Raw genomic sequence first — 57,671 nt, 5'->3', positions numbered from 1 at the left:
GACCATCATTATAAAAATACTTTGAAAATTGATTTGTGGACGAAGGAAATGCCGGTAGATGAAATGAAACGTTTTTTCTATGAAACGCTGCAAACCATGGGCGACAGCTTTTTAAGGGCAACCGGCGAGAAAAATATTGTAGAAGATTTGCGCGATTACTGCGCACATTTTGCAGATAAAATGGAAATTAAACAAGGATAAAAACAGTATGAAACCACGCGCTTTTGTAACATTTGCTGGCTTTATTTTACTCATTGCCGGAATTTTTAGTCCGCTGATTAGTCCGTTAGGCTTGATAAAATGGAGCTTGTTTGATCTTAACCGGGTTTTTGCAATTGTAGTTTTGGTAATTGCAATAATTGGCCTGGCAGGAACTCTGATAAAAAACAATCAGCTGGCCAAAATTACCGCCTGGATTTCTCTTGCCCTGGTAGTATTAGTATATATTGCGGCAGTAATGAAAGTAAAAACCACTTTTAGTTTTATTCCGTTTCCTAAGCTTTCACAAACTTTGTCTGGTTTCATCCATTATCGCTGGGGTTGGTATTTATTATTTTTTGGCCCGATCCTGGCTTTGCTTGGCTCGGTAAACAGAAAAAGCATTCATCCTTCCAACAAGTAATTGCTGCAAGTACGAATGCTTCTTTTATCACCTAAAATTCTGCAACTTTAAAAGGTTTGATCTCGATCTGGTCCCAAACTTCACCTTTAATGTAGGGATCGTTATTTAACCATTCCTGCAAAGTTTCTGGTGTTTCAAACTGAACGATCATTGCCGAACCGATCATTTTTCCATGATCATTTAACAATGCGCCACCAATTAAATAATGGCCTTTATTTTTGGCTTCTTTTACATTTTCCAAATGTGCCTGACGGACAGCCATTCGTCTTTCTAATGCTTTTTCATCTGTAAAATCCAGTGCATTAATTATGTATTGTTTCATATATTAGGCTTAAAATAATTCTGTTTGCGCTTTGCCTGCAACAATTGCTTCATGTTGCAAAAGCCACTTTTTTCGCCATAAACCACCTGCATAACCTGTTAATTCTCCATTTTTTCCGATGATGCGATGGCAGGGAACAACAATCCACAATTTGTTTTTGCCGTTGGCAGATGCAATAGCGCGGATAGCAAGCGGATTGCCAAACTGTTCAGCTAACTGCAGATAGCTTTTTGTTTTGCCAAACTCAACCTTGCACAGTTCCTGCCAAACCTGTTGTTGAAAAGGCGTTCCGGGTTGCTGATAAGGAAAATCGAACATGCTTCTTTTACCGGCAAAATATTCGTGCAGTTGTTGCCCAGCCAGTTTGGTTACTTCGGTTTGTGGCCCTACAAGTTCTGTTTCTTCGTCTAAAACAGAAATTGCGCTGATGATTCCTTCGGTTTCTTCAATCCTGACAACTCCAATCGGCGAACGGTAATGGGCAATAGGCATCATCAAAGATAAAATAAATTTAAACTGGTTTTCCCTTGTTATATTTGCGGTTGATGAATTTATTTAACCAGGTAAAATTTTTATTAAAAAAGGAAATATTACTGGAGTGGCGCTCTAAATATGCTTTTAACGGCGTACTGCTTTACGTGGTTTCTACCGTTTTTGTGTGTTATATTTCTTTTAATCTAACACCTGGGTTTAGCAATAATGCCGGTTATCCGATAGTTTGGAATGTGCTGTTTTGGATTATTTTGCTTTTTGCATCAGTAAATGCTATTGCAAAAAGTTTTATGCAGGAAAGCAGCAACCGCTTGCTATATTACTATACGATAGCAAGTGCAAGGGCAATTATCCTGGCAAAAATTATTTACAATTGTTTGTTAATGATCCTTTTAAGTACACTTGCCCTTTTAATTTACCTTTTGTTTTTTAAGAATAATTTAGGCGATCCGCTTTATTACTTTCTGGCAGTTTTAAGCGGAAGCATTAGTTTTTCGATGGTTTTTACGATGCTTTCGGCAATTGCTGCAAAAGCTGGAAATAACGGAACGCTGATGGCGATTTTGTGTTTTCCCATTATTATTCCGGTTATTTTGTTGCTGATCCGGTTTTCAAAAAATGCAATGGACGGTATCGAGCGCAATGCAAGCCAGCACGATATCATTGTGCTGGCCGCCATTAATGCTATTGTGGTAGCAACTTCTTTAATTTTGTTTCCTTATTTGTGGCGGGATTAATGCTGAAAAAATGCCTGGTAAAAGAAGCATGCAATTTTCAACATAAGATCAATATTTACCGACTATAACTTTTACAAATCCGTCAAAATCAAAGTATTGGTTAGCTAATGCTTTTAATTCTTCGGAAGTGATATTTTTAACTGTTTCGGCATAACGGTCGTAATAAGAATAATCTACGTTGGAGAAATAAAGGTTTTTAAATTTATCAGCATGAGAAAAAACATTTTCCAGGCTGCCCAATAAAGAGCCCAACATATAATTCCGGACCAAAGAAAGTTCTTCTTCCGGTATCAATACTGTTTTTAACAAGTTAATTTCTTTCTCAATTTCCTGTATCGCTTCGCGGCAAACTTCTGCACCAACTTCGGTAGCAATAAAAAATGTCCCGGTTTTTTTCATCGAAACAATTGCCGAACCAATGCCATAAGTATAACCTTTATCTTCGCGGATATTGGCCATTAAACGAGAACCGAAATAGCCGCCAAGAACGGTATTTAACACTTGCAGACCGGGAAAATCAGGATGTTTGCTATTAATGGTGGAAGTGCCCAAGCGTACGGCCGATTGCAGCGCGTTTGGTTTTTCGATGTAAATAAGTTTTCCTGCTATTTTATTAACATCCGGACGGGTAAAATCAGCCGTAATCCGGTTTTGCCAGTCGGAAAAAAAATCTGAAATGGTTTCCATTACATTTTCGTCTACCTTTCCGGCAATTACCAGCGTACAGTTAGCAGGCTGGTATTGCTGCTCATAATGCAGCAATAAATCGTCTTGCTTTAATTGCGCATAATCTTCGGCTTCGGGTGCAAAACCGTAAATAGTGCCTTCATACAATGCTTTGTTAAAAGTACGCCGGCCAACTACATCGTTTTTTTGCAAGCTAACTTGTAACTTTTGCTGCTGGTTTCTGATATAGGTTTGCAATTCTTTTTCGGGAAAAGTTGCGTTGATCAGAATATCTTTTATAACAGCCAGCGTGGCTTTAAGGTGTTTGTTTAAAGTATAAAGTGTAACCTGAGAATGGTCGGCACCATATTCCACCTGTAAAAAAGCACCGTAAAAATCAATCTCGGAAGCAATTTGTGCAGCCGTGCGCGAAGTAGTCCCTTCTGCCAATAAAGTGTTTACTGCAATGTTGGATAATGGCCTGGAAGTAATAAAATTTAAGTTATTAAAAATCCATTCCAGCCGTACCAGTTCCTGCTCACCGGAGTTGAAGTAAAATATTTTACAGCCGTTATCTAATTGTATTTCCTGTGGCCTGATTAACGTAAATTCTTCAATTGCATGAAATTTGGGCGCCAAAGTTCTGTTCAACATACTTCTTTTATCTATCTAAAATTATGCAACTAAAGTTTCTGCAACTTCTTCTGCCAGGTAAACCAGTGTGGACAGGTTTTCCCTGCGGAAGATTTTTCGGGATTGTTCCCGTATTTCTTCTGCGGTTACAGCAAGGTATTTTTCGGTTTCGTGGTTTAAATTATCTGCATCGCCCATGAGTTCAAAATAAGCAAGGTTCATCCCTTTTTCCAATAAAGACATTTCTGTAAAAATCAGTGTCGATTCTGTTTTGTTCTTTACCTTCATCAGCTCATTTTCTTGCACCAGCTCGGTTTTCAGTTTTTCCAATTCTTCCCAAACCGCCGCTTCTGCCTGTTCTATGCTCACTGTTTCCAGTGGTTTTCCTTCAATTACCAACATGCCTTCATCCAGGCTGCCGCTTAAATAAGCATGTATTTCGCTAAACAACTGCTTTTCTTTCAACAACGTTTGGTACAAGCGGGAAGAGTTTCCGCGAGAAAGAATATCTGCCAGTAACTCTACCGGGTAACTTGCTTTTTCCATACGGCCGGGTGCATGAAAAGCCATGTACAAGCTGTTTAAAGGTACTTTTCCAACAACAACTTCCCGGCGTTCTTCTACTTGTTCCGGTTCTTTGGGCAGGTTTCGATGGTATTTTTCTCCGGACGGAACCGGTTCAAACCATTTTTCGGCCAAAACTTTTACCTGTGCAGTATCTACATCGCCGCCAACCACTAAAATAGCGTTTTGCGGGTTATAATGTTTTTTAAAGAAGGCTTTTACATCTTCAATTTTTGCGTTTTCAATGTGCGAAAGTTCTTTGCCAATTGTTGCCCATTGGTATGGATGTTTTTTATAAACCAAAGGCCGCAGTTTTAACCACACATCGCCGTAAGGCTGGTTTAAATAGCGCTGTTTAAATTCTTCGGAAACAACCTGCCTTTGTACATCGAGGCTTTTTTCGCTAAAAGCCAGGTTAAGCATCCGGTCGCTTTCCAGCCAAAAAGCAGTTTCTATGTTTACAGCAGGCAGGGTAATGTAATAATTGGTAATATCGTTGCTGGTGAAAGCATTGTTTTCGCCACCAACCCTTTGCAATGGTTCATCATAAGCAGGAATGTTTTCAGATCCACCGAACATTAAATGCTCAAACAAATGTGCAAACCCGGTTTGGTTAGGGTTTTCATCCCTCGCGCCAACATCATATAAAACATTAACCACGGCCATTGGTGTAGTTTTATCTTCATGTACTAAAACTTTTAAGCCGTTAGCAAGTGTAAATCTGTTAAATCTGACCATAGTTATCTAAAACCTACATTATAAGTAGCTGGCAAAGTTAAAGCTTTTCAGGTCAAAAGAAATTGGTTTTCCGCTTAATAAATCCTGGCCATACTGTTTTTATGGCATAAAAAAAGCAAGCTTATTTAAACTTGCCCGAAAAGGTTGTACAAAATATAAAATACTTGTATTTATTAAGATGGCGACGGAATGACTGGCATACCGGTCATGTTATCATCTACCAACCCCTCATCTTCCTGATCGCCGTGACGGATGCCTTCGTAAGGTTCGTCATCATCTTCATCTTCTGTATAACTGTCTTCTCCCGGAAATAAACGCTTTACTTCGTCATCATCCAGGTCTTCGTCTTCATCCTCAATAGGTTCATCATCAAAATCAGAACTGTTCGCAGCCAGTTCATCATCTAAGGGTGCATCATCATCATCTTCAAAGTCCTGATTATCTTTAGCATCGCCTTCCGGTGCTAACTGGTCTGTAGGTCCTCCTGTTGTAGTTAACGGCTGTTCTTCCGCTGTGTCATTTAAATTATTTGTAGTTGCCATATTGTGGTTGATTGATTAACGTAAAAAGAAACTGCTGCCTTTATTGTTTGCTTGTAGTGAACGAAAAATAATTTTTAGTAACCAGCTAAGCAAATAAATGGTTAGGTTCAATAAAAAGCTTCGATAAAAAGAGCATTTGAATTTGAGGAAGGATTATTCCCATTAAAAAATGTAACAAAATAGTTGCAAATAATAGTATTTATCAAAACCTTTATTTACTTTCACGACATAAAGTTTCTTAGTTAAAAAATACCATTTTTTATAGTTTTGGTTGCTAATCGTTTATAATCCAAACTAATATGGTCACAACCGCACTTTACCACCAGCAGTTGGAGAACAATTGCAAAGCCCAGTTTTTTAGTATTGGGAACCAGTTTAAAAAAGGTTTATTTACCATTCAGGATGTGGGTGATTATGTTCCCGGAAACCTGATGGTACATGATTTAGCTACCAATACCAATATCTACATGAACAAAAGCGGCTGTAATATTTTAAAACACAGCCGGGAAGAATTACAAGCTTTAGGGCCGGAATACTTTAATAAGTTTTTCCCGAAAGAAGAAATACAGTTTTTAAACATAGGTTTGCAAAAGTTTATAGCACAAAACGACCATAATGCGGTCCATTCTTTTTTGCAACGTGTACGGCCGAATGACCGCAGCGAGTACAAATGGTATTTTACAAGTTCAAGGCTTTGCTGCGCCGATGAGCCTGGCGAAACAAATATGATTATGCACCTGGCTATCGAGGCCAATACTTTAAACAACCTGGGCAACAAGTTAAACCGGGTTTTTGAAGAAAACATGTTTATCAGCCAGAACTACCGCAAGTTTAATTTACTTACCAAACGAGAAAAAGAGTTGGTCCGGCTGATTGCACTGGGAAGCAACAGCCAGGAAATTTCTGATTCACTTTTTATCAGCAAGCACACAGTCAACAACCACCGGAAAAGTATTTTAAGAAAGTTAGAAATTAACTGTTTATCAAAACTTATCCGTTTTGCTATTTCTTTTGATCTGATTTAAAACTTAAAACGGAAGTATGAAATGTTAATTCCATAAAAGCATTGATAAAAGAAGTATAACATTGAGGTTGTTTAAACTTTTTGGCACCCATTTAAATTTGGTCCTTCGGCAGGCCCAGGTTTGGTGCCCATGCTTCTTTTACCGGGTAAAATTGGTGTTTACATTTAATCCACTAAAGACCTATAAGGTTTTGAAAACCTTATAGGTCTTTAGTGAAGGTCAACATTTTTTAGGTGATAAAAGAAGCATCAACCCCTAAAAACAAAACCTAACGACCAACATTTTTAGGTGATAAAAGAAGCATCGGCTCCCAAAAAAGAAGGCCAGAAAAAAAGTTTAAACAACTTCATTGTTTTTGCTGCAGGTTGTTTCTTTAGAAAAACCATTATTAAAATTAGAAGGTAAATTGGTTAAAGTAAACCTGCCGAAACTGCTACCGTTGTTATCTTCACAAGCGCTGCAATAATATCCGAAACTTTTTTAACTACAACATTTAATTTTGCAATCTGATTGCTGGAAGCAGACATCTTATCAATTAGCAACTGCAACTTGTTGTTCCCTTCATTTAATTGCTGAACAATATTTTGGATCGTGTTATTGATAATTAAATCTTCCTGATCATATAGGTTATTCAGCATCGATTCTAAAAGTATCCGGTCGTCGGTATGATTTTGATAATACGGATCGTCTAATTCCTCTTGCAATTGGTTTGTAGTTTCCCTGATTTGCTTTAATACGTTCATTGCTTCTGTATTCATGGCCGTTTATATTAGAGGTTCAATTTTTATTTTAATCCGCAAAGGTTTGATATGCATCTTTAAGCTTTCTGATATCAGCAATCAAATCGCTACTTTCAGTAAAAATTGTTTTTAGTTTCTTTTTATTTTGAATATCCTGAGTTAATTTTTCGTGACAGCTTTTAACCTTATTTGCCGACAATACGCATTGTGCCCGTAAAACTTCTAAAGAATCATAGCGATTTAAGGTTTCGTAATAAACTTTTAAATTGGGATAGTTAATACCGTTTTTTTCTGATAGAACAATTATTTCATATTTATCTTTAAAATCACTTCTGCTTAAACTAATTAAATCTTTAAAAGAACCCGCGTCTTTACCTTCCAATCCGGCAACCAGGTTATCTACCATTGTAGCTACCAGCACGTTTCCTGCCGGAATAAATTCTTTTAAAGCTTTTGCCTGCCTGTTTTTAACCCACCTTTTTCCAACAATAAAAACAGCAGAAGAAAGCTTCTCTCCTATTTCATCCGGCAACTTTTTGGAGGCTTTAGCATTATACTGTTTTACCAGATCGGTACTGCTTTCGCCCAATGCTTTGCTACTGCTGGTTAAATCATTTACATAATCTTCTGCACTTAATGTGGCCATCAAACTCACATATTGCTGAAACAATTTTAATGACAGGTCGAACTGATCTGCTTGGTTTATTCTGAATTGATAATTTTCAGTAGCACTATTTAAAGCTGAAAGTACAAGGGGCAGATCTTTTAGACTGCTTGCTTTTAAAATCCGGTTATCCTGGTTTAACAAAGCATAATGCCTTATCACTTCGCCCGGATAATCGGAATAAGCTTTAGCCGCAGTTGCATAAACGTTGATGTTTTTAAGCTGACTATCAGACAGAACGCTGCAACTGCTTAAAAAAATAAAAAGTAAAAAATAAATGAGGTATTGATTTTTCATGTAAAATTAGATTTTGTTTCTATAAAATACCTTAACAGCAAAAACTCAGTTTATATTAAAAGACTTGTAACTGCAAAATAAGAAGAAGATTTTACAACATAGACTGCTTTCTTTTATAAATATAAGATGCATTCAAAAAAGAATGTTTAAATAATCTTTTCCGCTTTTACTGTTATAGGTTAGTTGTGCCATAATAAAGTTTGCTTTTTAGGTTAAATGGTATCCTAATCTCCATTTCCTTATTGCTATCATCAATAGCTATTAATAGTCATTTTTTATCAACAAGTAATTGTGTTCAAACTGACTTTCGTAATTAAACCCGTTAAAGCTTTATCTTTGTAAGTAATGTCGTCTCTGCAAAAACCAGTTTACAGCCAATTGATTAAAGCCGAAGCAGAAAAGCTCGGATTTTTATTCTGCGGCATTGCCAAAGCCGGTTTTTTAGAAGAAGAAGCGCCGCGGTTAGAAAGCTGGCTTCAAAAAGGTTTTCATGGAGAACTGACTTATATGGAAAACCATTTTGATAAACGGCTCGACCCGCGTTTATTGGTTGATGGCGCCAAATCTGTTATTTCTTTAGGGCTGAATTATTATTCTGAGCAGCAGCAGCTCGATCCCGAAGCGCCAAAAATTTCACGTTATGCTTTTGGTGCCGATTATCATGACGTGATCAAGCAAAAGCTTTTTTTACTGTTAAATTTTATACGGGAACAAACCGGTGAAGTGAACGGACGCGCTTTTGTAGATTCTGCCCCGGTTTTAGATCGTGCCTGGGCAAAAAAAGCAGGCTTAGGCTGGATTGGCAAAAACGGAAATTTGATAAGCAAGCAAAAAGGTTCTTTCTTTTTTTTGGCTGAATTGATTATTGACTTAGAATTAGAATATGATGTTGAACCAACTCAGGACCATTGCGGAACCTGTACCCGTTGCATGGATGCCTGCCCTACCGAAGCTATTGTTGCGCCCGCTGTTGTAGATGGCAGCCGCTGCATTTCGTATTTAACTATTGAGCTGAAAAACGAAATCCCACAAGAGTTTAAAGGAAAAACCGACAATTGGATGTTTGGCTGTGATATTTGTCAGGAAGTTTGTCCCTGGAACCGTTTTTCTGTGCTGCATAACGAACCTGCTTTTCAACCGCCGCCAGAATTAATGGCGATGACCAAAGCTGACTGGGAAGAAATTACAGAAGATACCTTTAAAAAGGTTTTTAAAAACTCCGCAGTAAAAAGAACGAAATTTTCGGGTTTGACGAGGAATATTTCATTTTTAAAGAATAGTTAAAAGTTCAAAATGCTTCTTTTATCATATAAAAATGTACAAATAGAATTTTTACCTGTTCAAAACTATATTTCGTTTTTTAAAGCTTTTTAAGTGCTGTAAACTTCGTCGAACTTTTTGCTTCGATTTTTTCTTCTTCCCTAACCAAATAATAAAACCGGTAACCGGTAAACTGGCACAAATTAAACTGGCTAAAAAAGCCAATATTTTTCCTGGCAAACCCAGAATAGCGCCAACATGAATGTCATAGTTCATGCCGATAATTTTCTCACCACTGTTTTTGTCTCGAAAATTCTGCCGGTTCAGCAGCTTTCCGGTGTACTGGTCAAACTGCAATTGGTCGTAATCGTAATAAATTTCTTTACCACGATAACCTAAAATATAAATTGCACCTTTTGTACCTGTTGCCGGGCTCAATCCAATTCGCTGTGCTTCGGGCATGCTTCTTTTAGCAGTAAAAAAAGCAATATCCAGGGGATTGTTTAAAGCTTTTTGCGTTGTATCAGAATTGATACTTTTAAATACAGGTGGTTTTAAAGATTGATTTGTAAGTATATAAACCGAAGTTTCAAACCATTTCATCGCGAAAACCATCCCGGTAAGACCTAAAATTATACCGATAAACAAAGCATAAAAACCTGGAACATTATGCAGATCGTAATTCAATCTTTTAAATCCGGCTTTCCATTTTATTTTAAAGCTTTTATCAAAGTTTGCTTTTTTCAGGTTTTTTGGCCACCATAAAATCAAGCCGGAAATGAGCAGGATTACAAATATCAAGGTAGAATATCCAACAATTGGCTGTCCGTATTTATCGTTCAGTAATAAGCTCCAATGGATGGATTTTACAATCACAAAAAAATTGTTCTTATAATCCATAACGCCTGTTATTTTGCCGGAATAAGGATTAATAAAAACTGATTTATAACTATCAATCGTTCCAAACCAGAAAAACGATTTTTGATCGCCCGGTTTATAACACATAAATTCCCAGGTGTGCGTTTTATCTTTTTGGTAAGTAGTAATAAAATTAGACGGAATACCTAAGGAATGGTCAGCAATTTGTTTAAGCCTTGTAATTGGCAAAGTTTTGCCTGATGCCTGTGGCGTTATAAAAAATTCTTTTCGATAAACTACATCGCTAATTTCCTTTTGAAAAGAGAACAAGCAACCCGTTATAGAAACAATAAACACCACCAGCCCGGAAATTAATCCGAGCCAGAGGTGTAAAAAGGCATTTACTTTTTTAAATAAGGATGTATTGTTTTTCTTTTTCAAGCTTTCATCCGATTAAAATCTATTGAAAATTAGAATTTATACGCTATGCTTCCAACAACGCTTATTAATTGTTGCGGGTTCATGGTAGTGTATCCGATCCAGTATTTTTTGTTGGTGAAATTGTCACACTTCAACCCAAACCTGTATTTTTTGAGGTCATAAAAAGTAGAAGCATTCAAAACGGTATAAGACGGCAAGCTGAAAACACCAAGGCTTGCACTGTTGACAATGTGATTTTCGCTAGCATAATTTCCGCCTACGCCAAAACCCAAACCTTTTACATAACCATGCATGATACGATAGCTTAACCACAAATTAGTATTATAAGGCGAAGAAGCTGTTGAAGGGCGGCGGCCATCCACATCTGCATTGGCGTTGATATATCTTGAATCATTGTAACCAAAGCCTGCAACAACATTAAAACCTTCAAACGGATTGGCAATTACTTCGGCTTCCAAACCTTTGCTCAACTGTGTTCCGTTTTGGATGGAAAAATTTGCATGTGCCGGATCAGCTCTCAAAATATCTTTTACTTCGATATAATAATAACTCAAAGTGCTGCTCAATTTGCCGCCAAATGCATCCAATTTTACGCCGCCTTCGGTTTGATTGGCTTGTTCTGGTTTGAAGGATTTGCCGTTAAAATCTGTGCCGTTTTGATTAACAAAACCATTTTGATAATTGGCAAACAAAGAAACTACATCTTTTATTGGCTGATAAACCAAGCCAAATTTTGGCGAATAAGCAGTTTGTTTGTAAGCACTGGTTTGGTTATCAAAACGATCGATGCGTACACCTGCCGAAGCTAATAAATTATCAGTAATGTTCAATACATCAGATACATAAGCACTATAAGTATTATTTCTGAAGCCGTAAGGATAAGTGTTATAACCGTATGGATTTGCTTTAGCATATTCAGCATCTAAATTTGCCCTGTTAAAATCATAATAGTTGGAAGGCTGGCCAATGGTTGAAATATTTTTAGGAAGTGTTGCGCCGTAAAAAAACTGTTGCGAATTGATGCGCGTAAAGTCTAAACCACCAACAAAACGATTGCGCAGGCCACCGATTTTAAAATCTCCATTAAAATTTTGCTGGGCTTCTATATAAGCTGCTTTACTATTTCTGGTAGCCTGATCATTTCTGGATAGCGAATCTTTTGGCACCAAATAAAAATAAGGCCCGTGTCCGTTAGAGTAACTGTTAGAGGCAGAAAAGTTGGTTTGTGATATCCATTGATCAGAAATCTTATAAACAGCTTGCCCGTAAAAGTTATTGCTTTGCGAATTTTGGATCAGATCATTGGAGAAATAAGCTTTTTTATAATCGATGTTTACTTTTTCTGCACTGTTCACACCTAAAGCCGCTACAGATTGATCAAAGAAAATAAATTGATCGCCGGTACCCTTACCATAAGAAAGTTCTGCATCAAACGAAAACGATAAACGTTTTGTAGCCTGATAAGATAAGCTTGGTGCAATAAAAATGCTTTGTTTAAAGCCCGCATCCTGAAAACTGCCTTTGTAATTTCCGGCAGCATTTAAACGGAATAATACTTTTTTTGCCGGATCAAGCGGTGTATTTATATCAACACTTAAACGGTTAAAACCATAACTTCCTGCAGAATAAGCTACTTCGCCACCAAAAGTATCAAAAGGCTTTTTGGTTGTACGATTGATTAAACCGCCGTATGATGTAAAAGCGCTGCCAAACAGTGTGGCAGATGGGCCTTTAACCACTTCTACTTTATCAATATTAGCCGCATCGTTGGTGGAAGTTATAATACCTGCCAAACCATTTCTAAACTGACTTTGAACAATGAAACCGCGTGAATTATAATAGCTGCCGCCATCGCCGCTGCGGCTTGTTGCCTGCCACATCATTTGGATACCAGGCGCATTACGAATGGCATCATCAACCGAAAAAACCAATTGCTCAGTCATTAAATCTTTACTGATGGAAGTATAAACCTGTGGGTTTTCCAACTGCGTTAACGGAATTTTTCCTACTGTTTCGCTTTGTTTAACAATAAACTTATTGTTTTTACTGGCGTTGATATTTACTTCTTTTAGCTGCCTGGCGTTTTCATTAAGCATAAAATCTGCTGTTCTGGCCTCGCCGTTTTTCAAATCGATTGTTTTGCTTTGTGAAGATAAACCAACTGCAGAAACCCTGATTAAATAATTTCCTGCCCTTAATTTATGAAATACATAATCGCCATTAGCATTGGTTAATGTTCCAGCACCTTTATCATTTAAAATAACAGAAACATATTCTGCCGGTTTATTATCAGAAGTTGTAATGTGCCCTTTGATGCTTGCATTCTGTTGCTGTGCAAAGCTTTGTTTGTAAAAAAGCAGGGAGATAAGTAAGGTAATAAAGTTAAGGCTACTTTTATTCATTTTTATTTGGATTAAGTCTAAATAAGTTTTGCAAAGAAAACTTTTTTTTCCATAACCTCAAACTTTTATATTTTTTCTTTTTTGGTGAAAAAAATAAGAAAGCAATGCTTCTTTTAAGGCATAAAAAAAGGTGTTACAGGTTTAGTAACACCAATTATTAATCGGTAAAAGAAGTATTATTTTATTTGCCAAACTTCATTTTCAACTGGTTCAGCATGTCATCATTAATTGGTTCTGCTGGTTTTTGTTCCTTTCGCGGCTGTTGCTGATAATTTGGTTTATGCTGAGGCCTTTGCTGTTGCTGCGGCCTTTGACTTTGATTACCAGGCTGTGCCGGTTTTACATAAGGCTTCGGCTGATTTTGATTCTGATTTTCGGGTACAGCCTGATCTTGCTTTGGCTGCGGCGGCCTGTTTTGCGTTTCCGGTTTTGGCTGCTGCGGTTTTGACTGGTTCTTTTTGGCAGTCCAGCGTTTGTAAATTGCTTCCAAACGGCGTTTGGTATATAACGGAAAATCGCCCTGCATCATCCAGGCGTAATAGCTCGGCTCCAACTGGAACACATCTTCTACCCTTTTGCCTTTGTGTTTTCCAAAGTTAAACAGCTCTTCGCCGCTTTCGTTAAAAACCATTCTCCCGGCAAAATCAACCGGCTTAGAAAGATTGGTAAATTGATGTAAAGCTTCTACATCATTTACCACCGGTACTGTTTTTACACCCTTTTTATTTTCCCATTCCACGCCTTCGTATTTCATAATTTGCGCTAACAAAACTTCCATCGTTGCGCGGGTATCAGCTTCTGCAGAATGCGCGTTGATAATGTCTTTTCCGCAGTAAAACTGGTAAGCCGCACGTAAAGTACGCTGCTCCATCTGGTGGAAAATATTTTGCACATCTACAAAATGACGGTTTTCCAGGTCGAAGTCAACTTCAGCCCTTAAAAATTCTTCCATCAGCATTGGGATATCAAACTTGTTAGAATTGTATCCTGCAAGGTCGCTGTTTGTTAAAAATGCTGCTATCTCTGCCCCAACTTCTTTAAAAGCTGGTTCATCTTTAACATGTTCATCATAAATGCCATGAACTAAGGATGATTCGAGCGGAATTGGCATGCCGGGATTAAAACGCCAGGTCTTTACTTCTTCACTTCCATCTTCGTTCATTTTAATGATGGACATCTCTACAATCCGGTCGTTGCCAATATGTACGCCTGTTGTTTCCAGGTCAAAAAATGCAAGCGGACGTTTTAAATTTAATTTCATGGTGTAAATAAAGCGCTAAGGTCGTAAAAACCATCAGAACCCAAAAAATTACTTGTATTAGCATGCTTCTTTTATGCCTGTTTTTTTATTAACAAGGCATTTGAATTGTCGTAAAAGTATTTTAATATTGACTACCAAAACCTTCATCACTTGAAAAAACATTTACTTATTTATTTACTGCTGTTAGCAGGAATAAAAGCTTATGCCCAGGACTTTGATTATGGAAAATATGCTGCGGATGAGCTTAATATGAAAACTTACAGCAAAGATTCGGCTGCAAATGCAGTAGTTTTAAGAGAGTTTGGCACAGCACAGATAAGCAATCGCGAAGGTTCGCCACTTGTATTTGAATATCATGTCAGAATTAAAATTTTCAATAGTAAAGGTTTTAAACACGGCGATGTAATTATACGCTTGCACAAGCAGGAAGAACGGGAAGAAACGGTTGAAGGCGTTGAAGGCATTACTTTTTATAATGATGAAAACGGTATTGCCCAGTCGTATGCGCTTGATAAATCGAAGATTTACAAGGAAAATAAATCGAAATACCTCAACCAGGTAAGGTTTGCCATGCCCAATTTAAAAGACGGCTGTATTATCGAATATAAATATACGCTGGTTTCCCCTTTTGTTTTTAACTTTAAAAGCTGGGATTTTCAAACCGATATTCCTAAAGTTTACAGCGAATACATTGCACATATTCCAGCCGTTTATAATTACAATGTTTCGCTTCGCGGAGGCAGGAAACTGACCAAAAATGCAGCAGTTTTAGAACGCGAGTGTTTTACGCCAGGCGGCGGCTTTAAAGCAGATTGTTCTGTAATTACTTATGCAATGACAGATATTCCGGCTTTTGTAGAAGAAAAATACATGACTGCACCTTCCAACTTTATTTCGGCCATATATTTTGAATTGTCGGAATTTACAGATTATCACGGCATCAAACATAAAATTACCAAACAATGGACAGATGTTGACGATGAATTGAAGCGGGACGAAATGTTTGGCAAACAGATGAAACGGAAGGATTTGTTTAAAGATAAAATTCCAGCAATTACAGCCGGTGCCACTGATGACCTCGCCAAAGCAAAAGCAGTTTACAGTTACCTGCAAAAATGGTTTAAATGGGATAACGATGTTGAAAAATACAGTGTTGATGGCATAAAAAAAGCATTAGACAAGCGTTCAGGTAGTTCGGCCGATATTAACCTGGCTTTGGTTTCTGCTTTATCTGCGGCTGGTTTACAATCCGAAGCGGTCATACTTTCTACCAGAAATAATGGTTTGATCAACAAACTTTTTCCGGTAGTAAGCGAGTTTAATTATGTAATTGCACAAGTAGATATTGGCGATCAGAAGTATTTACTGGATGCAACCGACCCGCTGCTGCCTTTTGGTTTGCTGCCGATCCGTTGCATTAACGACCAGGGAAGAGTGATCAGCCTGGATAAACCCTCTTACTGGACCGATTTAAAAGCATCGCAAAAAGAAAGCTCTGTTTACAATTTAAATTTGGCTTTGGATGAAAACGGAAAGTTGAAAGGCACCATGAGCCATTACTCATTTGGTTATGAAGCTTATAACAAACGTAACAAGATAAAAAAATTTAACAGCGTTGATGAATATGTAGAAAACCTGGATGAAAGTATGCCAAAAATTAAAATACTTAAATCAGAAATCCAGAATTTAGATGATAACGAAAAACCATTAAGCGAAGTTTACGAAATAGAAATTAATGCTTATGAAAAATTAGGCAAAGAACAGTTTTCTTTCAATCCGTTTTTTATGGACAGAACTACCGAAAACCCGTTTAAACTTCAGGAAAGGACTTATCCGGTTAACTGGGGGGCGCCTTCTGAAACAAAAACCATGATCCGTGTAATTTTTCCGGAACAGTATGAAATTGTAAGTAAACCAGCAGATATTGGCATTGCGCTTCCTGCACATGGCGGCCAGTATCAAACCCAAATTGATGTTGATGGCAGCGCGTTTAGTTTTTCTGAAGTGAAACAGCTTAATAAATCAGTTTATGAACCGGAAGAATATCCTTATTTAAAAGAGCTGTTTAACAAAATTGTGCAATCAGAACGAGCAGAAATCATCTTTAAAAAGAAAAAATGAAAGCAACTTTAGCTATCCTTCTGCTGCTCTGCATATCGTTTTTTGGCTTTGCACAAAATCCTTATGATGTAGCTGCTATTCCTCAAAACCTGAAACCTTATGCCACTGCGGTGGTAAGGAACCTGGAAGAGACAATAGAAATTAAAGAACCCGACAACGTAATTTACCACCTAAAAGAAGCAATTACTATTTTAAATAAAAACGGTGATGATTATGCCAGGATTGCAATTGGCTACGATAAAAGCCGTCAAATTAAATCGGTAAAAGGAGTAGTTTATAACGAATTCGGATTGCCAACAGGAAAATTTTCTGAACGTGATTTTAATGATGTAAGTGTAATCAGCAATTTTTCTTTGTATGAAGATGACCGCGTGAAGCATTTTAAGCCGTCGGTTAACAGTTATCCTTACACGGTAGAATTTGAGTACGAAATTAAGCAGCACCAAAGTTTGGCATTACCTCAATGGCAACCAGAATCAGCACCGGAAATTGCTGTAGAAAAAAGTTCTTTTAAAGTGATTTGCAAACCAGATCTTAACCTTCGTATCAAGGAAAACAACTTTCAGGGCAAAATGCAAACGGAGACAATTAAAGATCAGAAAATTTATAGCTGGCAGATCAGTAATATTAAAGCGCTTCGAAATGAACCTTACCTGCCAGATCCGCATACTTTTTTAACTTCTGTAGAAGTAGTTCCGGAAAAATTTTCTTTCGGTGGCAAGCCTGGTTCTTTTACCAATTGGGACGAGTTTAGCAAATGGATGGCCAGCACTTTATTAAAAGGACGCGATGAAATTCCGGCTCAAACGGCTGTTTACATCCGTGATCTGGTAAAAGATATTCCTGACCCGAAGCAAAAAGCAAAAAAGATTTACGAATACATGCAGCAGAAAACACGCTACATCAGCGTGCAAATAGGTGTTGGTGGTTATCAGCCTACATTAGCAAGTGAAGTAGATCAGTTAAGTTACGGTGATTGCAAAGGTTTGGTAAACTATACAAGAGGCTTGCTGAAAGTTGCAGGAATAGATTCTTATTATTGTATTGTTTACGGAGACCATTACCGTAAAAGAAGCATCGATCCAACATTTGCAAGCTTACAAGGCAATCATATCATTTTGTGTGTGCCTTTTAAAAATGATACAACGTGGCTTGAATGTACCAGTAAAGAAATTCCATTCGGTTTTTTGGGAGATTTTACAGACGGAAGAAATGTAGTTGCCTGCAACGAGCAAGGCGGAAAACTGATGCGTACGACAGAATATAAAACTTCATCAAACCTGCAAATTAGAAAATGTACTTTTTCTATCGATAAAGATGGTATGCTGAACGGTAAAATGGAAACCCGTTTTGAAGGCGAACAATACGATAACCGCGACGAATTAGCCGGCGAGCCTTACCAGGAACAGATCAAAAATTTGCAGCAGGTTTACCTGATCGAAAATTTGAATATTAAATCATTCAACCTGAAACAGGAAAAAACACAACAACCTGTTGCTTATGAAACGATTGACCTCGATGCACCAAACTATTGCACGCTTAACGACGGTAGGTTTGTAGTGCCGGTTAACCGCGTTAATTTTATAAAACATCCTTTAAAAGAAGTACGCAACCGGGTTTTACCAGTTTGCATTAACCATGGTTATGTAGATAAAGATGAAATTGTTTATCAATTGCCGGACGATTATAAAATAGAGCAACGTCCGCGAAATGTAGAATCTTCTACTCCTTTTGGAAGCTTTAATGTTAAAATTGAAGTTAAGGAGGGAAAGCTTTTTTACAACAGAAAAATACAGATAAACGCCGGGACTTATCCACCCGAAACTTATCAAGAGTTAACCGATTTTTATGAAACTATTTACGAATCGGATAATGCCCATTTTACACTAATTAAAAAGTAGCATCATCCAAAAACCAGTAAACCAACAATAATCCCGATTACCATAATTACATAAAGCAGTATTTCTGTACTGGCAAAACGTTTGTATTTGGTCCAGAAAGAGTAATCTTCTTTTGGTTTTTGCATAAAAAATCCCGGTTTAGCACCTGTTTAAATTTTGTTCAGCTTATTTTCTATGCTTCTTTTACCACATAAAATCCTTTGGCTTATTGTGCTTTTTGTATCAGTATAACACCTAAGAACAGAATTTACAGGCATAAAAGAAGCACTATAAATTTTTATGATCGAAATTTAAACTGACCCTTACTTTTCATAAACCGGGACCAAAATTAACAGGAATATTTTAATCAGATAGCTTTTAATTTAATAGAACAACCAATAGCTTTAGTGCTGGTTATAGTCGGGTTTTTACCCGAAAGCAAAGCATTTACTGCATTTTCTACATATTTATTTTTGATGTTTGTACCTTCTGTATCATCATCAATGGCGCCAATATATTGTACAACGTTTCCCTTTGCTGTTTTCTTTAATACATACACATGCGGCGTTGCTTTAGCGCCATAAGTTCTGGTAGTTAAGCCGGTATCATCAAATAAATAAGGAAAAGAATATTTTTTTTCGGTTGCCCGCTTCTTCATATTTTCAGGAGAATCCTCCGGAATGGCAGCCGGATCATTCGGACTGATAGCAATTACGGGATAACCTTTAGAAGCATACATTTTATCTAAAGCCATAATCCGGGATTCGTAAGCTCTGGCATACGGACAATGGTTACAAGTGAAAATAACAATATAGCCTTTTGCAGCAGGATAATCAGTTAAGGAAACTGTTTTTCCATCTACATTTTTTAGTTTAAAATCGGTTGCAATGTCTCCTACTTTGTAACCCGGACCTGCTACTTTTGCTGCAATACTGGAAGCAGCAATCAGTAATAAAACAAACAATCTTTTCATAGTTATTTTGAGTTTTGATATAATTTATTCAATTCCGGATAAGTAAATTCCTGCTCATAAAATTTATGTAAGTTCTTTTTTGTGTTGATAACCAATGTTCCGGGTAAAGCGCCGCTCCAGTTCTTATCAATCCGGTCAATAAATTCCTGTTCGCTGCTTTTATCTGCTAAAAAAACTTCGGATGTGAAATGATGGTTTTGTACGAAAGGAACAACAGCAGTATTCAATTTCGATTTAAAATCCATGCTAATCAACAACACTTTTAAAGGCTGGTTTTTGTACGTCTTTTGCAACTGATCAAAAACCGGCAGTTCTTTAACGCAAGGGCCGCACCATGTTGCCCAAAAATTAACGATAAAAACAGTATCTTGATGGCTAACCCTTTTTTCAAGTTGATCGATTGTAAGTAATCTGACTGCTTTTTGCTGTGCTTTTGCCTGAAAAACAAATACAACCATCAATAGCAGCAGAAATAAACGGATTTGTGTCATAGTTCAATTAACGGAACAATTGGATGCTTCTTTTACCACCTAAAAATATCATTCTGTAATAACAGATCCGCAGCGCGAAAAGTATTTATACATGGCCGGATCGTGCAATTTAACCAGTATAATCCCTTTTTTGGTGCTGGCATGAACAACATAATCGTTTTGCAGATAAACGCCAACATGGCTGAATTTCTTTCCGTCGAAATCAAAGAAAACAAGATCGCCCTCCTGCAACTGTTCCTCATATTTCCGTTTGATCACCGTTACCTGCTGGCCCGTCATTCTTGGTAAATTGATACCATAAACCTGCTGTTCCAGCAAAAAAGTAAAACCAGAACAATCAATACCATCTTTATCCAAACCGCCAAAACGATAAGGCGTACCCATCCAATTATCAATAAAAGTATATAAACGGCCGTTAGTGATGTTGCTTTCCTCAACACCCATCAACTCCGAGTACTTATTGCTGATAGATGCAGCTGGTTGTACGATTTGGCCTGGATGACCTTTTAAAGCATACTTGCGGGATTTGCACGATGAGAAAAGGATGGGTAAAAGAAGCATTGCAACAGCAATCCGGTTCAGTTTTTTCAATCTCATTAAGCAATAATTCGGGTTCAATTTATAAATAATAAAAAAATATGGGTAAAAACAGCAGCTAACAAAAAAGCCGTCCCTTTTTACAGGAACGGCTTGCATTAAGTTTTATGTTTTTTGTTTGTTAGAAAGAGTAACGTGCACTGATCTGTCCTCTCCAGCGGGAAGAAAAATCGTTAATAGTATATGGCCTTAAAGTTCCGTCAACGTTAGTTAGTTTTGTGGCATCAAAAGTAAAGGTTGGGGTTCTGGTTTGGCTGATAGGTGTAAAAAGGTTATAGCTTTGGTTGCCTAAGTAATAACCTCTGCCCCATTTGCTATTCAATAAATTTCCTATGTTTTGAATGTCAACAGATATTTCCAGTTTATGTTGTTTTACAAAATAAAAATCCTGTGAAAGTTTTAAATCTATGTGATTTTCCCATGGCATTCTGTCTCCGTTACGGGTAGTGTTCTGACCCTGGTGATCTCTTAAATAACTATTGTCCTTAATGAAATTTTGAAAATCTGTCCATTGTTGTGCAGCAGTAACGGTAGTTTTAGAATTATCAGCATTTGTACGTACAAAATCTACAAATTGGGCCTGTTGAATGTTAGCCGGAATGTAAGCTAAATCCTGAGATTGAGTTTTGCTGGTTATATCATCACCATTGATATTGCCGCTGCCATAAAGATAAGAGAATGTTTGGCCAGACTGCCCGATATATACTACTCCAACATTGGTAGCCAACTTGTTGCTGGCATATTTGAAGGATTTGGAAATATAACCAACTATACGGGAACCTGGTGAAAAGTTAGCACGGGACAGATCAGGACTGTTTAATCCGTTTACATTATAAACAAATCTCCAGTTAGAAAGCGCTGTTGAGCTGGTTCCGTCTGATACAGAAAAAGCATCCCCATAAGTATAAGCAATACTGCCTGTCCAACCTCTGGTTAATGGTTTTTGTATTTGGGCAGTAACGTTATATGTATAACCTTGGTTTGTGTTAGTTAAATAAATAACATCTGTATAGTTAGCATCTGCACGGGTAAAATTATAATAAGGGCGTGTTGTATTTCCAATGGTAGTAACACCACTTTGAGGGCCAACATTTAAGTTTTGGTAAAGGATGTTATTAAAGGTTTTAGAATATAACCCCTCAACGGTACCGATTAATCCCCAGAAAGGTAATTTTTGGTCTAAAGCTAAATTAGTCCTGAAAATGGTCGGAAATTTAAAGTTATGATCGGTTACATCAATTTCTGTTGCTGTTGTTGCAACGGTGGTTGTTGGTAAAGGTGCACCCAAGTGTGTATCATTCGGGTTATAATTAAAACGTATTGCATTTAGCGCTGTTCCGGTTGGACTATATCTGATAGAGTTGACCCCTGTACCGCCATACTGGTTAGACAACCAAACGAAAGGTGCAGGCCCTGTAAATACGCCGCCCCCTCCACGTAACTGAGAAGTACCATCACCATTAATATCCCAGTTAAAGGCCATTCTTGGAGTAACATAAACAGCTGGGGTAACAGTTCTATCAGTAGCTACATTATATCTTTGGGCTAATGCAGAGTTGTTAAATGCAGTGTTGGCAAGTGGCTTGTTAAAAAACACTGGCAATTCTAAACCAATGCCATAAGTAAATTTAAACTTTTCGTTTACTTGCATGGCATCTTGTGCATACACCCTGAATTGTGCTGCATGAATAATTGATGCCGCATTATCTGCACCGCCGGCAGTTGAATAACCTACCTGGTAACTTATTGGGGCAACAGTAGCATTGTTTTTAAAAGCATCGATACTGGCATAAGTATAATACCCGTAATAGTATTGCAGAAACACGTTATTAGTGTTATAAAAATCATTATTAGTACCTAAGGTGATGGTATGAATACCTTTATACAAATTAAAATTATCTGTAACGCTAAAGTTATCCTGATTAAGGCTATTTCTTGGGGAAGAGTAATCTGAACCTATATTATAGTTAAGCGAGTTTGTTTTATCTTGAATAAATATAGAAGGAAAATCTGCTGTAACCCGGGCGTCACGAACACGGTTATAAGTTAAGCGGAATACATTGGAAGCATTATTAGAAAAAGAACTGTTTAACTCTAACACGGATGAATTTGTTTTGCTGGCAAAAGTATAAGCACTGTTTGCAAAAGTTATTGTTCCTACAGATCTGCTGATTACTAAATCACTTGCATCTACATAACTGTGCCGAATAGTTAACTTATTTTTTTCGTTGATATTCCAGTCTAAACGACCAAAAACAGTAGTAGATGGCGTAACTTTATTAATTGCAGAATAACTTCCAGGATCAAAACTATATGTTTTGATAACGTAATTTCTTAAATCCTCTAATACAGAGGGGTTAAATTTTGATCCGGATCCAGATTGTGTTGGATCATAAGCAAGAGGCGTTGAATTTTTTGAACGCTCAAAATCAGCAAAGAAAAATAATTTATCCTTTACAATCGGCCCACCTAAGCTTGCTCCATAAATTGTTTTAGTAAAATCAGCATATTTCAAATCAGTAGTTACACTTTTACCAATTCCATTTTGGTTTTGTAAATAAGTATAAGCCGAACCGTGGAAAGAGTTAGTTCCGCTTTTAGTTACCGCATTAATTCCGCCACCGGCAAAACCTACATAAGTAACATCATATGGTGCTACTACAATTTGCATCTCTTGAATAGCATCTAAAGGAATTGGGTTTGCACTTGCTTGTCCGCCATTTGTTCCGGTGCTGGATAATCCGAAAACATCACTTGCTGTTGCACCATCAATTGTAAACCTATTGTATTTACTATTCATTCCACCAAAGCTAATTCCCAATGGCGCTCCGTTTGTATTACTGCTGGTAACGGTTGCCTGTGGTGTTAAACGGGCAAAATCCTGAATGTTACGGGTTATAGTTGGCAATTGCTGTAATTCTGTAATGCCAACCCGGGTCGATGTTCCGTTTCTTTCGGAACTGATTACCGTATTTTTTGTAGCGGTAACCGACACTTCAGCCAATGTTCCTGTTTGGCTTTGTAATGCAACATCCAATTTTAAAGGGTTACCCAAGCTTATAACTATATCATTAAATGTGCGTGAATTATAACCTATGTAAGATACTACAATAGTGTATGGACTGCCTACACGCATGTTTGGAATAGTAAACTGGCCATTTGCATTAGTTGAGGCCCCGTAAACAGAACCTGATGGTACATGTGTTGCCCTAACACTTGCCCCTATTAAAGATTCTCCTTTAGAATCCCTAATAGTTCCGGTTACACTACCCGTGGTAAGCTGCGCATTTGCGAATTTCAGGATAAATAAAAAACTAATTAATAGTAAATACTTCTTCATAGATGTTTTTTTAATGTTTGCTGCCGAAATTAAGTGTAGAGACTTTAAATTATTATTTTTCAGCAAAGATAGGCGTTCAAAAAATTTTTATATTAAATTAATGTTAACAATTTTATATTAATTTCCACATTTGGTTAAAACCGGTTTAAATTTTTATACAATTTATTTTCTATACTTCTTTTATCACCTAAAAAACAGAAATTTTCTATGCTTTTTTTATCAGCATGTATTACGAAAACAACATTTACAAGCATAAAAGAAGTATGAGCATCGATCCTGAGAATATCTAAGCATCTGGTATATAAATTTCAATAGGGCTCTCAACTATTATCCTACTTTTAGATAGAAAAGGTATAGTAATCCATCAAAATAATCGTTGTTAAAGATGTTTTTTTATCAACCAAAATCCAACTTGCCCCTTTAAACATTTTTTCCTTACAAACACACCTCATTTTTTTTTAGCTTTGGCATCAGCATAAAATTTTAAAAAGGATATATATGAATTACGATGTCATTGTTATTGGCACTGGTCCCGGTGGTTATGTAGCTGCTATCCGTGCGGCGCAGTTGGGTTTAAAAACCGCGGTCATCGAAAAAGAATCTTTAGGCGGCATTTGCCTTAACTGGGGTTGTATCCCAACCAAAGCATTATTAAAAAGTGCCCAGGTTTTTGAATATATTAATCATGCAGAAGAATATGGCTTAAAGGTTAATGGCAGCGAAGTTGACTTCGGAAGCATTATCAAAAGAAGCCGTGGCGTTGCCGATGGCATGAGCAAAGGCATCCAGTTCCTGATGAAAAAGAACAAGATCGATGTAATTATGGGGACCGGCAAATTAAAAGGCAAAGGGACCGTTGAAGTTAAAGGTGCAGATGGCGCAGCAAAAGAATATACAGCTAAAAATATCATCCTGGCAACAGGAAGCCGTTCGCGCGAGTTACCCAACCTGAAACAGGATGGTGTAAAAGTAATTGGCTACCGCCAGGCCATGAACCTGCCCAAACAACCTGAAAGCATGGTAGTTGTTGGTTCTGGTGCTATCGGTGTGGAGTTTGCTTACTTTTATAATTCTATCGGCACAAAAGTTACCGTGGTTGAATATTTGGACAATATTGTTCCTGTTGAGGACGAAGAGGTTTCCAAACAATTGGCACGTTCTTTCAAAAAGATCGGTATCAATATCATGACTGGTTCTACAGTAGAATCGGTAGATACTTCAGGCCAAAAATGTAAAGTAAATATCAAAACAGCAAAAGGCAACGAAGTGATAGAAGCTGATGTGGTGCTTTCTGCCGTAGGCGTTACTACCAATCTTGAAAACTTAGGTTTGGAAGAATTAGGTATTAAAACGGATAAAGGCAAAGTTCTGGTAGATAATTTCTATAAAACCAATGTAGATGGCGTTTTTGCAATTGGCGATATTGTAAAAGGCCAGGCTTTAGCGCATGTTGCTTCTGCTGAAGGTATAATTTGTGTTGAAAAAATTGCTGGTCAAAACCCGGAGCCTTTAAACTATAATAATATTCCCGGCTGTACATACTGCTCTCCGGAAATTGCTTCTGTAGGTTATACCGAAAAAGCTGCCCGCGAAGCTGGTTATGATATTAAGGTTGGTAAATTTCCATTCTCTGCTTCAGGAAAAGCAAGCGCTGCCGGAGCGAAAGACGGTTTTGTAAAAGTAATCTTTGACGCCAAGTATGGCGAATTCCTGGGCGCGCACATGATTGGTTTTAACGTAACTGAAATGATTGCGGAAGTTGTTGTTGCACGAAAACTGGAAGCAACAGGGCACGAAATTATTAAAACCGTACATCCCCACCCAACCATGAGCGAAGCGGTAATGGAAGCTGCGGCCGATGCTTACGGAGAAGTGATCCACTTGTAGATGAGTTGTCGGTTTGGAGTTGCCTGTTGCCAGTTCTTTTCAGACGTAAGTATATACGATGCTTCTTTTATCACCATAAAATTGGCTTAAGTGCTTACTGCAAAGTTCTGTTTTAAAAACTGGCAACCCACAACTCAAAACTGGCAACTGATCTCCATGCTTCTTTTATCACCATAAAACTGGCAACTCACAACTGGTAACTTCAACTGATCTCCGGCAACTGATCTCCATGCTTCTTTTATCACCATAAAACCGGCAACTCACAACTCGCAACTGGCAACTGATGTCCGGCAACTGATCTCATGCTTCTTTTATCACCTAAAAACCTGTGGTAACACAGGTTTTTATTTTTTAATCAGCTTGAAAGTTGAAATACAATCCTGCAACTTATACAGCAGCAAGACATCAAAACCCAAAACTGGCAACTTACAACCGATAACTGAAAAAACTATGGCTTGGTTCTACCTAATTCTTGGCGGTTTATTTGAGGTTGGATTTACCACCTGCCTTAAATTTTCCAACAACTTCAGCAATTTAAAATGGAGCATTGGCTTTTTTATCTGCATCACTTTAAGTTTTTTGCTGATGAATAAAGCCATTCAAACACTTCCTATCGGCACCGCTTATGCTGTTTGGACTGGAATTGGCGCAGCCGGCTCTGTTTTAATAGGTATTTTTATTTTTAAAGAACCAGCTGATTTTTGGCGTTTATTTTTTATTTTTCTATTGATTGCATCGATATTGGGTTTGAAACTGGTCTCTAAGGAATCCTGAGTATTGATATAATATTATTTAATTATATTTGTTTAGATGCCAAAAGTTTTAGAAATAAATGGTTATAAATTCAGTTTTTATAGCAATGAAAATGATGAACCAGCACACATACATATTACTAAAAACACTTCAAATGCAAAATATTGGTTAGAACCAGAATTACTCGAAGAATACTCTTATGGCTTTAAACTTATTGAAAGGCGAAAAATTAAGAATATTCTTCGAGAGCATTATAATACACTAATTAAAAAATGGCATGAGCACTTCGAAAATTAATCACCCTGATAAAATCATAAATAAAAAAGCTAAAGATCCCTTTGATCGTCTAATTTTCGAACAAGGTTTACGTGCAAAACAAGTGCTTTTAGCCGACAAAAAGTTGGATAGGCTAGTTGTGCAACTAAACAATAATATGGAAGTGAAAATTGCTTTAAGCAACTATCCAAAATTGAAAAAAGCAAGCCAGGCAGAGTTAGATCAATGGGAACTAATTGCTGATGGTATTGGCCTTAGATGGGATATTTTGGATGAAGACCTATCTATAAAAGGAATAATTAAGGAATCAGCATTGAACGAAGTATTGCATCAATTACAGAATAGTTTAATTACAGAATAGTTTTAAGTCTAAATCTTCAATTATTTAGACTATTTTTAGTTTCGATCCTTCCACCCTCTCATGAAACTCCATACCATCAATACCGGATTATTTAAACTGGATGGCGGCGCCATGTTTGGCGTTGTACCCAAAACCGTCTGGAATAAAACCAATCCTGCGGATGAAAATAACTTGTGTACGTTTGCCATGCGTTGCCTGTTGGTTGAAGATGAAGAAAAGCTAATATTGATTGATACGGGTATTGGCAAAAAACAGAGTGAAAAATTTTTCAGTCATTATTATTTACATGGAGATGCTTCGCTCGATCAGTCTTTAAATGATTTAGGCTTTCATCGGGATGATATAACTGATGTTTTCCTCACGCATCTTCACCTCGATCATGTTGGCGGGGCCGTGAACCTGGAAAACGAAAAACCTGTTATGGCTTTTAAAAACGCCAATTATTGGAGTAACAAAAAACACTGGAACTGGGCAATCTATCCAAACGAACGCGAAAAAGCTTCTTTCCTGAAAGAAAATATTTTACCGATACAGGAAAGCGGAAAACTTCAGTTTATCAATCCGGCCAATGCTTCTTTTACCGATAAAATTTCTGTGCGTTTTGCTTCCGGGCATACCGAAGCCATGATGTTGCCGCAAATCAGCTACAAAAATAAAACATTGGTTTATGTAGCCGATTTGCTGCCCACTGCCGGCCATATTCCTTTAGCTTATATTCCTGCTTATGATATGTTCCCGTTGCAAACGCTAACCGAAAAGAAAGTGTTTTTGGAAGAAGCTGCCGATCAAAACTATGTTTTGTTTTTAGAACACGACCCGGAAAACGAATGCTGTACTGTAAAAAGAACAGAAAAAGGTATCCGGCTAAATGAAACTTTTAACCTAAGTGATATTTAAACCGTGAAAAACATTTCCAATTTCTGACACTGTTGCCCTCAAAATAAAGTTTTGGAAACCAATAAATACGAATAGTGTTTTAAGCGATGGTAATTTTTGCAGATATTTTTTATTTTTGAACGTTTTTAGGTCAGACACAAGAAACAAGGTATAAAATATAAATGAGACAACTCAAAATAACGCAATCTATTACTAACCGTGAGTCGCAATCATTAGATAAATATCTTCATGAAATTGGCAAGGTTGATTTAATTACAGCAGAAGAAGAGGTTATTTTAGCACAAAAAATCAGGGAAGGCGACCAGGCAGCGTTAGAACGCCTGACCAAAACCAACCTGCGCTTTGTTGTTTCTGTGGCAAAACAATATCAAAACCAAGGGCTTACGTTAGGCGATTTAATTAATGAAGGAAACCTGGGTTTAATAAAAGCTGCCAAACGTTTTGATGAAACCAAAGGCTTTAAATTTATTTCTTACGCTGTTTGGTGGATCCGGCAATCCATTTTACAAGCTATTGCAGAACAGTCCCGTATTGTACGTTTACCGCTAAACCAAGTTGGTTCTTTAAGCAAAATCAGCAAAGCTTTTTCTAAGCTGGAGCAGGAATACGAACGCGAGCCATCTCCAGAAGAACTTGCCGATACATTGGAAACCACTGTTGATAAAATTTCTGATACGCTGAGCAATTCCGGCCGCCATGTTTCTATGGATGCGCCATTTGTTACCGGAGAAGAAAATACACTGCTGGATGTATTAGGAAACAAAGAACCAAACACAGATTCTATGTTGATTGATGAATCGCTGGCAGAAGAAATCAGGCGTTCTTTATCTTCGTTAACAGAACGCGAGCGTGAGATCATCATGTTGTTTTTTGGTTTAGGGGGCAGCAGCCCTTTTTCTCTGGAAGAAATCGGAGAAAAATTCAGCCTGACACGCGAGCGTGTCCGCCAGATAAAAGATAAAGCTTTACAAAGATTGCGGCATACTTCACGCAGTAAAATTTTAAAATCCTATTTAGGATAATCACAAAAAAGCTTTCAGAAATGAAAGCTTTTTTGTTTTACAGCCTTTGCGAAAACGCTTTCTGCTAATATTGGTTAAAGTTAAAATGCTTCTTTTATGCCACTAATTTCTCCGGAGGAATACGAAAACCTCACCCCTGTCCAGGCAATCGAACTGCAACAGCAGCTTCGTAAAGAAATTAGGATTGAACCACTTTTAAAACCCATCCAAACCATTGCCGGAGCTGATATTTCTTTTAATAAATACGAAGAAACGGTTTATGCCGGAATCATCGTTTTAAGTTTTCCGCCTTTACAGGAAGTTGCAAAAGCAACGGTTATCAGCAAAACCTCCTTTCCATATATTCCAGGTTTGCTCTCTTTCCGCGAAATCCCTTCTCTGTTAAAAGCATGGGGCCAATTAGAAGTAAAACCCGATTTAATGGTTTTAGACGGGCAAGGAATTGCACATCCGCGCCGAATGGGCATTGCAACACACTTTGGTTTAGTTACCGATACGCCTGCAATGGGTTGTGCCAAAAGTTTATTAACCGGGAAGTTTGAAGCTTTGCCGGAAACTGCCGGATCAGCAAGTTTAATTTACGATCAGGAAGAAGTAATTGGCGCAGCGCTTCGTACTAAAAATAAAGTTAACCCGGTTTTTATTTCTCCCGGCCACCGCATTACTTTAGAACAAAGTCTGGCTATTATTAAACAATGTATTTCCGGTTATCGTATTCCCGATCCAACCCGTAAAGCTCATTTATTAGTTAACCTGGTACGAACACAAAATATGGGTGATAAAAGAAGCACGCAGTTGGATTTGTTTTAATCAATCATTCTTTCTAAAAACTTCCAAATACGTTTTATTTAAAATGGCCTTAGCTGTGTAACTTTATTTACCTACCCGGCGTCTTATTCCTACACCTTGGCCACATGTTCAAACGGATTTTGCTTATCGTACTTTTGCTATCGGCCTTAAGTGGCGTAAAAGCTATGGGCAAACCGGATATTATTATTGGCGGTATTAATTTTAAATCATTAATTGAAAGCGATTCTGACCCTTACGGCGATTTTAAAGTTTTAGCAATCCCTATTAAACGAGCTGGAAACCTGATTATTGTAGAAGCACAGTTGGATTCTGTAGGGGGCAACTTTGTATTGGATACGGGTGCTCCTTATCTCATTTTAAATTCTACTTATTTTCGGGGCCTTCCTAAGATCAAGGAACAGGAATCGGGCGGAATCAATGGCCGTTCCTCAAACACTTTTACAGCCATTGTTCATAATTTATCTTTAGGATTTGACTTACATTACGACCGCCTTGTAGCCGATGTGACCGATTTGTCGGGCATTGAAAACAGCAAACAGATTAAAATTCTGGGCCTGTTAGGTACCCGCCTGTTTGCCAAGCTTGCCATAACGGTAGATATTTCTAAAAACCTGCTTTATATTCATAAGCTTGATAAAAATGGAGATATACTGCCGGGAGAAAAAGTATTTGACAAGCCTGACGTTAAAACCACTTTTAAATGTATGAACGATGTAATGTTTATTAAAGGCAACGTTAATGATAAAAGTATTTGGTTTGCGTTTGATACCGGCGCCGAAACCAACATGCTCGATCTTCATGTTTCTAAAAAAATCATCAAATCATTACAGGTTATTAATCGTAATAATGTATTGGGTGTTGGAGGAAAATCTTACGAAATCATTTATGCTTCTTTTAACAAGCTAAATATTGACGGTTATACCTTTCCAAATAACCGTGTTTTAGTTTCTAACCTTGAAAACATAGGCAAATTTTATGGTTACACGTTTGATGGTATATTAGGTTACGACTTTTTTGCAAGGGGCATCTTCACCATAAACTTCGCTAAAAAAGAATTTGAAATGTACATTTATACTCATCATTAACCAAAATGAGAACGCTTAAACATTTATTTACAATGTTACTGATGCTCTGCAGCTTAATGGAAGCACGGGCACAGAAGCGTAATCGTATTGTTATGTCTCGTGATCATTTAATATTAATAGTAGATGTTCATACAAGTAAAACAGAGATAGATAGCTTGCTACGGGTTGGTGGTATAGTTGGACAAACTGCAGAAATGCTGCTGCAGGGAAATTACCTGCCTGCTATTAAAAATGGTTGGGATGTTAAAGCAAAAAAGAATATTATTGAATTGAACCGCTCGTTATCAGACGGAAAGGAAAACATACAAATAACCCCGTATTTCCTTAGCAGTAATGTGTATAAAAGTAGTTCGAGGCCGGGCTATCCGTCAGAAGTGGCTTATGGTGTTAATAATTTTTCGAGGGTTACCGTACACGAACTTTCATCTGGTTTAACCAGGTTTTTTGTACCAGGCAATATACAGGCAAGACGTGTGTTTGTATCAGGAAGTTTTAATAACTGGAGCACCATTAAAGGCAATATGAACAAAACCGACAGTGGCTGGGTGTTTGATGTAAGGCTGGAACCCGGTAAATATGCATACAAATTTATTATTAACAGCAACTGGACAACTGATGTAAATAACAAACTAAGTGAAGATGATGGTGTAGGCAACAACAATTCTATTTACTTCCGCTATAATTATACATTCAGGCTTGCTGGTTATCCATCAGCCCGTAAAATTACTGTTGCAGGCAGTTTTAATAAATGGAACGAAATACCGATGCGTTTAAAAAATGGCAGATGGGAATGTCCTTTATACCTGCACGACGGTAATTATTTATACCGTTTTATAGTTGATGGTTATTCGATAACCGATCCGGCAAATAAGCTTACTCAGGTACAGAATAGTGTTCTCAGCTCGGTGCTTCTGCTCGGCGAAGCTGTTACCTTTAAGCTAAACGGCTATACTAATGCCCATAAAGTTTTTGTGGCAGGCACCTTTAACAATTGGGATACTAATATGCTTCCACTAACAAAAACTACTACTGGCTGGATACTTCATTATACTATCTCTGCCGGCAATTATCAATATAAATTTATTGCAGACGGCCAGTGGATAGTTGATCCGCTTAATCCAAATCAAATAACAATAGATGGTAATACCAACTCATTTTTGGCAGTAAAACCAAATCATACATTTACTTTAAAAGGTTATAGTTCGGCACATACTGTACGGCTTGCAGGTAATTTTAACAATTGGAATGAACAAGGCTATACGCTTGAGCACAAAGGCGATGTATGGATAATCAATATACGCCTAAAACCAGGCAAGTATCTCTATAAGTTTTTGGTAGATGGAAACTGGATTTTAGATCCCGGAAACAAACTATGGGAGCAAAATCAGTATGGCACGGGCAATTCTGTTATATGGATAGAGTAAGGTTCGTTGTAAAATTTTATCTTAGCCTATAACTCATATCATAATCATGACTATCCCTATTTATCAGGCTGATGCTTTTACCAATCGGCTTTTTGGTGGAAACCCTGCTGCTGTTTGTCCATTAAAAGAATGGCTTCCGGATGAAACGATGCAACAAATTGCTTTAGAAAACAATCTTGCCGAAACTGCTTTTTTTGTTCCTGACGGAGATGGTTTTATGCTTCGCTGGTTTACACCGGAACTGGAAATTGATCTGTGCGGACATGCTACTTTAGCTTCCGCTCATATTCTTTGTACAGAGTTAAATTATACCAAAGAGCACATCAATTTTAAAACAAAAGTTGCCGGAACATTGGTCGTTTCCAAAAAAGATGAGCTTTATTCTTTAGATTTTCCTTCACGTCCGCCTCAAACTTGTAAAACACCAAATATTTTGCTTGAGGCTTTGGGCGGTGGCAGTACTCCTTTTAGCATACAAAAATCGAGAGACTATTTTATGGTTTACGAAAAGGAAGAAGACATTATCAACCTAAACCCGGATTTTAATTTGCTAAGCAAGATTGATACAATCGGCGTTATTGTTACTGCTCCTGGTAAAGAGGTTGATTTTGTTTCCCGCTTTTTCGCTCCCGGCAGCGGTATTCCCGAAGATCCGGTAACCGGTTCTGCACATTGTACTTTAATTCCATACTGGGCAAAAAGGTTAGGTAAAAACAGTATGCACGCTTTCCAGTTATCCGCTCGAAAAGGAGAACTTTGGTGTGAAAATAACGGCGGCCGGGTACTGATTTCAGGTAAAGCGATAACTTATCTGCGGGGTGAAATTGTAGTGCCATAAATAGCACAAACCTGAAAGGGATAAAATATTTTAAAAGAAACAAATATTTTACTTCACAAAAAAAGCTTTTTCCTGTTAACAATGTCTTTTACGATATTAAATAAATAATATAAAATGAACAAAAATCCTTTCCAGTCTTTTTGGATGGCAGGTTACGAATGCACAGACCAGCTGAATTATTATGGAAACCGGGTTGACTTACTGAAGGAAACCGCACATCTGGAACTGATAGATCAGGATTACAAGGACCTGGAACAGTTTAATATTAAAACTGTGCGCGAAGGTATCCAATGGAGCCACGTCGAAAAAAAACCATACGAATACGATTGGACTACAGTTGCCCACATGATTGAAAGAGGCAAAGCCAACGGCATACAACAAGTGTGGGATATTTGCCATTTTGGTTTTGCAACAGATTTAACGCCAACCCATCCCCATTTTACACCGCGTTTTTCTGCTTTATGCCGTGCTTTTGTACGTTTTTATCGTTCGGTTAGTCCAGACGATGTGCTGATTGTTACACCTATAAACGAAGTAAGCTTCATTTCCTGGCTGGGCGGTGAAGTGCGTGGTACTACGCCTTACAGCATCAACCAGGGTTGGGATTTAAAATATGCGCTGATGCGTGCTTATATCGATGCTATTGTAGCGATGCGCGAAATAGATCCTTCTATCCGGATCATGACAACAGAGCCATTGATACAGGTTGTACCGCCGCTAAATGCCACAGAAGAAGAACTTTTAGCTGCAAAGAACCTGCACGAAAACCAGTATCAGGTGCTCGATATTCTTTCGGGCCGTATTTGTCCGGAACTTGGCGGTTCTACCAATTACCTTGATATACTCGGTTTCAACTATTATTATAATAATCAATGGGTTAGCACAACACATCAATTCTTGAAGTGGATCGATGAGCCTCGCGACCCCCGCTTCAGGCCGTTCAACAGTTTACTGGCAGAAGCTTACCAACGCTATCAGCGACCTGTAGTTTTATCAGAAACCAGTCACCCGAAAGAAGACCGGCCGAAATGGATGAAGTATATTGCAGATGAAATAGAAATTTTACTGCAAAAGAAAATCCCTTTGTGGGGAGTTTGCATTTACCCTATTATTGACCGGCCAGACTGGGACCATTTAACCGTTTGGCACCAGGCAGGATTGTGGGACCTTGAATTTTTTCCGAATGAGTTGCCCCGACGTATACTTCACCAGGAATATGCCGAAGCATTACTGGCCGGCCAGGCACAAATTGTTGCTGCGGTTACAGATCCTGCTTATAATTTATCCTGATTTATAATCACTTGCAATGCTTCTTTTATGGCACAAATTTATTAGCGGTAAAAGAAGCATTTTTTATTTTTAGATCATTTATGATCTTGTTTTTAAATTAAATGTTCAAACATATTTCTTGATCTGCCTCAACTAAACATAGTTTTAACAATGCTACTTTTGTTGGAAATAATAATTAATAAAAATTACTTAAATCTATCCGACAAAATGAAAAAACTGATAATTGCCGCTGCACTTGTTTTAAGCCAGTCTGTTTTATTTGCCCAAACTAAATGGAATGTTGACCCTGCGCATTCTTCTGCAAAATTTACCGTTACCCATTTGGTAATTTCTGAAGTAGAAGGAAATTTTAAAACTTTTAACGGTACTTTAACCAATACCAAACCTGATTTTACTGATGCTAAAGTCGATTTTAACATTGATGTAAACAGCATCAATACCGATAACGATATGCGCGACAAGCATTTGAAAAGCGATGACTTTTTTAATGCAGGGAAATACCCGAACATGACGTTTAAAAGCACTTCTATGCAAAAGTTAGCTGGCAATAAATATGCATTATTAGGCAACCTGACTATCCGCAGCGTAACTAAACCTGTAAAATTTGATGTTACTTACGGTGGAAGCGCTAAAGATGCTTATGGAAACACTAAAGTTGGTTTTAAAGCTTCTACCGTAGTTAACCGTTTTGATTATGGTTTAATATGGAATACAGCAACTGAAGCTGGCGGCGCAACTGTTGGCAAAGATGTTACTATTGATCTGAGATTAGAATTTGCCCAGGCAAAGTAAGTTTACCATTACCTAAACTTTTTGAATTAAAACGACGGCTGACTGGTCGTCGTTTTATGTTAAGGAATAATTTTAAAAGTAGGCGGATACTTCTTTTATCAGCGGAAATAATTAAATTATTATTGCTTTTTGTGTCTTAAAAAAAGCATCAGCCTTAAATCCTACTCATACCGCAGCGCTTCGATCGGGTCTAATCTCGAAGATTTTTGTGCCGGATAATATCCAAAGAAAATACCTGTTAAAGCACAAACCGAAAAGGAAACAATGATGGAACTCACTGAAATTACAGTTGGCCAATGAAATACCTTGGAGATGGGCAGCGCAAAACTCACCCAGAAAATATCCCGATTAAACCACCGGTAGAAAATAAAATTGTTAAAAAACGTTAATCAATCGATTAAGATACTTTAAAATAGAAACAGGACGATAAATTTGAGCGATTTCGATCCTGCTTTCAGATTGCAATAAATGCTTTTAAGAAATACAGATACTTCTTTTATCAACATAAATTATGCAGAGAATTTTACGCTTAAACCAAGCACAATGGAAAACAAAAACAGCAAAACTTTTTCTGCCGATAAGTTTACTGCAAAAGCAGCTCATGTAATTTCTTTAGATGATTATGTTGATATCGACAACTTAATCAATCTGCAGCAGAAGTATGATGCCAACTATCAACTTTTAAAAAAGCAGGAAGAGCTGTTGAGTATAACCAGTCATGAGCTTAAAACGCCCATTACTACCATTATGCTGTTTTTAAGCCTGCTTGAAAAACTTACCGAAAAAGAAGAAAACCCGCGCGTGCTGGAATTGGTGCAGAAAACAGAAACACAAGTGAACCGACTTGTAAAACTGGTAAATAATTTGCAGGATATGACTGCACTACAAAATGGCAAAATAGAACTCAGAAAAGAAATATTTAATTTTTCTGCTTTGGTAAAAAGTTGTGCAGATACTTTTAGATTACAAAACCCGGAATTTGAACTGATAATTGAAGAAAATACGATTATCGATATTTATGCGGATTCTTTGCGGATAGAACAAGTGCTGATCAATTTTATTTCCAACGCTATTAAATATTCCCCGCATGCCGGCCGGATCCTAATTTATGTTGAAAGCACTTTAGATTTGCTAAAAGTTTCGGTAACAGATTCTGGAATTGGAATGCCGGAAGCAGCTTTACCGCATGTGTTCGACTGTTACTTTCGGGCATATCCTGATGATAACAGGTTTAAAGGCAACGGTTTAGGTTTATATATCAGCAAAGAAATTATTGTGCAGCACGAAGGGGAAATTGGTGTCATCAGCCAGGAAAATAAAGGTTCTACTTTCTGGTTTACACTCCCGTTTCAAAAAATGGATTGAACAATTAACCCACCAGCAATTGTAAAAAAATGTTAAACTTAGCCCGCTTATTACTTGCCAAAACGGAAAGAATTATATTAGCCCTGTTTAGCTACAAAATTATTTTATGCAACTTAAAAAACTGATACTTCTTTTATCGATACTAATTTCTGCTGCCTGTTCTTCGGCTTTTGCTCAGGATACAGTCGGCTTAAACACTATTCTTAACAAAACGGCTAAAATTTCAGAAAGCCATCCGGTAGAAAAAATTTATCTCCATTTTGATAAACCTTATTATGCCGTTGGCGATACCATCTGGTTTAAAGCTTATGTAACTGCCGGGTTGCATGAACCTTCTGTTTTAAGCAAGATTGTTTATGTAGATATTTATACCAACAGCGATTCGCTGGTACAAACCCTGAAACTCCCGGTAGTTAACAGTGTGGCTTCCGGTGATGTTACACTTGCGCCTTTAACTTACAAACAAGGCAATTATCACCTTCGCGCTTATACCAATTACATGCGCAATGATAGTCCAGACTATTTTTTCAATAAGGCGCTTACCATTGGAGATTTAGTGGAGAACAACGTGTTAACTAAGGTTTCTTTTTCGGGTGCAACTAAAGATAATGCTGCCAAAGCCAATGCAGGCATCTATTATAAGGATGCAAATGGAACACCGTACGCTAATAAAAAAGTAAGCTGGCGCGTGGAAGTAGATTATGATGTAGTTGCAAAAGGCAAAGGCACAACAGATCAAAATGGCTTCCTGCCAATAAATATTGCCAGTAAACAAGGCACGGCTTTAAATACCGGAACTTTATTTACCGTAATTGCCATTGGTGATAAAAAAGCTGTAACCAATACTTTTCCGTTAAGAACGGCAACAGCAACGCCCGATTTACAGTTTTTTCCGGAAGGCGGCGAACTGATAACCGGAGTCCGTACAAAAGTAGCTGTAAAAGCATTAGGGCCAAACGGATTAGGCATCAATGTAAAAGGTACAATTACCGATAATGATGGCAAAACTGTTGCTGATTTTGCTTCAACCCACTTAGGAATGGGCGCTTTTGCTTTAATGCCCGAAACTGGTAAAACTTACCGTGCCAATGTGGTTTTTGCCGATGGTTCTAAAAGTACCGTAAACTTGCCGCGCGTTTCTGCAGAAGGTATCAGCATGTCTGTTAACAATACAGACGCAAATAACCTGTTCATCCGGATTGCTTCAAATGATGCTTTCCTTCAAAAAAACCAGAACAAAAGCCTTTACATCATTGGCCGCAGTGGCGGCATCATCTGTTACGCCGCACAAACTACTTTACAAGCGTTAATTTACAGTGCTTCCATTCCTAAAACTAAATTTCCAAGCGGTTTGGTACAGCTTACTTTATTTTCTTCGGATGGCCATCCGATCAATGAACGGGTTACTTTTATCCAGCACAACGATCAGTTAGGCATAACGCTAAGCTCTGCAAAAACAGCTTATGTTACCCGCGAAAAAGTAAAGATCAACGTAACTGCAAAAAATAAAACACAGCCATCCGAAGCTAATTTATCGGTAGCAGTAATTGATGAAAGCAAGGTTCCGTTTGATGAAAATGCAGAAACTACTATTTTAACCTATCTGCTGCTTACTTCTGATCTAAAAGGCTACATCGAAAAGCCGAATTATTACTTCAAAAATCCAAACGAGCAAACTGCTGCTGACCTGGACATATTAATGCTGACCCAGGGTTACCGCCGTTTCTCTTACGAAGCAATTTTAGCCGGAAAATATCCCGAAATTACTTTCTATCCTGAAGGCGGCATTGATATTACCGGTACGTTAAGGGACCTTTCGGGCATGCCAATTGCACGCGGCGTAGTTAAACTTCAGGTTCCAGATCATAGTTTTACTACACAAACCGTCACCAATGCTTCCGGCGTTTTTATTTTTCCAAAGATATTGGTGCGCGATTCGTCTAAAGTTGTTTTAAGCGCCAAAGGAAACTCCGGCAGCAATAATATGATGATCATGCTCAGCGGAACGGCCAATCAGCCTGTAAATAAAAACCCGCAATTACCGGATGAAATAATGAATATTGACAGTAGCCTGAACACGTACCTGCAAAATAGCAAAAGGCAATATTTTAATACCCGCACTTTAAAAGAAGTAACCATTAGGGGTGTTGCAGCTACCAAAAAGCCAAGCCATGCAGATTATCCTGCGTTAACAGGTTTAGCCTTGTGGCCCGATCAGTTAATTACCGGCGACAAGCTATCGCCCTGCAATATGTTTACCATGTGCCTGCAAGGCTCGTTGTTAGGTTTGATGTATCAGGACAATAACTTTTATGTGCGCCGGGATTACCAGGCCGGAAATAAAACACCCGTTCAGGTTTTTGTTGATGGGATGCCGGTTGATGTAAGCTATTTAAACAGTTTAAATGCAACGGAAGTAGAATCTGTTGAAGTGTTTTTGAAAGATGAACTGAGCGGGATTAACCGTACTTATGGCACCAACGGGGTTTTGGAAGTGAACATGAAGAAAGTAGAAAAGAAAAAATATTCGATAAAAGATATTCAGGACTTGCTTCCGCAGCCAAGCGTTGTAACTTTTGTGCCAAAAGGATACACCAGCAGCCGCGTTTTTTATTCGCCTAAATACGAAGTAACCAAAAGCACAATGCAGGGATTTGATTACCGAAGTACCATTTACTGGAACCCACGCATTGTAACCGATAAAGATGGCAATGCTTCTTTTGAATACTATAATTCTGATGGCACAGGCACCTATCGCGTTATTGCCGAAGGGATTGATAAAGACGGAAACATCGGCAGGTTTAATTACCGTTACAAGGTGCAGTAAACAACCGCTTGTTATTTTGTTCTGACTATAATTTTATCCCTGTAAAAAGAGCATCGGCTGCAACTGCCGATGCTCTTTTTAGCATTACCTATCCCCGACCTCATAAATATTTACATGCCTTTATAAGTAATAATTACATTTGCATTCGGTTCTGCAAACATTTTTGCACATGCTTTTCAAATACCTCTGGAACCACTGTTAATCAAAAATTTTTTATTGGTAAAATCAATATTTATCTGCCTTTTTGTTTAAATCTAATACTTTTTTTAACTAAACGGGTTTTAATAATTCAACCCTACAAAAAATTTACGATCTAAAAATAGCTGTTTTTACCAGCCTTTTATCTACATCAAATCATTTATTAACAAAAATTGAATATTTATCCACATTTCCTTAAACTACAAATTACTTTACTTATTTTTATATAAGTTAATTGAAAGACGATGAAAACGATACTGACCAAACGTTTACTTGGGTTTTTGATTAAGAAAGGATACAAATATTGCTTATCTAAAACTTCCTTTATTGATCAGCAGGATGCTCCTCATATTGGCATTATGCTAAAACCTGTCAAAAAACATCCGCTGCTGCAAAAACTGCCAAAACCTTACGAAAATTATTTTACCATAACACGGGAACCTTTGGAAATGGCTTCCGGTACTTCCGATGCACAAGTTATAGTTGAGTTGAGTGAAAAAGATTATCAAAAATTTGCTTTAGCTTAGGCTGATTATCAGTCTATATAAGTTCCGATTTTATACTGATAAAAACAGTATTCTTTTTTTGAATTTGCCTGCACAGACCTTTCTATAAATCTATTGTTTTAGTATCAGCACTAATTTTTATGCAGTAAAAGAAGCATAATGCTTTTTAACAATCAATTTAACTTCCTTTAATTTTACTGAAACCTATTGCAGATGCGTATGTTTTTGAAATAAAAAACGTAAATGGATAATGCAAGGTTTGGTAATACCGGGATGATGGTTTCTAAATTGTGTTTTGATGCAGTTGCTGTCTTAGCGATAAAACTTTCTGCTTTAATTTAATAAACACCAATTTTTAGGCGATAAAAGAAGCATCAAACAAAAACCAGTTATAACAAAACCGGGTTTGCTGATTTTAATACTTCTGCAAAAAGCTGGTAAGAATGCAATCTTGCCTGATGATCAAAGATATGTGAAGTTGCCATCACTTCGTCAATTTGTGTTTTTGCTATAAAATCTTCCATTTTAGTCCTGATCTTTTCCGGCCCGCCAATAAAAGCATAACCCAGCATTTGGTTTACAGCTTCTTTTTCATAAATCGTCCAGTGTTCGTCCATATTTTCTACTGGTGGCTGTAGCAGTTTTCTTCTTCCGGAAATCACGCCAATAAAAAACTGATACAAAGAAGTAGCCAAACGTGCTGCTTCCTGGTCAGTATCCGCAGCAACCACATTGACACAAGCCATTACATAAGGCTCTTTTACATGCCCGGAAGGACGGAAATTCTGCCGGTATAAATTAATGGCTTTTAAAAACATGGCCGGGGCAAAATGACTGGCAAAAGCATAAGGCAAACCCATTTTTGCAGCCAGCATAGCGCTGTCTGTACTTGAACCTAAAATCCAAACTGGAATATCCAAACCTTCTCCCGGATTAGCACGAACTTGTCCGTTTACATTTTCATCCGAAAAAAATGTCAATAAACTTTCTACATCCTGCGGGAAATGATAAGAAGCATTCATGTTTTCTCCGCGGATAGCATAAGCAGTAATTTGATCGGAACCTGGCGCTCTGCCTAAACCCAGATCAATACGCCCGGGATATAAAGAAGCCAGCGTACCAAATTGCTCGGCCACAATTAAAGGTGCGTGGTTGGGCAGCATTACACCGCCGGAACCAACACGGATAGAAGTTGTGTTTCCGGCAATATAACCAATCAGGATAGCAGGTGCAGAACTGGCAACACTAACCATGTTATGATGTTCGGCAAACCAATAACGCGTGTAACCGGCCTTTTCTACATTTTTCGCCAAGTCTAAACTGTTACGGAAAGTATCTGCCGGTGTACGGCCTTCTGCTACGGCTGCCAGATCGAGAACAGAAAAAGAAATATCTGATAATTTTTTAGAATTCATATTGAATGTGATTTTACACGAAAAAACACCGATAAAAAGAGTATTCCGTGTTAATCTGATCAAAGTTAGCGTTTCTAAAGCTCACGTTTAGGAAGAGAAACGATAAATGACCTCACATTCACACACCTGACAATTTGAAGACGAAAATTAGTTGTTAATCGCTGTAACGGTCATTTCTCCAGGGATAAGCGGTATTAGAATAACCCCGGTCTTCCCAAAAACCTAATTTATCTGCTGTTAAAAATTCTATTCTTTTTATCCATTTTGAACCTTTCCAAGCATATAATTGCGGCGTAATCATTCGTACCGGTCCACCATGTTCTTTTGGTAAAGGTTGTCCTTCAAAAGTATGAACCAGTAAAACATCAGGTTTTAATGCTTCTTCTAAAGATAAATTTGTAGAATACGTATCATAACCGTAGCACATGACGTGCGTTGCTGTTTCTTTAGGCTGAACCAGTGCTGCCAGGTCTATCAGGCTTACACCTATCCAGTGCATATTTAATTTAGACCAGGTAGTAACACAATGAAAATCGGAAACATCTTTTGTTTGAGGCAAATCCATAAACTGTTTCCAGGTTAAACGGACGGGGTTTTCAACTGCGCCATCAATAGTTAAACGCCAGCGGTCCAACGGAATTGTAGGTTGATAACCCAGATCAAGAACCGGCCATTTTACAGTTGCCGTTTGCCCTATCGGGATGGTTGGCATGCCATGCCGGTTTGGTTTTCCGCTGCCTTTGGGAACATCATCTGCAACAGAAGGTGTTTGCTTCATTTTTTCTTCAAAACGCGCTTTCAGTTTCATCCGCGCTTCAATAATCCGGTTAAGTTTTTCTTCTGGATCTTCCATCGTATCAATTCAATTTATGATGCTTCTTTTGCCAGCTTAATAATGTCTTTTCCTGAAATTACTTTTTTTGGATAACCTTTGCTTACACTTTCAATCATGGCCAATCCAAGTTCCTTTAATGTACAAAAGCCATCGGGGTACAAAGCCCGGCCCAGCGGGAACAGCCAGGAAATATATTTATAAAACTTGTGGGTTTTGGTTAATCCTTTGGTGGGTTTGATAAAGCCCGGCCGGAAAGCATAGGCCTGGCGGAAAGGCAGCTTCATCAAATCGTTTTCGGTTTTACCTTTTACCCTTGCCCAGTTGCTCCGCCCTTTTTCGCTGCTGTCTGTCCCCGCTCCGGAAATATAACAAAAATCCATTTCTGTATTTAACCTGCTTAGCGTTTCTGCAAAATTCATGGTCAGCGTATAAGTAAAGCGGTAATAATCCTGCTTTTTCATGCCTACGGAAGAAACGCCGAGACAGAAAAAACAAGCATTATAACCTTTAAGCCGACTTTCGATGGCAGACAGATCAAAGAAATCTGTATGAATAATTTCCGTTAATTTAGGATGGGACAAGCCTAATGGTTTCCGGTTAATTATCAAAACGGCTCCTACATGCGGGTGTTGTAAACATTCGTGCAGTACGCCTTCGCCTACCATTCCTGTAGTTCCCGTAATAATTGCCCTTATTGCTGTTGTATTCATCATATTTCAGATTGTTTATCATTTAACTTTCGATTCAACGGCTTCATGAATAATTATCGGTTAAACGAAGCATAACATATAATCGATATTCACTTTGAAAATAGCGTATTAATTATAAAAAGCTTGTATTTTTTATTCAAATTAAAAACCCATCAGTTTCTGGTAAAGAATAACCCTAAACAGAATAAAATGGCGCCTGCTTCTAAAACGGGCAAAAATCTCCACTAACTAAAATTAAAACGGGCAAATATTACCTTGTTTATCTGCTTGCTTTAGCATTAAAAGCAGCATTTGCGCGTATTTGCTGATTGGAACATGGTTTGTAAAAGTCTGCTTGTTACACTTTAACTTTTAAGGTCATGAAAAAAATTATCCTTCTTGCTGCATTGGGCCTAAATTTAATTTGCTCACTTTCTTCCTGCTCAAGCAACTTACATTACGCCCGGACTTCTAACATGCGTTTCAAATAAAAAAATATAAAAATGTTTTTCTGTTTATATTAAAACCCTTAAATTTAGATGGATACATTTGAAAAAAATGTCAGAAGTTTTTTGGCAGAGTTGGATAATATAGATTTTCAAAACATTGAATATTTTATTTTCCGAAAACCTATTGTAAGGGAGGATATAAGGGACCGGCTAAAAAATCACATTTGTTTTGAAGTTGAATGCGGCAAAGCGTATTTTGGTTTTACAAAAGGGTCAGATTTAGCTCTTGCAATCCGCAAAAGCTGCATTCTTAAATTTATATATTTTTTTGAAGATGGCGTAATTTTGAACGGAGTAAGTTAAACAAAAACGCAAATTGCAGCAAAATGCTATATACTGAAATAACTACTAAAAAAATTAACAAGTTAATAAACCTGATACTTGCAATTACAACTATCTTTTTATTAATACGTTGCAACAAATCAAGTCCTAACGATAATCCTTCTCCGGCCCCTTCACCTCAAACAGGCGCTAAAACACCGGTAGTTGCAGCAGCCGCTATTATACAAAATTTCGCTTTCGTGCCTACAATTGTTTATCTAAAAGCCGGCGGAAGTGTTACCTGGACTAATCTGGATTCCGCTCCACATTCTGTTACTGACTCCGCAGGAGGTTTCGACAGTAAAATTTTAGCTGTCAACCAAACCTACTTGCACCGGTTTTCTAACCCAGGCACTTACACCTATCATTGTGCAGTACATCCTTCTACTGAAATTGCTAAAATTATTGTTACAAATTAAGCCGTAAATACCAGGGTTTTTATTTGTTTTAACTTAAAAAAAGCAAAAATCAAAAGAAAATAAAAAACGCACTTCAATTTATCCAATAAAATGCGTTTAATATTTGCGGAGAAGGTGGGATTCGAACCCACGATACCCTTGCGGGTATACAAACTTTCCAGGCTTGCTCTTTCGACCACTCAGACACCTCTCCTTTTTTGCGATTGCAAAGTTAGCATTTTCCTGTTGCTACCCTAATAAAATCAGAAATTGGTTTTCAAGGATTTTCAGGTGATAAAAACAGCATCAGCAAGCATTTTTGATTTTCTTAATAATTCTCTCCTACTCCAAACAAATCATTGCTTATTTTCGGCATTAAATAATTTATACTGATAAAAGAAGCATGAAGCTCTACGTAATTAAAATTGGCGGTAACGTAATTGATAATTCTGCCAGGCTGCACCAGTTTTTAAAAGACTTTGCTGAGCTGGAAGGCTTGAAAATATTAGTTCACGGAGGCGGAAAAGTGGCCACGCAAATTTCTTCTTCGCTGGGTATCGAAGCTAAATTAGTGGATGGCCGCCGCATTACCGATATCGAAACGCTGCGCGTAGTTACCATGGTTTATGCCGGGTTGATCAACAAAAACATGGTGGCGCAATTGCAGCGTTACGGCAATAACGCCATTGGTTTAACCGGCGCCGATGGCAATTTTATCCGGGCAAAAAAACGTCCTGTAAAAACCATTGATTATGGTTTTGTGGGAGATCTGGATGAAAACTCCATTCAGGCAGAAAGCATCGGCAAATTGCTGGATGCTTCTTTTACGCCTGTTTTTTGCGCGTTAACACACGATGGCGACGGTCAGTTGCTCAATACAAACGCTGATACCATTGCTTCTGCCCTTGCGGTTGCTTTAGCTGAAATTTACGAAACTACTTTGATTTACTGCTTCGAGAAAAAAGGCGTTTTGCAGGATATTGATGATGAAGGTTCACTGATCCGGGAGATCGGCCCGCAGCGCTATGAAACCTTAAAACTGGAAAAAATAGTTTCAGAAGGAATGCTCCCCAAATTAGATAACGCTTTTGCTGCCATAAAAAGTGGTGTAAAAGAAGTGATCATCGGCCAGGCCGATGAACTGCATTATTTAAATACAAACGCAACTTTCGGCACAATGCTGAGGAGTTGACAGTTTCGAGTTGCCTGTTTCCAGTTCTTCATGTACAACCGTCAACCAAAAACATACAACTCACAACTTACAACTTACAACTTACAAAAAATGATCAACAAAAAAATAGCCATACTTGGCAGCGGCAATATTGGATTATCTTTGGCAAAAGGTTTGGTAAAAGCACAAATTTCCGAACCGGCAAACATCACTTTAACACGTCGCAATTTGGCTGCCTTGCAGCCGCAAGCTGAACTTGGTTTCCAAACTTCCAATAACAATTTTAATGCGGTAAAAGAAGCATCTATTATTATCATTGCCGTATTGCCGCAACAATTAAACAAGTTGTTGGATGAAATCAAAGCAAGTATTCAGGTAGAAAAACAACTTTTCATTTCGGTTATTTCCGGTGTAAGTTGTGCCGATATCCGCAAACAATTGGAAGCTGAGGTACAGGTTGTGCGCGCCATGCCAAATACTGCAATTGCCATCGGACAATCCATGACTTGTTTGGCTACGGATAATGCTTCCGCAGAAAACCTTAATCTTGTTCAATCTATGTTTGATACCGTTGGCACAAGTATCGAAATTAACGAAGAACTGATGACTTCGGCCACCGCTTTATGCGCTTGCGGAATCGCTTTCTTTTTACGTTCAATCCGTGCAGCATCACAAGGCGGAACGGAAATTGGTTTCCATGCGCATGATGCGTTAAAAATGGCAGCACAAACGGCAAAAGGCGCGGCGGACTTATTGTTGCAACTAAGTTCTCATCCTGAACAGGAAATTGATAAAGTAACTTCGCCAAAAGGCTGTACCATTGCCGGTTTGAACGAAATGGAACATAACGGTTTTAGTTCGGCCATGATCAAAGGCATTAAAACTTCTGCAATTAAAGCCGGTGAATTGTACAAGGAAGACTGATGCTTCTTTTATCTGCCTAAAATTGCGATATTCGGTTTCCACCTCAACCTGATAATTACTATGGCTTCTTCGCGCAAAGCGGCACTTGGTTTTATTTTTGTAACCCTGTTGATTGATGTAACCGGTTTTGGCATTATTATCCCGGTGCTGCCCAAACTCATTTCCGAACTGATCCACGGAAATTTAAGTCAGGCTTCGGTTATTGGCGGCTGGCTTACTTTCGCTTACGCCATTATGCAGTTCCTGTTTGCGCCGGTTTTAGGCAATTTGAGCGACCGTTTTGGCCGAAGGCCGGTACTGCTGTTTTCGCTTTTAGGTTTCGGATTGGATTACCTCTTCCTCGCTTTCGCTCCAAGCGTTGGCTGGCTGTTTGTGGGCCGTACCATTGCCGGCATTACCGGCGCCAGTTTTACAACCGCTTCGGCTTACATTGCCGATATCAGTACGTCGGAAAACCGCGCACAAAACTTTGGGATGATCGGCGCTGCCTTTGGGCTCGGTTTTATTATCGGTCCCGTTTTGGGCGGTTTATTAGGGCAATATGGTTCGCGAGTTCCGTTTATGGCTGCTGCCGGTTTAAGTTTGCTCAATGCCTTATATGGGTTTTTTGTTTTGCCCGAATCGCTTTCCCCCGATCACAGGCGGCCGTTCCAAATCAAGCGCGCTAATCCGATCGGTGCTTTATTGCAGCTTAGAAAATATCCTGCCATCAGCGGATTGGTCATTTCCCTGATCCTGCTTTATACCGCCAACAACGGCATGCAAAGCACCTGGAGTTATTACGGCATGGAAAAATTTAAGTGGAACGAAGCAATAGTTGGCTATTCGCTGGGTTTTGTTGGGTTGATGACGGCATTGGTACAAACAGTTGTGATCCGCTGGACAATCCCCAAACTGGGAACCGAAAAAAGCTTGTATGTAGGTTTTATCCTGTACAGTTTAGGCTTGTTCCTGTTTGCGTTTGCTTTAAGCGGATGGCAGATGTTCGTCTTTATCATTCCTTATTCGCTGGGCGGAATTGCCGGCCCGGCTTTACAAAGTATCATGTCGGGCTTTATACCGCCAAACGAACAAGGCGCATTGCAAGGCGCCTTAACCAGTTTAATGAGCGCCACCACCATTTTTGCACCGGTGATGATGACCAGTTTGTTTGCTTATTTTACCAGTACCAAAACACCATTCCTGTTTCCCGGTGCCCCGTTTTTTGTGGGTGCTATTTTGATTTTGGTGAGTACGGGCTTGGCTTATCGGAGTATGAAGAGGGTTTTGGTGAAGGGGAAGGTCGAGGAAATATAGATAGGTAAAAAACTCATATTGAATTAAGCTAAAATTTATAAATTACAAGTTGGATGGGCCGACGCACAAAGAAGTCATCAGCAAATTAAACAGGAAGTGCAGGACATCATTTCTATTCATCAGATTTATATTGGTAGATAACACGCTTTCGTTGGAGGGTTCTCAATTAACTTTTAGAAAATATCACGGGCAAACAATCATTCAGAGGTACAGCCTACAACCGGCAAACGAACTTCGGCATTTTGACTAAACTAAAAGGCGTTTTGACTAAATCTATTTATGAACTGTTGCTGAACTTTGTATCATTAAAAGAAATATGATGAAAGCAATCAGAATTAATGAATTTGGCGGACCGGAAGTATTGAAATTAGAACAGGTAGAACGCCCTGTTCCCGCACCTGATGAGATTTTGGTGAAGGTGTATGCCAGTGGCGTGAACCCTGTAGATTGGGTAATTCGTAATGGCGGCAATGACTTTCTGCGCCCCTTGTTAACACTGCCTATGACGTTAGGCTGGGATGCAGCGGGCATCGTAGAAAAAGTTGGCAGCGATGTAAAAGACTTCAAAAAAGGCGATGAAGTATACGGCGTTCCTAACTTTCCAGGCAGCAATGGAAGCTATGCCGAATATCTTGCTGCTAAAGCAAGCCAATTCGCACTCAAACCTAAAAGCATTGGTTTCAATCAAGCAGCCGGTGTGCCTTTGGCAGCACTTGTAGCGTGGACAGGTGCTGTTGAACTCGGAAAGTTACAATCCGGTCAGCGCATTCTCATTCATGGTGCGGCAGGCGGTGTTGGAAGTTTCGCTTTGCAATTTGCAAAAAGCAAAGGTGCGTATGCAATCGGAACGGCTTCCGCACAAAATCATGAACACCTAAAAGACCTTGGAGCAGATGAAGTGATTGACTATAAAAATAAGCAGTTTGAAGAAGTGTTGCACGACATAGACGTCGTATTTGATGCCTCACCCCTACGCGACGACAATGAGCGGCTAAAGTCTTTGAAGGTTTTGAAGGAAGGTGGTATCTTGGTAAGCACGAACATTGATTTTCCGTTTAGCGATGTCGTTACAAAAGCACTTGCAAAAAAGGGCGCCAAAGGTGAATTGGTTGCACCGCAAATGAAGCAGAAATGGCTGGAACAAATTGCGCAATTAATTGATGTAGGCAAGGTACAGGTTACTATCAGCAGGGTTTATCCATTGGAAGAAGTTGCTGAAGCGCATCGGGAAAGTGAAACGTGGCACGTTCGTGGTAAGCTGATATTGGAAATAAGAAAAGAAGATAAGCAAGCATGAAGCGTTTTAAAACAATAAGTGAGTTTCACCAGTTCAGGCAACTTCCTAGACCGGAGCATCCGTTAATTAGCGTAATTGACGTTGAGACTGTAAATCATTTACACATTGATGAGCCGGAAAGTCTGATGCTGGATTTTTATTGTATTGCTATAAAAAGAATGTCCAATGCCAAAGTAAAATACGGGCAACAGCCCTTTGATTTTGATGACGGCATCATGTCTTTTATGTCTCCGAACCAGGTTTTTAGCATTGCTCTTGACAATAAAGAGGTAGAATTGAAACAATCAGGATGGGTGCTTTTTATTCATCCTGATTTTATATGGAATACATCGTTAGCTAAAACCATAAAGGGTTATGATTTTTGGGATTATTCTGCAAACGAAGCCCTGTTCCTTTCTGCAAAGGAAGAAGCGATTATTAATAACATCATCCTGAATATTCAGCAGGAATATAATTCCAACATTGACAAGTTCAGCAAGCAAATTATCATTTCGCAAGTTGAGAGTTTGCTTAATTATGCTGAACGTTTTTACAATCGTCAATTCATCACACGGGAAAAGGGCAATCACCAAATACTTGCCCTTTTAGAAAGCTTACTCACTGACTATTTCAACAGCGATAATTTAATTAACAGAGGTTTACCGACTGTTCAAAACATTGCCGCACAGCTACATCTTTCGCCTAAGTATTTAAGCAATTTATTGCGGATGTTGACAGGACAAAACACACAGCAACACATTCATGATAAGCTGATAGAAAAAGCTAAAGAGAAATTATCAACCACTAACCTGACAGTTAGTGAAATTGCCTATGAGTTAGGCTTTGAACACTTGCAGTCCTTCAGCAAGTTGTTCAAGACAAAAACGGCTCTTTCGCCGTTGGGGTTTAGGCAGTCCTTTAACTGATTAACTGAGAAGGGGTGTTTAAAAACTATTAATGGAAAAAGATACTGCACGCATTGAGACTTTTAGCGATGGCATCTTTGCCGTAGTCATTACGCTTTTGTCTATTGAATTAGGAATTGATGTTTCAGCCATTGAAACACATCATCCATTACTAACAACGTCTAATTCGGAGCTTCTGGTTTATTTGTTGGGTTCGTGGACAAAGGTATTTGCATACGTTAACTCGTTTGCTGTTGTACTGCTTATGTGGATGGCTCATCATCAAATATTTAAACTGCTTCGCACTACAAACAACAAATTAATTATCATAAATGGCTTATTGTTGCTAATTATAGCCTTTGTTCCATTCCCCACAAGAACGGTAGGCGAATTCTTACTTACAAACGCACAAAAAGTAGCCATTCTATTTTACACAGGATATTGTTTATTGGTAACGCTAACCTCTATTTTGTTCATGCATGCTGTAAAAAGTAGCAACGGAATTCTGCTTTTAAAAAATATATCCGAGGAAACAGTTAAGAGCATAAGTCAAGGGCTATATGTAGGAACTTTGTTAAACGCTATTGTATTTATGATTTCATTTTTTGCGCCAATAGCTGCCCTTATTTTAAATTTTTGCATGTGGATTTTTTGGGCATTAACATCAAGTGTATCAAAAATAAAAAACACGGTTGCTGACAAATAGTGTATGTCATTCACATTGATTGTCAATCACTAACCTGACAGTTAAGGAATTGGGTGCAGATTAGATTTCGAACATTTGCAGTCATTTAATTTGTAAAATTGATACCTATAGACAAATCTTTTAACTTGACCACCCTAACAAGCAAGGCTGCAAGGCAGGCACATGGGCAGGCACACAAACCCACCGCACAAATGCTAACCTGTCCAAGAGCCTGCCTTGCCCTACACACGGGTAGCGTTTTTTAATCCTGGTGCGCCGTTTTTTGTTGGTGCTATTTTGATTTTGGTTAGTACTGAGTTGGCTTATCGGAGTATGAAAAGGGTTTTGGTGAAGAAGGAGGTTTGAGAAACGCTGCGAAATTTTAAATTGATAATTTTTAAATATCAAATATTTATCGATAAATATTTTGACCAAAAAAGACATATTTTACATTACCAATTTACCCTACAAAAAATGAAGTACGCCTTTTGTATTGTTGTTAGCTTCAAAACGATATTATTGTTTTTTCATTAATTGATTAATAGTAAATTATGCTATCTTCAACTATTAAGATTTTGTTTACTAGAATTTATTAATCTTTTAAGACATGTGCTAAACGGTGCATGTATTTGTGAGTTGGGAGCAATTAAACGACCATAATCCCAATTAATTTATAGTAACTACAAATTAGATTAAATTATAAATGAAAATACTAGCTCTTGACGCTGGTGGAATAAAAGGTATTTATCAAATCGCTATTATTTCAGAACTAGAAAAGGAAAAAAGTTACAGCTTTCGGGATACCTTTGGTGTTTACACGGGAACATCTATTGGTGGAGTAATCGCAATATTCCTTGCCTTAGGAATAGAAATTTCTGATGTAGTCTCCGAGTTTATCAAACCAATATTGACAAGTAACAATATTGGGCGAATATTTGATGAATTTTTTAATTGGATAACAATAAAATTAGAAAATAAATATTTCGGCGATATTTCTTCAAAAGTTTCTTTGCCAGTATACGATTTAACTGAAAGAGAATTATCTCATTTCGGTATTAATTCACCATTTAATTGTGATAATATTCTTATCTCTGATATAATTAAAGCTATATGCTCTGACTATAGAATAATGAAAGCTTATAAAATACATAAATTATCCGATCAATTTATTGATGCCGGTTTTTTTGCTTACGACCCAACTATGTACTTTATAAGAAGCTTAAAAAAATTAGATTTAAAGTTTCATATATTATCAATAGGCTCTGGATATATAAGAAACATGAATAATCAATTAAATAGAGATAATTATTTTGACTTAATGTACGATGCGATAATATATGATCAGTTCTTGAATAATTATTTTATACTTAATTTTTTAGAAAAGGAAAATTTTTTTTATTATAGAATTTCAGAAGAACCAAATTTTAAAGATTTATTTACTGTTGACAATATATATAATAAAGCATTAGACCGAATTAATAAAATAGATTATAAAAAGTTAAATACCTTTTTTAATTCTTAAACATGAAACTTCCAAAACCTGATATACCTGATATAATAAAAAAAGTTTGGAGATATGGTGAAATAACATTGATTATCATTTCAGCACTTGTTTTAGTTGGCTGGACTATTAGCCCTGTAAAAAATTGGCTTGTACGTAATGGAATTTTTGATCAAAGTACGATTTATGATATTGTTGCACTTACTACAGTATTGTTAATATCAATTATAAGTGAATTAAAAAATGCCATTAAGGAATTATCGAAGAAATTAGATAAGTTCAATAGAGAAAGTAATTCACAAATCATTGAAAACGGCATTCTTCAAGTTTATCCTAATTTGAACAGCATACTTGCCTCAATAGACAATAAAAGAGAAAAAACATTAGATGTTATTGGTTTAACGCTCTATTCTGCATGGCCTCAAATACAAGCATGGCTTTTTTCTGTACATCCTCATGACTGGAAAATTAGACTATATATTCTTGATTCTGATTATATAAAAGAAAATAGCATGACAATACCTTCAAAGTGGATTAAAGAGGCCGAATCAGCTAAAGATCAAATTGAATATTTTATTGAAGAAAAAAAAGATTTGCTTGCAAATATTGCTACTGAATTAACATTAAAACCGTATTCCAATTTGCCTGCCATTCACGGGTTTAAAATTGGAGATGGAAGCCTGTATATTTCATTTTCCCATTGGTCTGAAAAAAATTTAGTTGATGATCCTCATTATTTTTATGAATACTTTCATTGTGAGGATAAAACTACTAGAGCAAAAGCGTATCGAAACTTATTTGATAATTGGACAACTTATTATACAAACTGACTTCGTTCGATAGAAATATTGCTGCAGTCTTGGCTATATGTTTAAATTCTACTAGTCCCGATTTGTAATCTGTCTCTTAAACTTTGGATTTTCAATCCTTTTAAAAAAAACCATGACAACTCAATTTACAGATTTAATCAAAAAAGCTTATACTGCTTTTAAAGAAAGAAACATTGACAAAGCACTTTCAACCATGCAACCAAACGTACAATGGTCAAAGCTTGGAAGGTGGTTTTCCACTAGTCCGGATTTGCAATCCGGTCTTTTGAACTTGGGATTTTTAATTCTACTAGTCCGGATTTGTAATTCGGACTTTTGAGCTTTAGATTTTTAATCTAATCATAAATTTACTTGATAAAAGAAGCATTCGTATATTATTTATAAATCTGTATAAGCCAATCAGCTTCAATTAAAAACTAATATTTTTTCAAAATTAAGTTTCACTTTAGAGCCACTTTTCATATCTTTACATGTGGACAAAAAACAGAAAGAACGAACCATAATTTTCTATAAAAATTATTTCGAGCAGTTTTTTGTGCAGCAACGCGAAAAAGTAAAGGCGAAAATTATCTGGACTTTTGAGCTGATAGAGGAAGTTTCAAGAGTTCCTGAAACTTATTTAAAGCATATAGAAAATACCGAAGGACTTTTTGAAATACGTATTCAACAAGGAAACGACATATTTCGCATCTTTTGCTTTTTCGATCATGGACAATTAGTGGTTTTAGCAAACGGGTTTCAAAAGAAAACACAAAAAACACCAAAACAAGAAATTGAAAAAGCCTTAAAAATAAAGGAAGAATATGAAAACGAAAAAAGATAACCTGACAACGCTTGAGGAGTTTAAAGATAAACACTATGGTAAATCAGGAACTCCAAAACGTGATGAACTGGATTCAGGATATGAAAATTTTAAAATTGGTGTTTTACTGCTTGAAGCCAGACTTGAAAAGGGTTTAACGCAGGAAGAACTTGCAGCAAAAGTTGGTACAACAAAATCTTACATCTCCAAAATTGAAAACAATGTGAAAGAAGTACGCATTTCAACACTTCAAAAGATAGTTGAAATTGGTTTAGGCGGACAAGTGCAACTTTCTATTAAACTTTGATTTTAAAAAGTAAAGTTTTACCTGATAAAAGAAGCATACTATCTAAATTTATCTGCTAGTTCGGATTTGTAACTCTGATAGTCCGGATTTGCAATCCGGTCTTTTGAACTTGGGATTTTTAATCCCATTATAAAATTTCCTTGATAAAAGAAGCATTCATAATTTTTTAGTCATGCAATTTTATATGAGTAAGCGCTTCTTTGAGTTATTCAATATAAAAACGGTCTTCACAAACAAGGGTCTTCCATAATTCCACCAAAAATAAAACAAATAATTGTTCTATTTTAAAACAATCGTTATTTTTGTTTAAAGAAATTCTACTTCAAAACAGTAATGAGCACAAAATTATCACAAAAGCAAATTGGACAACGGATAACAGCAATCCGTAAAACAAAAGGTTTGTCGCAGGAAGATTTAGCTAAAAGTGTTAAAATATCGCGGCCGTCTTTGGCGCAGATAGAATTAGGAAACAGAAGTGTTGATGTGTTGGAATTGCAGCAGTTAGCCATGATTTTAAATTTTTCTTTGGATGATTTTATGTCTGAAGATTTTACGGTTAACCAGGATATTGCAGGCCACATAGAAACAAAGTCAAAAAAAGCTTCGGAACGTGTTTCTGTTCCTACCTTACAAATTAATAAGTTCAAAAATGTGATCTTATATATTTTGGAACGTTGTGCCGGAAAACCAAACGTTGGCGAAACTGTGCTTTATAAGTTGCTTTACTTTTCAGATTTTAATTATTACGAGTTGTATGAGGAACATTTAACAGGTGCCAGTTATCGCAAATTACCTTACGGGCCTGTTCCTCAAAAGTTTGATTGGATCATCAACCAGATGATCGATCAGCGGAAGTTGCAAAGGGTTAAAACCGATTATCACGGCTATCCGCAAACGCGTTATTTACCACTTGAAAAAGCGGATTTAACAGAACTGAAAGCAAGTGAAAAGGAAGTTATCGACCGTGTAATTGAGCAAATGAGCGATTGGTCGGCGGCAGCTATTAGTGCTTATTCGCATCAGGATTTGCCCTGGCTGGCTTCCAAAGAAGGAGAAGAGATTAATTACGAACTGGCTTTTTACAGAGAAACTCCTTATACAGTAAGAAATTACGGAGAGGACTTTGAACAACAATGACCTTTAATGAACTCGACGAGTTTCAAAAGGACATGAAAACTCTTTTAAAAAAATACAGAACGCTGCACGATGATTTAGCCATAGTAAAAACAGTATTGGAACTCAAGCCGGATGAAAGGTCGCCTTTCAGTTTCCGTATTGATAATTTAGGTTTGGAAACTTGTATCATTAAAGTAAAAAAGATAGCTTGTAAAGCTTTGAAAGGCCGAGGTGTAAACTCTGGTCTACGATTGGTTTACGCGTACTTTTAAACAGAAGAAAAAATTACTTTTATTGAAATTTATCCCAAGAACGACAAGGAAAATGAAGATCGGGAAAGGATTTTGGGGAATTTTAGGTAGATACTGCTTGACTTTTTTTGTTTCCCGGCGCCCCGTTTTTTGTGGGTGCTATTTTGATTTTGGTGAGTACGGCTTTGGCTTATCGAAGTATGAAGAGGGTTTTAGTGAAAAAGTAAGGGAAAAATTATCAAAATGAAAACATCTAAATCAACAAGACGAATTACGCAAAAGATATTAGAATTACCAGACGTTTCTTTAAACTCGCCAACTACTTTAGAGAACTTACCCTATTCCAAAGTTCATTATCCAAATCATTATGGAGTATTTATTACATTTTCTAACATAAAGGACAAAGAGCATTTCTTTTGTAGTTGTTGCAAAATAAGTATTGATAATTTCTTAATTATAAATAAGACTATAGATGATGGCTTTATTAAATCAAATTGGAATTTCGAACAATCCTTTTCGAATTATATTACCAAGCTAACTAAAATAGAATTTCTTACGATTCAGTGTTCAAGTATAAACCTAATTTGTGTCATAAATGTAACTTATCAACACCAAGTCTAAGATGGTGTCATGACATGTATGGGGGTAACTTTAAACAATACTTTGGTTGGTATATACAACAAACAAAATCTAAATTAGGTATTCAAGGTGTTGAAATTTTAGAAGATAAATGCCCACAAGACTTGATTGAATTGATAAAAAGCCTAACAGGTTCAGGCACAATCCAAGTAAAAAATAACGAAGATGATGATCTTTATGACAGCTTTGAATACGGAATGGTAAATAAAGCAATTAATAAATATGTGGAAAATATTACAAGGGAGGAATTTGGATTTAAAAAAATAGGTGAAAGTTGGATAAGTGAAAGCATGTTATACAACATTATAAAGAAATTATTTCCTAACAATGACATAATTAGGCACTACAGACCTTCGTGGCTAGAAAGATTAGAATTAGATATTTTTATTCCAAAACTTTCCATTGGATTTGAATACCAGGGACAACAACATTTTCATCCTGTAGATACTTGGGGTGGAAAACAAGCATTAGAAAATTTACAAGAAAGAGATAAACTAAAGAGAGAATTATGTTTAGCGATTAATATAAGATTAATAAAAATAGATTATACTGAACCTTTAACAGAAGCACGTGTTTTATCAAAAATCTTCGAACTATAAATTAATTGTGATAATACTTCTATTATATTGTGTTAACAAAATATTTAAAAATGATTGAAACTTCACTAACAATAATTTTAAACAGAATAGAGGATATTGAAAATATAGAAAATATATTAAAAGATTTAGATATTCTTTCGCCTATATACATTATTCAGATAGATGATACCTTTCAAATAACTTTCACCACTGAATATGAGTATTATGAGTTAGAGTCAAAAATATTAATTAATTATTGCGATTATGAGTTTACCAAAGATTTAGGGAATGGTAGAAAAGAAATAAGAATACAAATATCAAGAGTTCAGTTTCCTTATTCTAGAGATAGTTGGGGTAGGCCAATTGAAGACCCAATCAATGAAACGTATTATTTAATAAAAAAAGTAACTAAAAAAATAGATGCCGCAAAAGTTAATCCTCGAATTAAAGTGCTTTTCGAAAAAGAAGAAAGAAGCTATTACATTAACATTGTATGTGGTGTTATCGCAACTACCGATGAAAAAGGATTTTTAGTTTTGAATGACTTTAATGAAAAAATAAAAGCAGATAATAAAAACAACTTTTTAATAAATGAATTATTTGAAACTCGAACAGACGCATTTTGGCAGGGATATAATAAATTGAATAATTATGTCCAAAATGAATTTGAAGAATATGTAAAGAATAAAAGGAAAATAAATAAAAGAAGTAAAAAATAGCATAACTACTAGTCCTAACTCTCTACCAGTCCGGATTTGCAATCCGGTCTTTTGAACTTTAGATTTTCAATCCAGCATCTAAAAAATAAATTATGACAATTCAATTCCAAGATTTAATTAAAAAAGCTTATGCTGCTTTCAACAAAAGAGATATTGATGAAGCACTTTCAACCATGCAACCAGATGTGCAATGGTCAAAAGCTTGGGAAGGTGGCTACATAAGTGGACACGATGAAATAAAAGAATATTGGACAAGACAATGGAAGGAGATAAATCCAAATGTTGAACCAGTTGGATTTAATGAAAGACAGAACGGAAGTTTAGAAGTTGAAGTTCATCAAAAAGTAAAAGACTTACAAGGAAAATCCATATTTGATGGTACGGTGAAGCATGTTTACACTTTTAAAAATGGCTTAATAAATACAATGGACATCGAACTTGTATAGACATTAGTTCTTCCCAGAATCTAATAGTAATGATTTGTAATCCAATCTTTTAAACTTTATA

Annotated in this window: 56 protein-coding genes and 1 tRNA gene (1 of these 57 running past the window's edge); 38 read left to right on the top strand and 19 right to left on the bottom strand. The window is 37.3% G+C overall.

Translation table 11 applies throughout. The features are described 5' to 3' along the window. Both gldC and GO621_RS15460 read left to right on the top strand, forming a co-directional pair. Positions 1–201: the 3' portion of a gliding motility protein GldC gene (gldC, locus tag GO621_RS15465; RefSeq protein WP_157568647.1), read on the top strand. The gene continues 132 nt to the left of window position 1, outside the view; the window shows 201 of its 333 coding nt (coding positions 133–333); the start codon falls outside the window, past its left edge; the stop codon is at positions 199–201. Positions 202–208: 7 nt separating this feature from the next. After that, positions 209–622 carry a hypothetical protein gene (locus tag GO621_RS15460; protein WP_157568645.1) on the top strand — a complete coding sequence of 138 codons (414 nt, stop codon included), beginning with the start codon at positions 209–211 and terminating at the stop codon, positions 620–622. Positions 623–653: 31 nt separating this feature from the next. On the opposite strand, the gene GO621_RS15455 is transcribed toward GO621_RS15460, so the two are convergent. Beyond that, positions 654–944: a YciI family protein gene (locus tag GO621_RS15455; protein WP_157568643.1), complete on the bottom strand. Its 291-nt coding sequence runs from the start codon at positions 942–944 to the stop codon at positions 654–656. A 9-nt stretch (positions 945–953) separates the two neighbouring features. Next, positions 954–1,439, bottom strand: coding sequence for a methylated-DNA--[protein]-cysteine S-methyltransferase (locus GO621_RS15450; RefSeq protein WP_198170276.1), 486 nt, complete (start codon positions 1,437–1,439; stop codon positions 954–956). A 50-nt stretch (positions 1,440–1,489) separates the two neighbouring features. Here GO621_RS15450 and GO621_RS15445 point away from each other — a divergent pair, with 50 nt between their 5' ends. Next, on the top strand, positions 1,490–2,173 hold the full coding sequence (locus tag GO621_RS15445) for a heme exporter protein CcmB (protein WP_157568641.1): 684 nt from the start codon (positions 1,490–1,492) through the stop codon (positions 2,171–2,173). 48 nt (positions 2,174–2,221) lie between these two features. Here GO621_RS15445 and GO621_RS15440 read toward each other — a convergent pair whose 3' ends face one another. From GO621_RS15440 to GO621_RS15430, 3 genes are all read right to left on the bottom strand, one after another. Continuing rightward, complete coding sequence (locus tag GO621_RS15440; protein WP_157568639.1) at positions 2,222–3,493, bottom strand: M16 family metallopeptidase; 1,272 nt, start codon at positions 3,491–3,493, stop codon at positions 2,222–2,224. A gap of 21 nt (positions 3,494–3,514) precedes the next feature. Beyond that, a complete protein-coding gene (locus tag GO621_RS15435; RefSeq protein ID WP_157568637.1) occupies positions 3,515–4,774 on the bottom strand; it encodes a M16 family metallopeptidase in 1,260 nt (419 codons plus the stop codon). 173 nt (positions 4,775–4,947) lie between these two features. After that, positions 4,948–5,316, bottom strand: coding sequence for a hypothetical protein (locus GO621_RS15430; RefSeq protein ID WP_157568635.1), 369 nt, complete (start codon positions 5,314–5,316; stop codon positions 4,948–4,950). A gap of 299 nt (positions 5,317–5,615) precedes the next feature. Here GO621_RS15430 and GO621_RS15425 point away from each other — a divergent pair, with 299 nt between their 5' ends. Further along, the gene (locus GO621_RS15425; RefSeq protein ID WP_157568633.1) at positions 5,616–6,341 is read left to right on the top strand and encodes a response regulator transcription factor; all 726 of its coding nucleotides are present in this window, start codon (positions 5,616–5,618) and stop codon (positions 6,339–6,341) included. A 410-nt stretch (positions 6,342–6,751) separates the two neighbouring features. Here GO621_RS15425 and GO621_RS15420 read toward each other — a convergent pair whose 3' ends face one another. Both GO621_RS15420 and GO621_RS15415 read right to left on the bottom strand, forming a co-directional pair. Beyond that, complete coding sequence (locus GO621_RS15420; protein WP_157568631.1) at positions 6,752–7,099, bottom strand: hypothetical protein; 348 nt, start codon at positions 7,097–7,099, stop codon at positions 6,752–6,754. 31 nt (positions 7,100–7,130) lie between these two features. Beyond that, complete coding sequence (locus tag GO621_RS15415; RefSeq protein WP_157568629.1) at positions 7,131–8,042, bottom strand: hypothetical protein; 912 nt, start codon at positions 8,040–8,042, stop codon at positions 7,131–7,133. A gap of 345 nt (positions 8,043–8,387) precedes the next feature. Between GO621_RS15415 and queG the strand changes: the two genes are divergently transcribed. Further along, on the top strand, positions 8,388–9,326 hold the full coding sequence (queG, locus tag GO621_RS15410; RefSeq protein WP_157568628.1) for a tRNA epoxyqueuosine(34) reductase QueG: 939 nt from the start codon (positions 8,388–8,390) through the stop codon (positions 9,324–9,326). A gap of 48 nt (positions 9,327–9,374) precedes the next feature. On the opposite strand, the gene GO621_RS15405 is transcribed toward queG, so the two are convergent. From GO621_RS15405 to GO621_RS15395, 3 genes are all read right to left on the bottom strand, one after another. Further along, positions 9,375–10,601 (bottom strand): PepSY-associated TM helix domain-containing protein, encoded by a 1,227-nt coding sequence (locus GO621_RS15405; protein ID WP_157568626.1) that lies wholly within the window; start codon positions 10,599–10,601, stop codon positions 9,375–9,377. Between the two features lie 29 nt (positions 10,602–10,630). Then, on the bottom strand, positions 10,631–13,003 hold the full coding sequence (locus GO621_RS15400) for a TonB-dependent receptor (protein WP_157568624.1): 2,373 nt from the start codon (positions 13,001–13,003) through the stop codon (positions 10,631–10,633). A 181-nt stretch (positions 13,004–13,184) separates the two neighbouring features. Then, positions 13,185–14,264, bottom strand: coding sequence for an exonuclease domain-containing protein (locus GO621_RS15395; RefSeq protein WP_157568622.1), 1,080 nt, complete (start codon positions 14,262–14,264; stop codon positions 13,185–13,187). A gap of 150 nt (positions 14,265–14,414) precedes the next feature. On the opposite strand from GO621_RS15395, the gene GO621_RS15390 reads away from it, so the two are divergent. Together GO621_RS15390 and GO621_RS15385 are read left to right on the top strand one after the other, a co-directional pair. Then, positions 14,415–16,385 (top strand): DUF3857 domain-containing protein, encoded by a 1,971-nt coding sequence (locus tag GO621_RS15390; RefSeq protein ID WP_157568620.1) that lies wholly within the window; start codon positions 14,415–14,417, stop codon positions 16,383–16,385. After that, positions 16,382–18,286 (top strand): DUF3857 domain-containing protein, encoded by a 1,905-nt coding sequence (locus GO621_RS15385; RefSeq protein ID WP_157568618.1) that lies wholly within the window; start codon positions 16,382–16,384, stop codon positions 18,284–18,286. The genes GO621_RS15390 and GO621_RS15385 overlap by 4 nt, the downstream gene beginning before the upstream one ends. Before the next feature lie 2 nt (positions 18,287–18,288). On the opposite strand, the gene GO621_RS19240 is transcribed toward GO621_RS15385, so the two are convergent. The 5 genes from GO621_RS19240 to GO621_RS15365 form a co-directional block, all read right to left on the bottom strand. Next, entirely contained in the window at positions 18,289–18,411 is a 123-nt protein-coding gene (locus GO621_RS19240; protein WP_262884998.1) for a hypothetical protein, read from the bottom strand. Positions 18,412–18,632: 221 nt separating this feature from the next. Then, a complete protein-coding gene (locus tag GO621_RS15380; protein ID WP_157568616.1) occupies positions 18,633–19,238 on the bottom strand; it encodes a thioredoxin family protein in 606 nt (201 codons plus the stop codon). Positions 19,239–19,240: 2 nt separating this feature from the next. Then, positions 19,241–19,729 carry a TlpA disulfide reductase family protein gene (locus GO621_RS15375; protein WP_157568614.1) on the bottom strand — a complete coding sequence of 163 codons (489 nt, stop codon included), beginning with the start codon at positions 19,727–19,729 and terminating at the stop codon, positions 19,241–19,243. A 48-nt stretch (positions 19,730–19,777) separates the two neighbouring features. Then, the gene (locus GO621_RS15370) at positions 19,778–20,326 is read right to left on the bottom strand and encodes a C40 family peptidase (protein WP_157568612.1); all 549 of its coding nucleotides are present in this window, start codon (positions 20,324–20,326) and stop codon (positions 19,778–19,780) included. Positions 20,327–20,447: 121 nt separating this feature from the next. Beyond that, positions 20,448–23,666 carry a TonB-dependent receptor gene (locus tag GO621_RS15365; protein ID WP_157568610.1) on the bottom strand — a complete coding sequence of 1,073 codons (3,219 nt, stop codon included), beginning with the start codon at positions 23,664–23,666 and terminating at the stop codon, positions 20,448–20,450. 498 nt (positions 23,667–24,164) lie between these two features. On the opposite strand from GO621_RS15365, the gene lpdA reads away from it, so the two are divergent. The 15 genes from lpdA (at position 24,165) to GO621_RS15290 (ending at position 40,018) form a co-directional block, all read left to right on the top strand. Then, positions 24,165–25,553, top strand: a complete 1,389-nt coding sequence (lpdA, locus tag GO621_RS15360) for a dihydrolipoyl dehydrogenase (RefSeq protein WP_157568608.1) — start codon at positions 24,165–24,167, stop codon at positions 25,551–25,553. A 450-nt stretch (positions 25,554–26,003) separates the two neighbouring features. Next, on the top strand, positions 26,004–26,327 hold the full coding sequence (locus GO621_RS15355) for a DMT family transporter (protein ID WP_157568607.1): 324 nt from the start codon (positions 26,004–26,006) through the stop codon (positions 26,325–26,327). 36 nt (positions 26,328–26,363) lie between these two features. Continuing rightward, positions 26,364–26,603 carry a DUF4160 domain-containing protein gene (locus tag GO621_RS15350; protein WP_157568605.1) on the top strand — a complete coding sequence of 80 codons (240 nt, stop codon included), beginning with the start codon at positions 26,364–26,366 and terminating at the stop codon, positions 26,601–26,603. Then, positions 26,584–26,943 carry a DUF2442 domain-containing protein gene (locus tag GO621_RS15345; protein WP_157568603.1) on the top strand — a complete coding sequence of 120 codons (360 nt, stop codon included), beginning with the start codon at positions 26,584–26,586 and terminating at the stop codon, positions 26,941–26,943. Before GO621_RS15350 ends, GO621_RS15345 begins: the two co-directional genes overlap by 20 nt. A 60-nt stretch (positions 26,944–27,003) precedes the next feature. After that, on the top strand, positions 27,004–27,840 hold the full coding sequence (locus GO621_RS15340; protein ID WP_157568601.1) for an MBL fold metallo-hydrolase: 837 nt from the start codon (positions 27,004–27,006) through the stop codon (positions 27,838–27,840). Between the two features lie 161 nt (positions 27,841–28,001). Beyond that, positions 28,002–28,862 carry a sigma-70 family RNA polymerase sigma factor gene (locus GO621_RS15335; RefSeq protein WP_157568599.1) on the top strand — a complete coding sequence of 287 codons (861 nt, stop codon included), beginning with the start codon at positions 28,002–28,004 and terminating at the stop codon, positions 28,860–28,862. A gap of 96 nt (positions 28,863–28,958) precedes the next feature. Further along, positions 28,959–29,672: a deoxyribonuclease V gene (gene nfi, locus GO621_RS15330; protein WP_157568597.1), complete on the top strand. Its 714-nt coding sequence runs from the start codon at positions 28,959–28,961 to the stop codon at positions 29,670–29,672. Between the two features lie 104 nt (positions 29,673–29,776). Beyond that, entirely contained in the window at positions 29,777–30,757 is a 981-nt protein-coding gene (locus tag GO621_RS15325) for a pepsin/retropepsin-like aspartic protease family protein (RefSeq protein ID WP_157568595.1), read from the top strand. A 32-nt stretch (positions 30,758–30,789) separates the two neighbouring features. Continuing rightward, a complete protein-coding gene (locus GO621_RS15320) occupies positions 30,790–32,181 on the top strand; it encodes a glycogen-binding domain-containing protein (protein WP_198170275.1) in 1,392 nt (463 codons plus the stop codon). Between the two features lie 46 nt (positions 32,182–32,227). Continuing rightward, positions 32,228–33,019, top strand: coding sequence for a PhzF family phenazine biosynthesis protein (locus GO621_RS15315; protein ID WP_157568591.1), 792 nt, complete (start codon positions 32,228–32,230; stop codon positions 33,017–33,019). Between the two features lie 114 nt (positions 33,020–33,133). After that, a complete protein-coding gene (locus tag GO621_RS15310; protein ID WP_157568589.1) occupies positions 33,134–34,309 on the top strand; it encodes an amine oxidase in 1,176 nt (391 codons plus the stop codon). A 207-nt stretch (positions 34,310–34,516) separates the two neighbouring features. Then, complete coding sequence (locus GO621_RS15305; protein WP_157568587.1) at positions 34,517–35,101, top strand: YceI family protein; 585 nt, start codon at positions 34,517–34,519, stop codon at positions 35,099–35,101. A gap of 543 nt (positions 35,102–35,644) precedes the next feature. After that, positions 35,645–36,466 (top strand): sensor histidine kinase, encoded by an 822-nt coding sequence (locus GO621_RS15300; protein WP_198170274.1) that lies wholly within the window; start codon positions 35,645–35,647, stop codon positions 36,464–36,466. Between the two features lie 106 nt (positions 36,467–36,572). Continuing rightward, positions 36,573–39,293, top strand: coding sequence for a carboxypeptidase regulatory-like domain-containing protein (locus GO621_RS15295; protein WP_157568583.1), 2,721 nt, complete (start codon positions 36,573–36,575; stop codon positions 39,291–39,293). Positions 39,294–39,736: 443 nt separating this feature from the next. Beyond that, complete coding sequence (locus GO621_RS15290) at positions 39,737–40,018, top strand: hypothetical protein (RefSeq protein WP_157568581.1); 282 nt, start codon at positions 39,737–39,739, stop codon at positions 40,016–40,018. A 368-nt stretch (positions 40,019–40,386) separates the two neighbouring features. On the opposite strand, the gene GO621_RS15285 is transcribed toward GO621_RS15290, so the two are convergent. From GO621_RS15285 to GO621_RS15275, 3 genes are all read right to left on the bottom strand, one after another. Next, a complete protein-coding gene (locus GO621_RS15285) occupies positions 40,387–41,412 on the bottom strand; it encodes an LLM class flavin-dependent oxidoreductase (RefSeq protein WP_157568579.1) in 1,026 nt (341 codons plus the stop codon). Positions 41,413–41,566: 154 nt separating this feature from the next. Then, a complete protein-coding gene (locus GO621_RS15280) occupies positions 41,567–42,265 on the bottom strand; it encodes a molybdopterin-dependent oxidoreductase (protein WP_157568577.1) in 699 nt (232 codons plus the stop codon). Positions 42,266–42,279: 14 nt separating this feature from the next. Then, positions 42,280–42,960 (bottom strand): NAD-dependent epimerase/dehydratase family protein, encoded by a 681-nt coding sequence (locus GO621_RS15275; RefSeq protein WP_198170273.1) that lies wholly within the window; start codon positions 42,958–42,960, stop codon positions 42,280–42,282. 811 nt (positions 42,961–43,771) lie between these two features. Here GO621_RS15275 and GO621_RS15270 point away from each other — a divergent pair. Beyond that, the gene (locus GO621_RS15270) at positions 43,772–44,185 is read left to right on the top strand and encodes a plastocyanin/azurin family copper-binding protein (protein WP_157568575.1); all 414 of its coding nucleotides are present in this window, start codon (positions 43,772–43,774) and stop codon (positions 44,183–44,185) included. 106 nt (positions 44,186–44,291) lie between these two features. Here GO621_RS15270 and GO621_RS15265 read toward each other — a convergent pair. Beyond that, positions 44,292–44,378: transfer RNA gene (locus GO621_RS15265), tRNA-Ser, on the bottom strand. A 189-nt stretch (positions 44,379–44,567) separates the two neighbouring features. Here GO621_RS15265 and argB point away from each other — a divergent pair. The 15 genes from argB (at position 44,568) to GO621_RS15190 (ending at position 57,610) form a co-directional block, all read left to right on the top strand. Next, positions 44,568–45,356, top strand: coding sequence for an acetylglutamate kinase (gene argB, locus GO621_RS15260; protein WP_157568573.1), 789 nt, complete (start codon positions 44,568–44,570; stop codon positions 45,354–45,356). 90 nt (positions 45,357–45,446) lie between these two features. Next, on the top strand, positions 45,447–46,259 hold the full coding sequence (proC, locus tag GO621_RS15255) for a pyrroline-5-carboxylate reductase (RefSeq protein ID WP_157568571.1): 813 nt from the start codon (positions 45,447–45,449) through the stop codon (positions 46,257–46,259). A gap of 60 nt (positions 46,260–46,319) precedes the next feature. Continuing rightward, positions 46,320–47,555: a TCR/Tet family MFS transporter gene (locus GO621_RS15250; RefSeq protein WP_157568569.1), complete on the top strand. Its 1,236-nt coding sequence runs from the start codon at positions 46,320–46,322 to the stop codon at positions 47,553–47,555. 316 nt (positions 47,556–47,871) lie between these two features. Continuing rightward, a complete protein-coding gene (locus GO621_RS15245; protein WP_232335673.1) occupies positions 47,872–48,852 on the top strand; it encodes an NADP-dependent oxidoreductase in 981 nt (326 codons plus the stop codon). Then, positions 48,849–49,757: a helix-turn-helix domain-containing protein gene (locus tag GO621_RS15240; protein WP_157568567.1), complete on the top strand. Its 909-nt coding sequence runs from the start codon at positions 48,849–48,851 to the stop codon at positions 49,755–49,757. Before GO621_RS15245 ends, GO621_RS15240 begins: the two co-directional genes overlap by 4 nt. 31 nt (positions 49,758–49,788) lie before the next feature. Further along, on the top strand, positions 49,789–50,442 hold the full coding sequence (locus GO621_RS15235) for a TMEM175 family protein (protein ID WP_157568566.1): 654 nt from the start codon (positions 49,789–49,791) through the stop codon (positions 50,440–50,442). 682 nt (positions 50,443–51,124) lie between these two features. Then, positions 51,125–51,943, top strand: coding sequence for a patatin-like phospholipase family protein (locus GO621_RS15230; RefSeq protein ID WP_157568564.1), 819 nt, complete (start codon positions 51,125–51,127; stop codon positions 51,941–51,943). 2 nt (positions 51,944–51,945) lie between these two features. Next, a complete protein-coding gene (locus GO621_RS15225; protein ID WP_157568562.1) occupies positions 51,946–52,752 on the top strand; it encodes a hypothetical protein in 807 nt (268 codons plus the stop codon). 472 nt (positions 52,753–53,224) lie between these two features. Further along, on the top strand, positions 53,225–53,575 hold the full coding sequence (locus GO621_RS15220) for a type II toxin-antitoxin system RelE/ParE family toxin (protein ID WP_317163459.1): 351 nt from the start codon (positions 53,225–53,227) through the stop codon (positions 53,573–53,575). Next, positions 53,556–53,861 (top strand): helix-turn-helix domain-containing protein, encoded by a 306-nt coding sequence (locus GO621_RS15215; protein ID WP_157568560.1) that lies wholly within the window; start codon positions 53,556–53,558, stop codon positions 53,859–53,861. Before GO621_RS15220 ends, GO621_RS15215 begins: the two co-directional genes overlap by 20 nt. 333 nt (positions 53,862–54,194) lie before the next feature. After that, a complete protein-coding gene (locus tag GO621_RS15210) occupies positions 54,195–54,998 on the top strand; it encodes a type II toxin-antitoxin system antitoxin SocA domain-containing protein (protein ID WP_157568558.1) in 804 nt (267 codons plus the stop codon). Further along, positions 54,995–55,249 (top strand): hypothetical protein, encoded by a 255-nt coding sequence (locus GO621_RS15205; protein WP_198170272.1) that lies wholly within the window; start codon positions 54,995–54,997, stop codon positions 55,247–55,249. Before GO621_RS15210 ends, GO621_RS15205 begins: the two co-directional genes overlap by 4 nt. A 614-nt stretch (positions 55,250–55,863) precedes the next feature. After that, entirely contained in the window at positions 55,864–56,466 is a 603-nt protein-coding gene (locus GO621_RS15200; protein WP_157568556.1) for a hypothetical protein, read from the top strand. A 50-nt stretch (positions 56,467–56,516) separates the two neighbouring features. Next, positions 56,517–57,164 carry a hypothetical protein gene (locus tag GO621_RS15195; protein WP_157568554.1) on the top strand — a complete coding sequence of 216 codons (648 nt, stop codon included), beginning with the start codon at positions 56,517–56,519 and terminating at the stop codon, positions 57,162–57,164. Between the two features lie 92 nt (positions 57,165–57,256). Further along, on the top strand, positions 57,257–57,610 hold the full coding sequence (locus tag GO621_RS15190) for a nuclear transport factor 2 family protein (protein WP_157568552.1): 354 nt from the start codon (positions 57,257–57,259) through the stop codon (positions 57,608–57,610). The last annotated feature ends 61 nt before the right edge of the window (positions 57,611–57,671 follow it).

It is taken from the genome of Mucilaginibacter arboris, assembly GCF_009754915.1.
GTDB lineage: Bacteria > Bacteroidota > Bacteroidia > Sphingobacteriales > Sphingobacteriaceae > Mucilaginibacter_A > Mucilaginibacter_A arboris.
The sequence above is the reverse complement of the archived record's forward strand: the minus strand, read 5'-3'. Positions and strand labels throughout refer to the sequence as shown.

Coding starts and splice junctions, on each gene's coding strand:
- GO621_RS15350 (WP_157568605.1), top strand. CDS start 26,364: ATGCCAAAAGTTTTAGAAATAAATGGTTATAAATTCAGTTTTTATAGC.
- nfi (WP_157568597.1), top strand. CDS start 28,959: ATGCCACTAATTTCTCCGGAGGAATACGAAAACCTCACCCCTGTCCAG.
- GO621_RS15210 (WP_157568558.1), top strand. CDS start 54,195: ATGAGCACAAAATTATCACAAAAGCAAATTGGACAACGGATAACAGCA.
- GO621_RS15320 (WP_198170275.1), top strand. CDS start 30,790: ATGTTACTGATGCTCTGCAGCTTAATGGAAGCACGGGCACAGAAGCGT.
- GO621_RS15235 (WP_157568566.1), top strand. CDS start 49,789: ATGGAAAAAGATACTGCACGCATTGAGACTTTTAGCGATGGCATCTTT.
- argB (WP_157568573.1), top strand. CDS start 44,568: ATGAAGCTCTACGTAATTAAAATTGGCGGTAACGTAATTGATAATTCT.
- GO621_RS15225 (WP_157568562.1), top strand. CDS start 51,946: ATGAAACTTCCAAAACCTGATATACCTGATATAATAAAAAAAGTTTGG.
- GO621_RS15195 (WP_157568554.1), top strand. CDS start 56,517: ATGATTGAAACTTCACTAACAATAATTTTAAACAGAATAGAGGATATT.
- queG (WP_157568628.1), top strand. CDS start 8,388: ATGTCGTCTCTGCAAAAACCAGTTTACAGCCAATTGATTAAAGCCGAA.
- GO621_RS15370 (WP_157568612.1), bottom strand. CDS start 20,326: ATGAGATTGAAAAAACTGAACCGGATTGCTGTTGCAATGCTTCTTTTA.
- GO621_RS15240 (WP_157568567.1), top strand. CDS start 48,849: ATGAAGCGTTTTAAAACAATAAGTGAGTTTCACCAGTTCAGGCAACTT.
- GO621_RS15335 (WP_157568599.1), top strand. CDS start 28,002: ATGAGACAACTCAAAATAACGCAATCTATTACTAACCGTGAGTCGCAA.
- GO621_RS15355 (WP_157568607.1), top strand. CDS start 26,004: ATGGCTTGGTTCTACCTAATTCTTGGCGGTTTATTTGAGGTTGGATTT.
- GO621_RS15300 (WP_198170274.1), top strand. CDS start 35,645: ATGGAAAACAAAAACAGCAAAACTTTTTCTGCCGATAAGTTTACTGCA.
- GO621_RS15310 (WP_157568589.1), top strand. CDS start 33,134: ATGAACAAAAATCCTTTCCAGTCTTTTTGGATGGCAGGTTACGAATGC.
- GO621_RS15245 (WP_232335673.1), top strand. CDS start 47,872: ATGATGAAAGCAATCAGAATTAATGAATTTGGCGGACCGGAAGTATTG.
- GO621_RS15460 (WP_157568645.1), top strand. CDS start 209: ATGAAACCACGCGCTTTTGTAACATTTGCTGGCTTTATTTTACTCATT.
- GO621_RS15340 (WP_157568601.1), top strand. CDS start 27,004: ATGAAACTCCATACCATCAATACCGGATTATTTAAACTGGATGGCGGC.
- GO621_RS15285 (WP_157568579.1), bottom strand. CDS start 41,412: ATGAATTCTAAAAAATTATCAGATATTTCTTTTTCTGTTCTCGATCTG.
- GO621_RS15420 (WP_157568631.1), bottom strand. CDS start 7,099: ATGAATACAGAAGCAATGAACGTATTAAAGCAAATCAGGGAAACTACA.
- GO621_RS15290 (WP_157568581.1), top strand. CDS start 39,737: ATGAAAACGATACTGACCAAACGTTTACTTGGGTTTTTGATTAAGAAA.
- proC (WP_157568571.1), top strand. CDS start 45,447: ATGATCAACAAAAAAATAGCCATACTTGGCAGCGGCAATATTGGATTA.
- GO621_RS15425 (WP_157568633.1), top strand. CDS start 5,616: ATGGTCACAACCGCACTTTACCACCAGCAGTTGGAGAACAATTGCAAA.
- GO621_RS15380 (WP_157568616.1), bottom strand. CDS start 19,238: ATGAAAAGATTGTTTGTTTTATTACTGATTGCTGCTTCCAGTATTGCA.
- GO621_RS15280 (WP_157568577.1), bottom strand. CDS start 42,265: ATGGAAGATCCAGAAGAAAAACTTAACCGGATTATTGAAGCGCGGATG.
- GO621_RS15445 (WP_157568641.1), top strand. CDS start 1,490: ATGAATTTATTTAACCAGGTAAAATTTTTATTAAAAAAGGAAATATTA.
- GO621_RS15395 (WP_157568622.1), bottom strand. CDS start 14,264: ATGAAATTAAATTTAAAACGTCCGCTTGCATTTTTTGACCTGGAAACA.
- GO621_RS15375 (WP_157568614.1), bottom strand. CDS start 19,729: ATGACACAAATCCGTTTATTTCTGCTGCTATTGATGGTTGTATTTGTT.
- GO621_RS15215 (WP_157568560.1), top strand. CDS start 53,556: ATGAAAACGAAAAAAGATAACCTGACAACGCTTGAGGAGTTTAAAGAT.
- GO621_RS15295 (WP_157568583.1), top strand. CDS start 36,573: ATGCAACTTAAAAAACTGATACTTCTTTTATCGATACTAATTTCTGCT.
- GO621_RS15270 (WP_157568575.1), top strand. CDS start 43,772: ATGCTATATACTGAAATAACTACTAAAAAAATTAACAAGTTAATAAAC.
- GO621_RS15205 (WP_198170272.1), top strand. CDS start 54,995: ATGACCTTTAATGAACTCGACGAGTTTCAAAAGGACATGAAAACTCTT.
- GO621_RS15190 (WP_157568552.1), top strand. CDS start 57,257: ATGACAATTCAATTCCAAGATTTAATTAAAAAAGCTTATGCTGCTTTC.
- GO621_RS15400 (WP_157568624.1), bottom strand. CDS start 13,003: ATGAATAAAAGTAGCCTTAACTTTATTACCTTACTTATCTCCCTGCTT.
- GO621_RS15455 (WP_157568643.1), bottom strand. CDS start 944: ATGAAACAATACATAATTAATGCACTGGATTTTACAGATGAAAAAGCA.
- GO621_RS15275 (WP_198170273.1), bottom strand. CDS start 42,960: ATGATGAATACAACAGCAATAAGGGCAATTATTACGGGAACTACAGGA.
- GO621_RS15435 (WP_157568637.1), bottom strand. CDS start 4,774: ATGGTCAGATTTAACAGATTTACACTTGCTAACGGCTTAAAAGTTTTA.
- GO621_RS15200 (WP_157568556.1), top strand. CDS start 55,864: ATGTATGGGGGTAACTTTAAACAATACTTTGGTTGGTATATACAACAA.
- GO621_RS15440 (WP_157568639.1), bottom strand. CDS start 3,493: ATGTTGAACAGAACTTTGGCGCCCAAATTTCATGCAATTGAAGAATTT.
- GO621_RS15325 (WP_157568595.1), top strand. CDS start 29,777: ATGTTCAAACGGATTTTGCTTATCGTACTTTTGCTATCGGCCTTAAGT.
- GO621_RS15315 (WP_157568591.1), top strand. CDS start 32,228: ATGACTATCCCTATTTATCAGGCTGATGCTTTTACCAATCGGCTTTTT.
- GO621_RS15230 (WP_157568564.1), top strand. CDS start 51,125: ATGAAAATACTAGCTCTTGACGCTGGTGGAATAAAAGGTATTTATCAA.
- GO621_RS15305 (WP_157568587.1), top strand. CDS start 34,517: ATGAAAAAACTGATAATTGCCGCTGCACTTGTTTTAAGCCAGTCTGTT.
- GO621_RS15430 (WP_157568635.1), bottom strand. CDS start 5,316: ATGGCAACTACAAATAATTTAAATGACACAGCGGAAGAACAGCCGTTA.
- lpdA (WP_157568608.1), top strand. CDS start 24,165: ATGAATTACGATGTCATTGTTATTGGCACTGGTCCCGGTGGTTATGTA.
- GO621_RS15415 (WP_157568629.1), bottom strand. CDS start 8,042: ATGAAAAATCAATACCTCATTTATTTTTTACTTTTTATTTTTTTAAGC.
- GO621_RS15250 (WP_157568569.1), top strand. CDS start 46,320: ATGGCTTCTTCGCGCAAAGCGGCACTTGGTTTTATTTTTGTAACCCTG.
- GO621_RS15385 (WP_157568618.1), top strand. CDS start 16,382: ATGAAAGCAACTTTAGCTATCCTTCTGCTGCTCTGCATATCGTTTTTT.
- GO621_RS15365 (WP_157568610.1), bottom strand. CDS start 23,666: ATGAAGAAGTATTTACTATTAATTAGTTTTTTATTTATCCTGAAATTC.
- GO621_RS15450 (WP_198170276.1), bottom strand. CDS start 1,439: ATGATGCCTATTGCCCATTACCGTTCGCCGATTGGAGTTGTCAGGATT.
- GO621_RS15345 (WP_157568603.1), top strand. CDS start 26,584: ATGAGCACTTCGAAAATTAATCACCCTGATAAAATCATAAATAAAAAA.
- GO621_RS19240 (WP_262884998.1), bottom strand. CDS start 18,411: ATGCAAAAACCAAAAGAAGATTACTCTTTCTGGACCAAATACAAACGT.